51 protein-coding genes, 1 tRNA gene and 2 pseudogenes (2 of these 54 cut by a window edge) are annotated in these 57,234 nt (G+C 64.3%); 27 read left to right on the forward strand and 27 right to left on the reverse strand.

Features of this window, described 5'->3' with window-relative positions:
- On the forward strand, positions 1–575 hold the 3' portion of the coding sequence (locus tag ACMGFH_RS13080; protein ID WP_415383248.1) for an LUD domain-containing protein. 1,615 nt of this gene lie to the left of the window's left edge; 575 of the gene's 2,190 nt are visible here — the last part of the coding sequence; its start codon lies off the left edge, out of view; the stop codon is at positions 573–575.
- A gap of 648 nt (positions 576–1,223) precedes the next feature.
- Here the strand turns inward: ACMGFH_RS13080 and dgoD are convergent.
- The 4 genes from dgoD to ACMGFH_RS13100 form a co-directional block, all read right to left on the reverse strand.
- Positions 1,224–2,378 (reverse strand): galactonate dehydratase, encoded by a 1,155-nt coding sequence (dgoD, locus tag ACMGFH_RS13085; RefSeq protein WP_415378886.1) that lies wholly within the window; start codon positions 2,376–2,378, stop codon positions 1,224–1,226.
- A 103-nt stretch (positions 2,379–2,481) separates the two neighbouring features.
- A complete protein-coding gene (locus tag ACMGFH_RS13090) occupies positions 2,482–2,982 on the reverse strand; it encodes a TRAM domain-containing protein (RefSeq protein ID WP_415378887.1) in 501 nt (166 codons plus the stop codon).
- A gap of 102 nt (positions 2,983–3,084) precedes the next feature.
- Complete coding sequence (locus ACMGFH_RS13095) at positions 3,085–3,969, reverse strand: NAD-dependent epimerase/dehydratase family protein (protein WP_415378888.1); 885 nt, start codon at positions 3,967–3,969, stop codon at positions 3,085–3,087.
- Positions 3,970–4,065: 96 nt separating this feature from the next.
- On the reverse strand, positions 4,066–4,299 hold the full coding sequence (locus ACMGFH_RS13100; protein ID WP_415378889.1) for a DUF2249 domain-containing protein: 234 nt from the start codon (positions 4,297–4,299) through the stop codon (positions 4,066–4,068).
- A gap of 155 nt (positions 4,300–4,454) precedes the next feature.
- On the opposite strand from ACMGFH_RS13100, the gene ACMGFH_RS13105 reads away from it, so the two are divergent.
- Positions 4,455–4,835: a putative zinc-binding protein gene (locus ACMGFH_RS13105; protein ID WP_415378890.1), complete on the forward strand. Its 381-nt coding sequence runs from the start codon at positions 4,455–4,457 to the stop codon at positions 4,833–4,835.
- Positions 4,836–4,880: 45 nt separating this feature from the next.
- Here the strand turns inward: ACMGFH_RS13105 and ACMGFH_RS13110 are convergent, their stop codons facing one another.
- Positions 4,881–6,365 (reverse strand): NAD(P)H-hydrate dehydratase, encoded by a 1,485-nt coding sequence (locus ACMGFH_RS13110; RefSeq protein WP_415378891.1) that lies wholly within the window; start codon positions 6,363–6,365, stop codon positions 4,881–4,883.
- A 302-nt stretch (positions 6,366–6,667) separates the two neighbouring features.
- Here ACMGFH_RS13110 and ACMGFH_RS13115 point away from each other — a divergent pair, with 302 nt between their 5' ends.
- The gene (locus tag ACMGFH_RS13115; protein WP_415378892.1) at positions 6,668–6,844 is read left to right on the forward strand and encodes a hypothetical protein; all 177 of its coding nucleotides are present in this window, start codon (positions 6,668–6,670) and stop codon (positions 6,842–6,844) included.
- 284 nt (positions 6,845–7,128) lie between these two features.
- On the opposite strand, the gene ACMGFH_RS13120 is transcribed toward ACMGFH_RS13115, so the two are convergent.
- From ACMGFH_RS13120 to ACMGFH_RS13150, 7 genes are all read right to left on the reverse strand, one after another.
- Positions 7,129–8,337: an ATP-binding protein gene (locus ACMGFH_RS13120; protein ID WP_415378893.1), complete on the reverse strand. Its 1,209-nt coding sequence runs from the start codon at positions 8,335–8,337 to the stop codon at positions 7,129–7,131.
- 108 nt (positions 8,338–8,445) lie between these two features.
- Entirely contained in the window at positions 8,446–9,741 is a 1,296-nt protein-coding gene (gdhB, locus tag ACMGFH_RS13125; RefSeq protein WP_415378894.1) for a glutamate dehydrogenase GdhB, read from the reverse strand.
- Between the two features lie 21 nt (positions 9,742–9,762).
- On the reverse strand, positions 9,763–9,918 hold the full coding sequence (locus ACMGFH_RS13130) for a rubrerythrin-like domain-containing protein (protein ID WP_415378895.1): 156 nt from the start codon (positions 9,916–9,918) through the stop codon (positions 9,763–9,765).
- Between the two features lie 170 nt (positions 9,919–10,088).
- Positions 10,089–12,173 carry a RecQ family ATP-dependent DNA helicase gene (locus tag ACMGFH_RS13135; RefSeq protein WP_415378896.1) on the reverse strand — a complete coding sequence of 695 codons (2,085 nt, stop codon included), beginning with the start codon at positions 12,171–12,173 and terminating at the stop codon, positions 10,089–10,091.
- Between the two features lie 91 nt (positions 12,174–12,264).
- Positions 12,265–12,417, reverse strand: a complete 153-nt coding sequence (locus ACMGFH_RS13140; protein ID WP_415378897.1) for a hypothetical protein — start codon at positions 12,415–12,417, stop codon at positions 12,265–12,267.
- Between the two features lie 427 nt (positions 12,418–12,844).
- A complete protein-coding gene (locus tag ACMGFH_RS13145; protein WP_415378898.1) occupies positions 12,845–15,322 on the reverse strand; it encodes an alpha-L-arabinofuranosidase in 2,478 nt (825 codons plus the stop codon).
- A gap of 234 nt (positions 15,323–15,556) precedes the next feature.
- On the reverse strand, positions 15,557–16,423 hold the full coding sequence (locus ACMGFH_RS13150) for a GAF domain-containing protein (protein WP_415378899.1): 867 nt from the start codon (positions 16,421–16,423) through the stop codon (positions 15,557–15,559).
- Between the two features lie 344 nt (positions 16,424–16,767).
- Here ACMGFH_RS13150 and ACMGFH_RS13155 point away from each other — a divergent pair, with 344 nt between their 5' ends.
- From ACMGFH_RS13155 to ACMGFH_RS13180, 6 genes are all read left to right on the forward strand, one after another.
- A complete protein-coding gene (locus ACMGFH_RS13155; RefSeq protein ID WP_415378900.1) occupies positions 16,768–17,166 on the forward strand; it encodes a response regulator in 399 nt (132 codons plus the stop codon).
- Positions 17,167–17,329: 163 nt separating this feature from the next.
- Positions 17,330–17,785 (forward strand): response regulator, encoded by a 456-nt coding sequence (locus ACMGFH_RS13160; RefSeq protein WP_415378901.1) that lies wholly within the window; start codon positions 17,330–17,332, stop codon positions 17,783–17,785.
- 96 nt (positions 17,786–17,881) lie between these two features.
- Positions 17,882–20,329, forward strand: a complete 2,448-nt coding sequence (locus ACMGFH_RS13165; RefSeq protein WP_415378902.1) for a PAS domain S-box protein — start codon at positions 17,882–17,884, stop codon at positions 20,327–20,329.
- Between the two features lie 162 nt (positions 20,330–20,491).
- Positions 20,492–21,817, forward strand: a complete 1,326-nt coding sequence (locus tag ACMGFH_RS13170; RefSeq protein WP_415378903.1) for a divalent metal cation transporter — start codon at positions 20,492–20,494, stop codon at positions 21,815–21,817.
- Positions 21,814–22,374, forward strand: coding sequence for a hypothetical protein (locus tag ACMGFH_RS13175; protein ID WP_415378904.1), 561 nt, complete (start codon positions 21,814–21,816; stop codon positions 22,372–22,374). Before ACMGFH_RS13170 ends, ACMGFH_RS13175 begins: the two co-directional genes overlap by 4 nt.
- 337 nt (positions 22,375–22,711) lie before the next feature.
- On the forward strand, positions 22,712–23,002 hold the full coding sequence (locus ACMGFH_RS13180) for a PadR family transcriptional regulator (protein ID WP_415378905.1): 291 nt from the start codon (positions 22,712–22,714) through the stop codon (positions 23,000–23,002).
- Between the two features lie 87 nt (positions 23,003–23,089).
- Here the strand turns inward: ACMGFH_RS13180 and ACMGFH_RS13185 are convergent, their stop codons facing one another.
- The 3 genes from ACMGFH_RS13185 to ACMGFH_RS13195 form a co-directional block, all read right to left on the reverse strand.
- Positions 23,090–24,949 carry a response regulator gene (locus ACMGFH_RS13185; protein WP_415378906.1) on the reverse strand — a complete coding sequence of 620 codons (1,860 nt, stop codon included), beginning with the start codon at positions 24,947–24,949 and terminating at the stop codon, positions 23,090–23,092.
- Between the two features lie 152 nt (positions 24,950–25,101).
- Positions 25,102–25,602 (reverse strand): hypothetical protein, encoded by a 501-nt coding sequence (locus tag ACMGFH_RS13190; protein ID WP_415378907.1) that lies wholly within the window; start codon positions 25,600–25,602, stop codon positions 25,102–25,104.
- Positions 25,603–26,030: 428 nt separating this feature from the next.
- A complete protein-coding gene (locus tag ACMGFH_RS13195) occupies positions 26,031–27,275 on the reverse strand; it encodes an inorganic phosphate transporter (protein WP_415383250.1) in 1,245 nt (414 codons plus the stop codon).
- A gap of 454 nt (positions 27,276–27,729) precedes the next feature.
- On the opposite strand from ACMGFH_RS13195, the gene ACMGFH_RS13200 reads away from it, so the two are divergent.
- Together ACMGFH_RS13200 and ACMGFH_RS13205 are read left to right on the forward strand one after the other, a co-directional pair.
- Positions 27,730–28,143 carry a hypothetical protein gene (locus tag ACMGFH_RS13200; protein ID WP_415378908.1) on the forward strand — a complete coding sequence of 138 codons (414 nt, stop codon included), beginning with the start codon at positions 27,730–27,732 and terminating at the stop codon, positions 28,141–28,143.
- A 968-nt stretch (positions 28,144–29,111) separates the two neighbouring features.
- Positions 29,112–29,744 (forward strand): hypothetical protein, encoded by a 633-nt coding sequence (locus ACMGFH_RS13205; RefSeq protein WP_415378909.1) that lies wholly within the window; start codon positions 29,112–29,114, stop codon positions 29,742–29,744.
- Between the two features lie 111 nt (positions 29,745–29,855).
- Here ACMGFH_RS13205 and ACMGFH_RS13210 read toward each other — a convergent pair whose 3' ends face one another.
- The gene (locus ACMGFH_RS13210) at positions 29,856–31,616 is read right to left on the reverse strand and encodes a hypothetical protein (RefSeq protein ID WP_415378910.1); all 1,761 of its coding nucleotides are present in this window, start codon (positions 31,614–31,616) and stop codon (positions 29,856–29,858) included.
- A gap of 782 nt (positions 31,617–32,398) precedes the next feature.
- On the opposite strand from ACMGFH_RS13210, the gene ACMGFH_RS13215 reads away from it, so the two are divergent.
- Complete coding sequence (locus ACMGFH_RS13215; RefSeq protein WP_415378911.1) at positions 32,399–33,385, forward strand: alpha/beta hydrolase fold domain-containing protein; 987 nt, start codon at positions 32,399–32,401, stop codon at positions 33,383–33,385.
- Positions 33,386–33,557: 172 nt separating this feature from the next.
- On the opposite strand, the gene ACMGFH_RS13220 is transcribed toward ACMGFH_RS13215, so the two are convergent.
- Entirely contained in the window at positions 33,558–35,264 is a 1,707-nt protein-coding gene (locus ACMGFH_RS13220; protein WP_415378912.1) for an NAD(P)/FAD-dependent oxidoreductase, read from the reverse strand.
- Positions 35,265–35,396: 132 nt separating this feature from the next.
- A complete protein-coding gene (locus tag ACMGFH_RS13225) occupies positions 35,397–36,200 on the reverse strand; it encodes a helix-turn-helix transcriptional regulator (protein ID WP_415378913.1) in 804 nt (267 codons plus the stop codon).
- Between the two features lie 377 nt (positions 36,201–36,577).
- Between ACMGFH_RS13225 and ACMGFH_RS13230 the strand changes: the two genes are divergently transcribed.
- Entirely contained in the window at positions 36,578–37,165 is a 588-nt protein-coding gene (locus ACMGFH_RS13230) for a carboxymuconolactone decarboxylase family protein (protein WP_415378914.1), read from the forward strand.
- Between the two features lie 941 nt (positions 37,166–38,106).
- On the opposite strand, the gene ACMGFH_RS13235 is transcribed toward ACMGFH_RS13230, so the two are convergent.
- Positions 38,107–38,724 (reverse strand): universal stress protein, encoded by a 618-nt coding sequence (locus ACMGFH_RS13235; RefSeq protein ID WP_415378915.1) that lies wholly within the window; start codon positions 38,722–38,724, stop codon positions 38,107–38,109.
- Between the two features lie 173 nt (positions 38,725–38,897).
- Between ACMGFH_RS13235 and ACMGFH_RS13240 the strand changes: the two are divergent.
- Positions 38,898–39,113: pseudogene (locus ACMGFH_RS13240) on the forward strand (SAM-dependent methyltransferase); the annotation flags it as partial.
- 41 nt (positions 39,114–39,154) lie between these two features.
- On the opposite strand, the gene ACMGFH_RS13245 reads toward ACMGFH_RS13240, so the two are convergent.
- Positions 39,155–40,069 carry a hypothetical protein gene (locus tag ACMGFH_RS13245; RefSeq protein ID WP_415378916.1) on the reverse strand — a complete coding sequence of 305 codons (915 nt, stop codon included), beginning with the start codon at positions 40,067–40,069 and terminating at the stop codon, positions 39,155–39,157.
- Positions 40,070–40,171: 102 nt separating this feature from the next.
- On the opposite strand from ACMGFH_RS13245, the pseudogene ACMGFH_RS13250 reads away from it, so the two are divergent.
- Positions 40,172–40,537 (forward strand): annotated as a pseudogene (locus ACMGFH_RS13250) (CopG family ribbon-helix-helix protein); the annotation flags it as partial.
- 272 nt (positions 40,538–40,809) lie between these two features.
- Positions 40,810–43,038, forward strand: a complete 2,229-nt coding sequence (locus ACMGFH_RS13255; RefSeq protein ID WP_415378917.1) for a copper-translocating P-type ATPase — start codon at positions 40,810–40,812, stop codon at positions 43,036–43,038.
- Between the two features lie 10 nt (positions 43,039–43,048).
- On the opposite strand, the gene ACMGFH_RS13260 is transcribed toward ACMGFH_RS13255, so the two are convergent.
- Both ACMGFH_RS13260 and ACMGFH_RS13265 read right to left on the reverse strand, forming a co-directional pair.
- Complete coding sequence (locus ACMGFH_RS13260) at positions 43,049–43,243, reverse strand: DUF411 domain-containing protein (RefSeq protein WP_415378918.1); 195 nt, start codon at positions 43,241–43,243, stop codon at positions 43,049–43,051.
- A gap of 79 nt (positions 43,244–43,322) precedes the next feature.
- On the reverse strand, positions 43,323–43,520 hold the full coding sequence (locus tag ACMGFH_RS13265; protein WP_415378919.1) for a heavy-metal-associated domain-containing protein: 198 nt from the start codon (positions 43,518–43,520) through the stop codon (positions 43,323–43,325).
- A gap of 128 nt (positions 43,521–43,648) precedes the next feature.
- Between ACMGFH_RS13265 and ACMGFH_RS13270 the strand changes: the two genes are divergently transcribed.
- The 3 genes from ACMGFH_RS13270 to ACMGFH_RS13280 all read left to right on the forward strand — a co-directional run bounded on the left by ACMGFH_RS13270 (position 43,649) and on the right by ACMGFH_RS13280 (position 45,125).
- On the forward strand, positions 43,649–44,230 hold the full coding sequence (locus ACMGFH_RS13270) for an AsnC family transcriptional regulator (RefSeq protein WP_415378920.1): 582 nt from the start codon (positions 43,649–43,651) through the stop codon (positions 44,228–44,230).
- Positions 44,231–44,486: 256 nt separating this feature from the next.
- A complete protein-coding gene (locus ACMGFH_RS13275) occupies positions 44,487–44,843 on the forward strand; it encodes an SHOCT domain-containing protein (RefSeq protein ID WP_415378921.1) in 357 nt (118 codons plus the stop codon).
- A gap of 75 nt (positions 44,844–44,918) precedes the next feature.
- Positions 44,919–45,125: a hypothetical protein gene (locus ACMGFH_RS13280; protein ID WP_415378922.1), complete on the forward strand. Its 207-nt coding sequence runs from the start codon at positions 44,919–44,921 to the stop codon at positions 45,123–45,125.
- A gap of 10 nt (positions 45,126–45,135) precedes the next feature.
- Here the strand turns inward: ACMGFH_RS13280 and ACMGFH_RS13285 are convergent, their stop codons facing one another.
- The 3 genes from ACMGFH_RS13285 to ACMGFH_RS13295 are packed head-to-tail and all read right to left on the reverse strand — an operon-like array spanning position 45,136 to position 47,434.
- Positions 45,136–45,870, reverse strand: coding sequence for a hypothetical protein (locus tag ACMGFH_RS13285; protein ID WP_415378923.1), 735 nt, complete (start codon positions 45,868–45,870; stop codon positions 45,136–45,138).
- Entirely contained in the window at positions 45,870–46,616 is a 747-nt protein-coding gene (locus tag ACMGFH_RS13290; protein ID WP_415378924.1) for a hypothetical protein, read from the reverse strand. The genes ACMGFH_RS13285 and ACMGFH_RS13290 overlap by 1 nt, the downstream gene beginning before the upstream one ends.
- Positions 46,613–47,434: an ATP-binding cassette domain-containing protein gene (locus ACMGFH_RS13295; RefSeq protein WP_415378925.1), complete on the reverse strand. Its 822-nt coding sequence runs from the start codon at positions 47,432–47,434 to the stop codon at positions 46,613–46,615. Before ACMGFH_RS13295 ends, ACMGFH_RS13290 begins: the two co-directional genes overlap by 4 nt.
- A 621-nt stretch (positions 47,435–48,055) precedes the next feature.
- Between ACMGFH_RS13295 and ACMGFH_RS13300 the strand changes: the two genes are divergently transcribed.
- The 3 genes from ACMGFH_RS13300 (at position 48,056) to ACMGFH_RS13310 (ending at position 51,969) form a co-directional block, all read left to right on the forward strand.
- Positions 48,056–49,462 (forward strand): permease, encoded by a 1,407-nt coding sequence (locus ACMGFH_RS13300; RefSeq protein ID WP_415378926.1) that lies wholly within the window; start codon positions 48,056–48,058, stop codon positions 49,460–49,462.
- 128 nt (positions 49,463–49,590) lie between these two features.
- Entirely contained in the window at positions 49,591–51,057 is a 1,467-nt protein-coding gene (locus ACMGFH_RS13305) for an amidohydrolase family protein (protein ID WP_415378927.1), read from the forward strand.
- A 6-nt stretch (positions 51,058–51,063) separates the two neighbouring features.
- On the forward strand, positions 51,064–51,969 hold the full coding sequence (locus ACMGFH_RS13310) for an alpha/beta fold hydrolase (protein WP_415378928.1): 906 nt from the start codon (positions 51,064–51,066) through the stop codon (positions 51,967–51,969).
- 105 nt (positions 51,970–52,074) lie between these two features.
- Here the strand turns inward: ACMGFH_RS13310 and ACMGFH_RS13315 are convergent, their stop codons facing one another.
- Entirely contained in the window at positions 52,075–52,209 is a 135-nt protein-coding gene (locus ACMGFH_RS13315) for a winged helix-turn-helix transcriptional regulator (protein WP_415378929.1), read from the reverse strand.
- Between the two features lie 394 nt (positions 52,210–52,603).
- On the opposite strand from ACMGFH_RS13315, the gene ACMGFH_RS13320 reads away from it, so the two are divergent.
- The gene (locus tag ACMGFH_RS13320) at positions 52,604–52,879 is read left to right on the forward strand and encodes an HNH endonuclease (protein ID WP_415378930.1); all 276 of its coding nucleotides are present in this window, start codon (positions 52,604–52,606) and stop codon (positions 52,877–52,879) included.
- Positions 52,880–52,928: 49 nt separating this feature from the next.
- On the opposite strand, the gene ACMGFH_RS13325 is transcribed toward ACMGFH_RS13320, so the two are convergent.
- Positions 52,929–53,000: transfer RNA gene (locus ACMGFH_RS13325), tRNA-His, on the reverse strand.
- 240 nt (positions 53,001–53,240) lie between these two features.
- On the opposite strand from ACMGFH_RS13325, the gene ACMGFH_RS13330 reads away from it, so the two are divergent.
- The 4 genes from ACMGFH_RS13330 to ACMGFH_RS13345 form a co-directional block, all read left to right on the forward strand.
- Positions 53,241–53,414, forward strand: a complete 174-nt coding sequence (locus ACMGFH_RS13330) for a hypothetical protein (protein ID WP_415378931.1) — start codon at positions 53,241–53,243, stop codon at positions 53,412–53,414.
- Between the two features lie 269 nt (positions 53,415–53,683).
- Positions 53,684–54,613 (forward strand): ABC transporter ATP-binding protein, encoded by a 930-nt coding sequence (locus ACMGFH_RS13335; protein WP_415378932.1) that lies wholly within the window; start codon positions 53,684–53,686, stop codon positions 54,611–54,613.
- Positions 54,610–55,458 carry an ABC transporter permease subunit gene (locus ACMGFH_RS13340; protein ID WP_415378933.1) on the forward strand — a complete coding sequence of 283 codons (849 nt, stop codon included), beginning with the start codon at positions 54,610–54,612 and terminating at the stop codon, positions 55,456–55,458. The genes ACMGFH_RS13335 and ACMGFH_RS13340 overlap by 4 nt, the downstream gene beginning before the upstream one ends.
- A 298-nt stretch (positions 55,459–55,756) precedes the next feature.
- Positions 55,757–57,234 carry the 5' portion of a glycoside hydrolase 43 family protein gene (locus ACMGFH_RS13345; RefSeq protein ID WP_415378934.1) on the forward strand. Its footprint extends 73 nt past the window's final position, so only the first 1,478 of its 1,551 coding nucleotides appear in the window; its start codon is at positions 55,757–55,759; its stop codon lies beyond the right edge, outside the window.

Below are 57,234 nucleotides of genomic sequence, written 5' to 3' on the forward strand. Positions count from 1 at the left end.
CCACCGACCACGCCGAGGACGTGGTCGAGTCACTCTCGGAGTACGTCGCCGACGGCTACGACGTGGTCGTCGTCGAACCGAGCGACCTGGCGATGATCGACCGCGAGTACGAGAAGCTCCTCCCCGAGGACGGTGACGCGCTGGAGACCGTCTCGGCGAACAGCTACGAGGTCCTGGAGTACGTCTACGGGCTCCTGACTCAGGAGGGCGCCGACGGAGACCTCCTGACCGGGCCGGACGCCGACGGCCCGGGCGTCGTCTACCACAGCCACTGTCAGCAGCGGACGCTCGGCCTCGAATCGCACACCGTCGCCGTCCTCGAACGCCTGGGCTACGACGTGACGACCACCGACGTGGAGTGCTGCGGGATGGCCGGGAGCTTCGGCTACAAGTCCGACTACTACGAGATCAGCATGGACGTCGGCGAGCAGCTCGGCGACCAACTGCAAGCGCCTGGCAACGGCGACCGGATCCCCGTCGCCAGCGGGACTTCCTGCCTGGAACAGATCGACGCGCTCCTCGCACGCGAGCCGACCCACCCCATCGAACTCCTCGATCCGAGGCGCGGCCGATAAGTTCGATTCTCCGCCGGGGGGGATCCGAGTTCCCGAGCCCAACTAATCGGATTCCGTACACTGATCGGAAATTTATATTCGTTTCGCTTCTGTGATGGTCGCCAATCAGTCAGCCCGTGTCGAATCCAGCCCGATACCAACCCGAATAGTCGGTTAAGAGCGCGAATTAACGGTGATACGGGAGTGAACTCCACCGTCAGGAGAGGTCAGCGTCGGGCGTCCCGCCGATCGTCGGTAGGTGGAGTCGAAGAACGCCACAAACTCCCTAAAGCGACTATATCGGCGGTTTCGGATTCGGTCCCACGGACCGGTCGACGACGAGAACCAATCGCGACGGTCCCATCGGCGATTCCATAATATATCTATCCATTTCCGATATTCGTCAGAAGCGTTATCGTATTCTTCCGGACAGCGCTCGGGCGGCCCCGCCGCCGCGATTGGAGTGGGCTCGTCGGAGCCTAAGATTTGAGGCCGGACAGCTTTGCCGCTGTAGACCCTCTGATCAGACGGCTCGTGCCAGACGGGCCCCATCTTGCCACGGCACCGCCCCGTCCGACCCGCTCTGTCACCGGCTTCCGTTCGGGGCGGCCAGTCCGCTTTCACGCGACGAGAGCCGTTCTGTTTCCGAGTCGACGGCTGAGCGGCCGCTCACCACTCGGCGACGCCGCCGTCGTCGTGACGCCAGACCGGATTGTGCCAGTTCACGTCTTCTTCGGCCGCTTCGCGGACGTAGTCCTCGTCGATCTCGATGCCCAGGCCGGGTCCGTCTGGGACCGCGACGGCGCCGTCCTCGTAGTCGAAGACGCCGGGGTCTTCGAGGTAGGCCAGTTCGTCGGTCCCCTCGTTGTAGTGGATGCCGAGGCTCTGTTCCTGGATGAGCGCGTTCGGGGCGTTGGCGTCGACCTGGAAACACGACGCCAGGGCGATGGGGCCGAGCGGGCAGTGGGGCGCCAACGCCACGTCGTAGGCCTCGGCCATCGCGGCGATCTTCGAGACCTCGGTGATCCCGCCGGCGTGGGACAGATCGGGCTGGATCACGTCGACGACGCCCTGCTCGAAGACTTCCTTGAAGTCCCACCGCGAGTACATCCGCTCGCCGGTGGCGATGGGTGTCGTGGTGTGCTGGGCGATGTGGGGAAGCGCGTCGTTGTTCTCCGGGAGGACGGGTTCCTCGACGAACATCGGTTCGTAGGGCTCGACGGCCTCGGCGATCCGTTTGGCCATCGACTTGGCGACGCGGCCGTGGAAGTCCAGGCCGATGTCCACCTCGTCGCCGACGCGCTCGCGGACCGTCCGGACGCGGTCGACGGCCGCCTCGACGGCCGCGGGGTTGTCGACGCGCCGCAGTTCCGGCGTCGCGTTCATCTTCAGCGCCGTGAGCCCCTCGTCGACGCGGTCCTGGGCTGCGTCGCCGACGTCGGCCGGCCGGTCGCCGCCGATCCACTGGTAGACGCGGACGCGGTCGCGGGCCTTCCCGCCGAGCAGCTCGTAGACGGGGGCACCGAAGTGCTTGCCCTTGATGTCCCACAGCGCCTGGTCGATGCCGGCGATGGCCGACATCAGGACGGGGCCGCCGCGGTAGAAACCGCCGCGGTACATCGCCTGCCAGTGGTCCGCGATGTCCGCCGGGTCCTCGCCGAGGAGGTAGTTGTCCATCAGTTCCTCGACGGCCGTCTCGACGGTCTTCGATCGGCCCTCGACGACCGGTTCGCCCCAGCCGACGGTGCCGTCGCTCGTCTCGACTTTCAGGAAGAGCCAGCGCGGCGGTACCTCGAACAGCTCGTAGTCGGTGATCGTCGTCACGGGTAGTTCTGTTCCGGACGTGCGATTCGGGTCCGGTTAAGCGTTCTGTCAGCCGGTCAGCGGCGGCTGGCTGCTCACCTTCGAGGGGAGGGGCCGGCCGCGCTCACTCGTAGTAGCTCAGGCGCTCGACGACTTCGGCGAACGCCACGTTCTCCCGGACGTCGGTGATCTCGACGGCGACGCGCTCGCCCTGTTCGGTGTCGGGCACGATAACGACGAACCCGCGCTCGACGCGGGTGATGCCGTCGCCCTGCTCGCCGATGTCCTCGATCTCGACGCGGCGAGACTCTCCTTCCTCGACCGGCGGCCGCTGCCGACCGCGGTCCCGGCTCCCGTCGGTGGAGCGGTCGCCGTCGCTATCGCCATCGCCGGTCGCCTGGCTCCCGTTCTCAGTCACCGAGGCGTCCGACCGCTGCGCACCGGTCGTCGTTCGGTTTCCGTTCCCTCCGGTCTCGGGCGAAGGTACCAGCGCCACTCGATACGTCTCGTCGGCCTCGATCCCGCCGCGCCTGATCTCTCGCTTCGGCACCTCGACGACGTAGGATCCGTCTCGTTCCTCTACCCGCGCGGAGAAGAGACAGCGAAGTTGATCGGAGATCTCCATTCGTAGCTCTGTCTCGCACGCAGGCTCCGCGCCCACTTGGTTCTATCGAGCCAGTGCCGCCGCGTTCGCGTCGCCGCCCCGGAAACACGCGCCTGCGACCGGTCAGTAGTCGCGCCAGCTGCGCCCGGGCGTCCAGCCCAGCACCGACTCGGCCTTCGAGAGATCGAACAACGCCTCGGTACCCTCGAAGTCCGCTCGCCGTTCGGCCTCGGGGAAGAACTCGTCGGCCAGCCGCGCGGTCGGAACGTCGGCCGTGGTGTCGCCGGCGACCGCCCAGAACGACTCGTGCCCGTCGTAGTCGGCCTCGACGGCCTTGCGCGCGACGGCCGTCGCGTCGTCCATGTGCAGGTACGAGAACAGCACGTCGCGGCCGCTCCAGGGGTCGTCGTCGATCAGCGCGTCCAGCGAGCGGTCGGTCTCGACGAAGCTCTCGACGAGTTCCTCCTCGTTCGGCACCCACGGGTATCGCAGCGTCGAGATCGTCAGATCCGAGTCGGGTCGGCGACCGAACCCGTCGGCCGTCACTTCCATCGCGTGTTTGGCGACGCCGTAGACATCGTCGGGTGTCCGCGGATGGGTCTCGTCGACGGGGAGGTACTCCACCTGCGCCGGTCGCTGCTGGTGTTCGGCGCCCATCGCGTTGATGCTGGAGGCGAGACAGCACGACTCCAGCCCGAGCGCCTCGCTGGCTTCCAGGACGTGCATCGCCGACATGGTGTTGCTCTCGTAGGTCCGGTACTGCTGGTGACCGTGGGGGTTCGGAATTGTTCCCATGTGGACGACCGCGTCGGCGTCCGCTTTCGCCAGCGCCCCGTAGGTCTCGCCCGCGTCCAGGAGATCGGTCGTGACGTACGCGTCCGCGACGTCCTCTCGCCGCTTCCCGCGCGAGACGTTCACCGTCTCGTAGCCGTGGTCCGCGAGGTCCCGGAGGATCGCCCGCCCGATCTTCCCGTTACCGCCGGTCACCGCGATCGTCGAGAGCGTCATCGTCCGTATCCTCGAAAGGACCGGGCTAAAATTACGGGGTGCCCAGTGGCGATCCGCGACCGCTCGGCGCGGACGGATTCGGTCGCATCGCCGGCCTCACTTCTTCGGCAGCGTCGCGATGAACTCGTTCGGGCCGACGCGGTCGACGGCGTACCCCTCGGCGTCGAACGACTCGACTTCCGCTGCCATCTGGTGGTACAGCGGCGTCGGTTCGTGGTCGTTGACGATCGATAGCGCCTCGCCGCTCTCCAGCGCCTCGAAGGCCTCGAAGATCTTCGGGTGGCGCTCCGGCGGCGGGACTTCACGCAGATCGAGTTGCTCTCCGGCCATTGCGTCGAGACGGACGACCGCGACCGCAGAAGGGATTCGTGCGAATACGTTCGTCTGACCGCGATTGCCGTCGGGTCCCCGCCGCCGGAGTCCGGCCCAGAGGCGAACACCGTTCGGGACAACCTCTTCCCCAGACGGCGCGGTAGCGGACGGCGATGACAGTCGACTACGACGACGTACCGCTGGTGTACTCCTGTTCGGGCTGTTCGAGCGCGGCCCAGATGGCCAACGACCTCGCCGTCAGGCTCGACCGCGAGCGCCTGGCGGAGATGTCCTGCATCGCGGGCGTCGGCGGGGACGTGGCCCCGCTCGTCGACACCGCGACCTCCGGTCGCCCGACGGTCGTGATCGACGGCTGCCCGCTGGAGTGCGCGCGTACCTGTCTCGACGACCACGGCGTCGCCCCCGACTACCACGTCAACCTCGCCGCGGAAGGCGTGCCGAAGGAGTACCACACCGACTACGACGACGACCAGGCCGACGAGCTGTTCGACGGCCTCGTCGACGAGGTCGAGCGCCTCGACGCGACGGCCTGAAGACCCCTCGATACGGGCGAGAGAGGACCCGGGTCCGACCGGCGCTCACTCCAGTTCGCCGACGCTCCCTCGCGACCCGTCGCCACCACGGCCCGACCCGGCCTGTCGGATCGTGGGCGATATCTCGTCCAGCAGGTCCGACGCCACGAACCCCGCGCCGACTCGGTCGGCGAGTCGCTCGCCGGCGCGGCCTTTCACGTGGGCAGCGGCGCAGGCGGCGTCGAGGGGGTCGGCGATACCCAGGAAGGCCGCCGTCAGCCCGGCGAAGACGTCGCCCGTCCCGCCGACGGTCAGGGCCGGCGTTCCGGCCCGGGCGACCCGGGTCTCCGCACCGTCCGTGACGACCGTCTCGGCGCTCTTCACCGCGAGCGCGTGGCCTAGGTCGGCGGCGAACGACTCGATTTCGTCCGTCGACTCGCGGAGGTCGTCGACGGACGGGCCGCCGAGTGCGTCCAGTTCGTGCGTGTTCGGCGTCAGGACGAGCGTCGCGTCGGTCTCGACCCCGGGGACCGCCGGGATGGCGTCGGCGTCGACGACCGCGCGCCCGTCGTACGCCGAGAGGAAGGCCTCGACGGCCTCCCGGGTCTCGTCGGCGTCGCCGAGTCCCGGACCGAGGACGACGACGTCGTCGTAATCTGTCGCCGTCCCGACCAGGTCGTCGACCCGATCGGGGGTCAGGTGCGCTCCCGGGTACGGCTGGACGATCAGGTCTTCGGCGTATCCGCTGACGGGGTCCGCGACCGCCTCGGGGACGGCGAGGAAGGCCAGGTCGGCGCCGCCGTGCAGCGCTGCTTGCGCGCTCAGCGCCGGGGCACCGGTGTACGGGCCGCCGCCGATCACGAAGATCCGGCCGGAGTCGCCCTCCCGGCGGTCGCCCCGCGTACGTCCCCGGATCGACTGGACGTCGCCGGGACCGACGAATCGCTCGGCGGCAGACGGGATGCCCACGTCGGCGACCGTGACGCCGGCGGAGTCGAGGCCGGGCTTGCGCGCGTGGAAGGTCACGACGCGGTCGGCATCGACGGCGACGCCCGGCGTCTCGCCCGTGTTCCCGTCCAGTCCCGACGGGACGTCGACGGAGATCACCGTCGCGTCGCAGTCGTCGATAGCTTCGATCGCGGTCAGTTCGGGCTCGCTCGGCGCTTCGGAGGTGGCGGCTCCGAGGGTCCCGTCGACGACCACGTCCGCGTCGGCGAGGTCGAGCGACCGCGGGTCCGCGACCGACCGCGCGTCGAGTTCAGACGCGACGGCGGTCGTCCAGTTGGCGCGCGCGGTCGCCGTCGCGATAGATTCGGGGCGGCCCAAGAGCGAAATCGAGGGGTCGAACTCGTCGAGATGTCGCGCCGCGGCGAGGGCGACGCCGCCGTCGGCGCCGCGTCCGGCGACGACCGCGACGGTCGCGTCCGCGGCGGCGCGCTCGCGCACCTCGCGTGCGACGGCGCTCGCGCTCGCTTCGGCCAACTGCATCGGGGAGACGCCGAGCGCGTCCGCGTTCGACTCGACGGCGCGCATTCGGTCTGCCGTGAGCATGGCCCCGGTAGGGCTCCGCGCGTAATCGGTGGTCGGGCGGATACTGCAGGGTGTCGTGCGTCGTCGGCGGTCGGGCGGATACTGCAGGGTGTCGTGCGTCGTCGGCGGTCGGGCGGATACTGCAGGGTGTCGCGCGTCGTCGGCGGTCGGGCGGAGGCCGGGCGACCGCAACAGTGACAGCGCCGATCCGACTACGGTCCGGCGAAATCGCCCGCTGAACCCGTCCCAGCGCGCGTTCCGGAAAATAGCAGGTGTTATTGTGTCTCCCGGAGAGACACCTCTGTCGGGCCGGTGGAACTCGCATGGAAGAGATCTTCAAGTTAGAATACCACCCCGTCGACACCGCGCCGCGACGGCTCCGCATTCTCTTACTCCCTGGTGAAGACGACATCCACCGAGTCACCGAACAGTTGACCGACGGGGCGTGGGAAGAGATCGACCGGGACCGCATCGAGTACTTCGAGTACTCCGACGAGTGAAATTCTCCCTCCGAGACGCCGACGGAGCTAGTCAGGTTCGACGTGGCAGCCACTGAAGGACCGACCGGGTAGCCGCAGTGAAGCAGTCGACAGCGAAAACGCGGGCCCGATGAGGGTCCGCGATGGTTGTGGTGGGTTCGGGTGGGTGGGAGTTCGGGACTCCCGAACGAAGTGGATGGCTTCGTTGTCCGTGTGTGCGGACAGGTACGGATGCACCCCGTTGGGACATAAGCTTTGTCCACCAAGTGGTCTCTCTATCAGCGACGAGCTGGGCGCGACTCGACTCACCCCGTCGGGCCGCCGGTGGCCGCCGGATCCGCCGTCGCCGTCTCCGGTTCAGCGGAGGGGTCGTCCGCGCCCGCCGCGATCCGCGGTAGTTCGACCCGGAAGACGCTCCCGTCGTCGCCGGTTTCGACCAGTTCGACCGTCCCGTCGTACTGCTCGGCCAGCTCCCCGATGAGAAACAGCCCGAGGCCGTGGTCGGTCGCGAACGAGTCCGGCCGACTGAACAGGTCCGGGACGCGGTCGTCGCCGATCCCGCTACCGTTGTCGGCGACGTCGACCGCGACCGACCCCTCCGATAGAGTCACCGACACGCGGACCCTCGGCACCGGGCTGTCGTTGTGTTCGACCGCGTTCGCCAGCAGGTTCCCGAACACGTGCTTCAGTAGCGAGTTCGCTCGCACGTGCGCCTCGTCGGGGATCGATTCGACGACTTCGATCCGCTCGTCCCTGTCCTCGATCTTCTCGATCTCGTCCCGGAGCACCTCGCAGACGTCCACTAGTTCGAGCGGCGTCTCTTCGTGAGCCACCTTGATCAGCAAGCGGATGTCGGTGATTACCTCCGTGAGGTCCTCGCTCCGGCGGTAGATGGTCTCGCTGTGGGCGTGGGCGTCGCTGTCGCGATCGGTCTCTTCCATCAGGAACCTCGCGTGACCGCTGATGATCTGGATCGTGTTGAGTCCCTCGTGGCGGAGGAAGCTGTTGAGGTAGTTGAGGAGGTCCCGCTGCCTGGTCAGGTGTTCCGTTCGACTCCTCGCGAGTTCGGCTTCGACTGACTTCTGGACGGCTCTCGCCTCGGAGACGCCGATCACGAGGCCGAGACCGGCCCCGACCGCGACGCTCCAGCGGACCCACCCGACGAACATCGCGAGCGAGGCGACCCCGATAACCGCGATGAGCAGGAGGTTGAACCCGAGCGATAACACCGCCCCCCGAAGGAGCCACTGGAGTATCCGTGGGTACCTGTCCGCGTCGATCTCGCTCCGCGGGAGCCGGGAACCGGCGTACCAGATCCCGGCGACGAACGGGACGGTCGTGAGGACCCCGACCAGAAACTCGCCCTGAAAGACCAGGGTCTCGCCGTTCGAGCCGACTAACGGGCCGAACGTGCGGAGTGCGAGCTCACAGACGGTCGCTCCCGCGATCACGACCGCGATACCCACGAGATACCGCGGAACCTGGTCTCGTTCGACTCGTGCCGACGGCTTCACAGTGTGGTACACAGCGGATGAGAGTATATAACCAGTGGCCCGGTTATCGGCGGTCGGATCCACCGCCCGGTTCTCACGCGTCGCCGAAGCGCCGTCACCGACGGACGGTCACGGCCAGAGACCGCGGCTCTCGTGCGCTTCGGCGATCCGCGACAGCGCGACGATGTACGCCCCGTCGCGCCACGACACGTCGTGCGTCTCGACCTCCTGGCGGACGGCGTCCCACGCGGCGAGCATCTCGGTCTCGAGTTCCTCGTTGACTCGTTCGCGCGACCACGCCCGCCGATTGATGTCCTGGAGCCACTCGAAGTAACTGACCGTCACGCCGCCCGCGTTGGCCAGGATGTCCGGGATCACGTGCACGCCGCGCTCGTCGAGGATCGAGTCCGCGGTGAACGTGGTGGGGCCGTTGGCCCCCTCCACGACCAGGTCGGCCTGGATGTCGGCGACGTTGTCCTCCGTGATGACGTTCCCGACCGCCGCGGGGACGAGGAGGTCGACGTCGAGTTCGAAGACGGCCTCGTTGCCGATCGTCTCGTCGGCGTAGGTGGTCACGGCCTCGGGCTCTTCGTCGTGGGACGGGATCGCTCGCGTGTCGAGGCCGCCGGGATCGTAGGCGGCGCCGTTCACGTCGCTCACGGCGACCACTGTCGCGCCCCAGTCGTCGAGCAGGCGCGCCGCGTTCGCCCCCACGCTCCCGAAGCCCTGGACTGCGACAGTGGCGTCCTCCAGCGGGTAGTCGTAGTACTCGAGGACTTCCCGGCTGATAATGGCCACGCTGCGGCCGGGCGCTTCCTCGCGGCCTTTGCTCCCGCCGATGACTGGCGGTTTCCCGGTCACGACCCCAGGGGTGGTCTCGGCTTCCTGGACGCTGTAGGCGTCCATGATCCACGCCATCGTCTGGGCGCCGGTCCCCATGTCCGGCGCCGGGATGTCCGTCATCGGCCCGATGATGTTGCGGATCTCGTTGGCGAACCGACGCGTCAGCCGCTCGGTTTCGGCGTCGCTCAGGTCTTTCGGATCGACGACTATCCCGCCCTTCGCGCCGCCGAAGGGGATGTCCATCACCGCGCACTTCCAGGTCATCCACATCGACAGGCCGATGCACTCCTCCCGGGAGACCTCCGGGTGGTACCGGAGACCCCCTTTGTACGGGCCGCGCACGCTGTCGTGCTGGGCGCGGAAACCCTGGTACATCTCGACCGTGCCGTCGTCCCGTTCGAGCGGGATCGTCACCTCGTGGACCGCCGCGGGGTAGTTGAGTCGCTCGACGACGTTCGGGTCGACGTCGATGATCGACGCCGCCTGGTTGAGCTGGTGGCGCGCGGTTTCCAGAGCCGTCTCCGGTAGTTCGGTCGGCTGTGATTCCGTATCCTCCGCTGTCGCTGTCGTCTCTGAGACCATAATGTGAGTGAAGGCGGAGAGCTATTCGAGCGACTTCGCCCGGTTCTGGAAGTCGCCGCCGCAGTCACAGGCGCCCGGGTGAGAGTCCGATTCCACGATGTCGCCGCACTGCAGACACTCGTATTTCGACGATTCGGCCGGATCGTTCTCGTGTTCGACGTCTTGACCGTGTGGCATGGATTGGGCTTGAAGTGCCACGGTTAAATATTAATCGTAAGGAGAATATAAGTGAGTATAAGGTCCACTGGATCGTCTCGGCGGGGTTCGGGATCCGGCCACTACCCAGTACCAGCGACTCGTCGGAGAAACCGCAGCGAGGATTCGGTGTGCGGCGGCCGCGTCCGCGGTTACCAGCCGGTTCGCTCGGCCAGAGCGAACGGATAGACGACGCCGCTGTCGCCGTCCCGAAGCGTCATCCCGGCCTCCGTCAGCGTCCAGCGGGTGTCGACCGCCTCGTCGACCAGGAGGACGGGGTCCGGACGGACCGACGCCGTCACCTCGAAGACGCCTTCGACGTCCCACCGCTTCTGGTAGGAATTCGCGAGTTCGTCCCGCGGGGCGGTCGGTTCGACCTTCCGAAGCGCGTCCACGTAGGGGAGGCCGAGTCCGTCAGCGATCCGTTTCGCGAGATCCGTCACCCGGTCCGTCTCGGACAGCGACGGAACGGCCGTCACCCACGCCGGCGCGGGCGTCGGTTTCCACACCTCCTCGACGTGGTCGACTGACGCGTCGACCAGTTCGTCGCTGTAGATGCTGTCGTTCTCTCGCTGGTCGCGGACGAGTTCGCCGAGCCCGGGATCGCCGTCCGTGCAGAGGACGCGCCCGTCTTCGGGCTTGCGGGATTCGGCGATCTTCGAGCGACCGTCGCCCCGCTCGGGCATGTAGTAGCGCGCCGATATCTCGTCCCACGACTCGGCGCGGTAGTGCTCGACGGCCGCCTGCACGAGGTCGTCGTCGCGAGCTGCGGCTGGCAGGAACCGACCGGCGCAGTTCGCACAGCGGCCGCAGGGAGATTCGAGCGACCCGTCGAGCACGTCGTCGACGAACTTGGTCAGACAGGCGTCCGTCTCGACGAACTCCCGGATCTGCGCGAGCTCCTCCCATCGGTGGGCCGTGATCGACTCGATGCGCTCGTGGTCGTAGGTCCAGTCCCTGGCCGTCCGCTCGAACCCGTCGTCGACCCGGATCACGGCGTTGTCCACCCGCAGGATGTTCAGACACTTCGATGCGGCCTTCCACGAGACGTTTGCGCGCTTGAGGATTTCGTACTTGTACAGCGGTTCGCCGCTCGCAGCGAGGGTCTCCAGGACGGTCTCGAAGTCGGCGGGGTCGGGGAACGCGTCTTCGATGAAGAACTCCGCGATGTCGTCGTCCTCCTCGCCAGAGAGGACGACCGCGAACGCCTCGTCGAGGCCCCGCCCGGCGCGGCCGATCTCCTGGTAGTAGCGGATCAGGTTCGGCGGGCGCTGGAAGTGGACGACCCAGCCGAGGTCCGGTTTGTTGAAGCCCATCCCGAGCGCGTTCGTCGCGACCAGCCCGTCGACGTCGTTTGCCAGCAGTCGATCTTCCAGTTCGCGCCGGCGGTCGCCGTCCATCCCGCCGTGGTACGGCTCGACCGAGAGGCCGCGCTGGGCCAGCCAATCGGCGACGATCTCGACCTCGTCGGTAGTGAGACAGTAGACGATCCCCGCCGAGGGGAGGTCCCGGAGGTTCTCCGCGAGCCAGGCGAGACGCTCGGCGCGCGAGTCCAGCTCGACGGTCTGGATGCGTAGCGACTCCCGGACGAGGTCGCCGCGGACGGCTTGCAGGTCGGGGACCTGTTCGGTCACGTCGTCGACGACGCGGTCGTTCGCCGTCGCGGTCGTCGCTGCGACGGGAATGTGGTCCGGGAGCTCCCGCAGGATGCGCTTGATCCGGCGGTAGTCCGGCCGGAAGTCGTGGCCCCAGTCGGAGATGCAGTGGGCCTCGTCGACGACGAGCAACCCGAACTCATCGTCCATCTCCACCAGCACCTCCTCCTGGAACTCCCGGTTGGCGAGTCGCTCGGGCGAGATCAACAGGACGTCGCAGTCGCCGTCGACGACGCTCCGTTTGGCCGCCTCCCACTCGTCGGTGTTGTTGGAGTGTATCGTCCGGGCCTCCAGACCCAACTGCCGCTCGGCGTCCTGGATCTGGTTGTGCATCAGGGCCAGCAGCGGACTGATTATCAGCGTCGGGCCCGCGCCTCGGTCGCGCAGCAGCCTGGTCGCGATGAAATAGACGGTGCTCTTCCCCCAGCCGGTCCGCTGGACGAGCAACAGCCGCTCTCGCTCGTTCACCAGCCGGTCGATGGACTCCCACTGTTGGGGACGGAACTCCGCGTCCGGGCCGATGCTCCGTTCGAGGAGTCGGCGCGCCTCCGCTCTCGTCGCTGCACCGGCGTCCGAGTTCACACCAGTTCTCTGCCGACGGCGGACAATAACTGTTTGTGCCGCTGACGAGCCTCTCACCGCGCCGACGCGATTGCGCGGCCCCGCTCGGCCGTCAGAACTCGTATCGACTGACGTCCTCGCTCCCGCACTCGTGGCACGGCTCCGACTCCTCGTCGAGCGACGCCCCGCACCGCCGGCACTCGAACAGCACCGCGCTCGACGGGGTCAGCAGTCGCTTCACCGCTTCGACGAGCGAACTGCTCATCGGGGGTGAACAACGCCACCGCAGCCCGGGCACTCGGCCCAGACTTCGCGGTCGGCCGACGTGGTCTCGTAGCTGATCAAGACGTGGCGAGCCAGGACGTCCTCGCCACAGACCGGGCAGCGGCCGAGCCGCGACGATTCTTGGGCAGTCATTCGTGGTCTCCCGCGGGAGCGAGCCGCTGAGCGCGCCGTCCGCGCTCCGGTCGCTCTCTCACTGTCTACTCCCGACGGCCCGTCCCCACATAGAAGCCAGCCTACCGGAGTGAAAGTGGAATCGGCTCCCGGGAATCGTCCTCTCGTCTGTCGGCCGGACAACCACCGTCACCGCGGGCGCCCTGCATGGGGACTGGGCCGAGACCGCCGCGTCGACGGTGGCCGAACGCGGAGAACGCGGGTCCGCGCCCGGGCAGTGACCTCCGGAACCCGATCTACTCGCTCCTTCGGCCCTTCTCTCGGTCCTTGTCCGTGCCCTTCCCACCGCCCTTTCCTCTGCCGGGCGAACGGTCGTACTCGATGGGGATGTCCTCCTCGCCGTCGAGACCGTGCCAGACGCCGTTGTCGCCGATGATGTCGGCCCGACCGCGGTCGTTGTCGACGTACAGGCGAGCGATCGCGGCCGGTTCGAGGTCGAGAGTCACCGTCCCGCCGTCGGCGACGTCCTCGACGGTGTGCTCGACCGCGTGGTTCGTCGGTTCGTCCCACGAGGTCGGGAACTCGTGGGGGAGGGGGCGCTCGTCTGTGGCCGGCCGGAGTTTCACGATCTCGACCGAGCGGTCCTCGTACCACTCGCCGAGTTCGATCGTCACCTCGCTCCGCGCGCGGAGGTTCCGGTTGGTCAGGAACACCGTCAGCTCCTTCCCGCGCTCGTTCTCCATCGCGGCGGCGTCGACGTACGGCACGTCCGACATCGGGTTGATCCGCGGGCCGGTGTCGGGGAGGTCGCGGCTCGCTCCGGATACGCCGACGTCGACGGCGTGCCACTCGACGTTGCCCTCGAAGGCGGCCGAGTACAGCCCGGTCACGGAGCCGTCGGGGCGGAGCGGGTTCGGGTCCGGCGGGTAGTCGTTCGTCTTCACGGGGACCCACGTCTTGAGGGGGACCCACGTCTGTGACGCCCAGTCGACGTCGTCCTCCCGGATGCAGGCGTTGAGGACGCCGGCCACGTAGGCGGCGCCGGGCATCGTCTCCGGGCCGGGATACGGGGCGCCCTCGGCGACGGTCGGGAAGATTCCGATCTCGCTGAGGTTGACGTAAAAGTCGTCGTAGCCGTGCTCCGCGGCCAGATCGCCGAGGTCGCCGAGTTGCTCGCCGAGCTGCGTCGCGGCCATCACCATAACCTCGCTGTAGTCCCAGTCGTCGGCGTCGTTCTCGCTCTTCCACGTCTCGACCGCGTCCGCGCTGTCCAGGCCCCACTGGTAGCGGTGGACGTTCAGGCCGTCGAGCACCTCGGGGGAGAGCTCCTCGAACAGCGTCTCGTTCCAGGGGTTGTCGTTGTGCTCGGCCTCCGCGGGGTCCCACCCGCTGGCGAGGACGGTGATGTCGTCGTCGACCTGCCGCATCGCCTCGGAGTACGCCCCGAACCCGATCCGCGCGTCGGAGCCGGTGGCGTACTCCCCGGGATCCGACGTGTGACCCCACTGCCAGCTCCCCCACACCTCGTTGCCGACGCCCCAGTACTCGACGTCCCACGGCTCCTCGTGGCCGTGTTCCTCGCGCAGGTCGCCCATCTGGGTGTCGTCGCTGTCACCGTTGCAGTACTCCACCCAGTCGGCGGCGTCCGCGGGCAGGATCTGCCGCTCGGCGGCCCACTCCGGTGGGTTGTCCCACCAGCCGATCGTGATCTCCGGTTCCAGGTCGGCGACCTCGCACAGTTCGAGGTACTCGGCGGTCCCGAAGAAGTTGGGCTGCATCCCCTGCCAGGCGTGGTTGAACCGAGGCGTCCGCTCCTCCAGCGGCCCGATCCCGTCGCGCCAGTTGTACTGGCTCGTGACGTTCCCACCCGGCCACTTCAGCCACGTGCCGTTCTGGTCCGCCAGCAACTCGACCGTGAGCGGGTTGAACTTCCCCTCGACCGCGTCGTCGGCCGCGAACTCGACGAAATCGATGTCGAAGTGGCCCGTGTCTTCGGTCGTGAACTCGACGGCGTACTGCCCGTAGGGCGTCTGGATGTTCGCGACGGCGCCGCCGACGTACTCGTCGCCGCTCGCTTCGTCGAGTTCGAGCGTCGGTTCGTGGCGTTCCCACTCATCGTCGACCTCTACGTCGGTCGCGGCGAGCACGTCGCCGTCCAGCGTCGTGATCGATACCGTCACGGCGTCGACGTCACCGCGGACCGAGAACCCCAGATCGTACCCCCGCGTCCGGTAGTCGGGGAGGACGATCCGCTGTCTGAGCCCTCCCGTAGAGGCGGCGTCGTCGACCGTGATCCGCGGGTAGCCGACGGTGCCGTGGGGCGTCTCCCCGCCGGCGACGCGGTCGCCGTCGGCCCGGTGTTCGAAGCTCACGCCCGAGTCGGTCACCGGTTCCCAGGGGAACGGCAGCGTCTCGTGGCGATCGACGTCGTAGAACGCGTCGATCTCCTCGCTGAACCAGTAGTCGGGCACCCGCCAGAACGTCGGGTTCATGACGTGCAGCGAGTACACGCCCGGATAGATCGTCGCGTCCCCGTAGTGTTCGTTCAACCGGCCGAACAGCGTGTCGTGGACCTCCCCCGACCGGCTGTCGGTGTCCACCGTCACCGTGTTCTCGACCGACTCATGCGATTCGGCGGCCGCGACGCCGGACCCCCACCCCGCGATCGTCCCGGCCGCCAGCATCGACTGCGCGGCGAGGAACTGTCGACGCGGAAGCGTCGCCCGCTCGTCACCGCCGTCCGTGCCACTATCACCCGTGTGGTCTGTCGGCATACTCGCGGCATACAAACACGTTCAATAAATAATTACGTCAAATATTCATGACGGATGTTCGTGAAACGATTCGGAAGCGTATGGTAGCTAGTGATATCGAACGGCGTGCCGACCGGCGGAGAGGACGAATGGGGTGGACAGAGAGAGGACGAGCGGAGAGGACACGGAGAGAAGATTGCCAGACGGAGCGGGCGAAAAGGGAGAGCCAGCGGAGACGGACGGAGAAGTCCGATACTACTGGGAACACTCGGCGGTGTACTCCTCCAGCAGTCGGAGGAACGGCTCGATATGGTGGAACGCCGGACCGCGGGAGAGGCGGTTCGCCTCGCGGTCCCACTCGACGTACCCGGCCTGGTCCAGTTTCGGAAAGTGGACGTGCTGGAGCGCCACCGTTGACGCGTCGCAGTCGAGCGTCCGCCGGACATCGAGGCCGCCGGTTCCGGCGGTGTCGTCGAGCAACGCGAGCAGAACGAGGCGTCTCGGTCGTTCGGCGAGCGCGTCCACGACCGAGTCGAGCTGGCGCGAGTCCAGACGGACCGGCCCGCCGAGATTTCGGCTGACGGTACGGTGGGTCGGTGGCCCGGTCCACTGGTTCAGTTCGTAGGTCACCCAGCGGCCGAACAGCTCGACGAGCGTCACCTCCTCGTCGGCGATCGGTTCCTCGCGTGGCTCGGTGTCCGCGAAACAGAGCGTCCCGTACAGTTCGCCCTCGACGGTCACCGTGGTTCCGACGTAGCTGCGGAACCCGAACCGATCGTAGGCCGGGTCCTCCCGCCACCCTTCGGCGAGCGCGTCGCTGACTACCATCGTCCCGGAGGAGTCAGCTATCGTGTTCCGACAGTAGGTACAGGCGAGCGGCACCGAGACGCTCCGCCCGAAGCTGTCCGCGGACCCGTGGACGACCTCGAACGTCAGCCGGTCGGTCTCCCGGTCGATCCGGGACAGGAACGCGTAGTCCAGCCCGAACTCGTCGGTTTCGGTCGCGAACAGCCGTTCGAGTGTGGTCCCCATATCGAGGTCGGGCGCCAACAGGAGCCCACACAGTCGCTCGAAGTAAGACAGTGCCTCCCTCCGGTCCGCGATGCAGATGGTGTGTGGCATCACTCTATCACCCCCATGATCTGTCTCGGCCTGCACGGCCCGCTCCGAGAGTCCGTCTGGAAGCGTCTGACCTACGGGTCGTAAAGATAATTGTTTTTCGTTATAGTTCCTCGGGATACTACGGCCGAACTGCATCTTCTGGAAGACTGCACGGAGCGCACGGCTTCGACGCTCCTCCACGACACGCTCGCCCCGCCCGGTGTTCGGGGCGGGGCCTGCGAGCGCGATAGCGTCACCCGGGGCAGACGAACTACTGTTTACGTACCGGCCGGATACCGCTTATTACACCGTCTGCGGCCGTGAGGCGCAATTCTTATCGTTCGCAGCCCCGTTCGATTGGAGGAATGGGCAGTCCAAGCCGCTTCGCCGACATCCTGTTAGTGGAGGACAACCCGGGGGACGTTCGACTGACGGAAGAGATGCTCGCGGAGGGGGACTTCGATCCGACTGTCCACGTCGTCACCGACGGTCCGGAGGCGCTCGAGTTTCTCGAACGGCGGGGCGAGTTCACCGATTCACCGCGGCCGGACCTGATACTCCTCGATCTGCACCTCTCGCGGATGGACGGAGAAGAGGTCCTCGCGGAGATGGGCGGGGAACTGCAGGAGGTCCCCGTCGTCGCCATCTCCGGTTCGCAGGAAGGTGCGGCGCTCAAACTGGACGACCTCCACACCGAAGTCGACGCGTGCCTGGAGAAACCGATCCGCCCGGAGGACTTCGATCGGATCGCGCGTTCCCTGTGAGCGCGGCCCTGCGAGACCGTCCGAGGGCCTCGGTGCAGTCCGAGCGGCTTCCAGCACAGCCTTCGAGATGGTCCGAGGGCCCCGGCGCGGCCGGTCCGCTAACTCATTTAGGCGGTCAGGTTATTCCCCGGGGGCCCCTCTCCCCTGCGAGGAACACTGTATCGTGAGCAACCGATTCACCGGTGGGGGGACTCCGACCGCCGACGTCCTGCTCGTCGAATCAGCACCGGAGGACGCCGCGCCCTTCATCGAGGCCTTCGAATCGACTGCGTACACGGAGAGCGTCCACGTCGTGACCGACGGCGCCGCTGCCCTCGACTTCCTCCACCGTCGAGGGGACTACACCGACGCACCGCGCCCGCAACTCGTCCTCCTGGACTTACACGTCCACGGACCGAGCGGGACCGAGGTACTCGGCGAACTGACAGACCACGACGAACTCCGGCGCGTCCCGGTCGTCGCGGTGAAAGCGTCGGACGCGGCGGACGACGTCTTGCAGTCGTACGATCTCAACGCGAACGCGTACGTCGTGAAACCCGAGACGTCCGCGGAGTTCGAAGCGCTCGCCGAGTCGATCGAACGGTTCTGGCTCGCGGAAGCCAAACTGCCGCCGAGATAGCGCTCGCGCGCCGCTCGAACGGGGCCGCGGCGGATCCGTGCGGGCCGGTTCCGTCACCACCAAGCGCTTATACGCCCGCGACTAGATTCGGAGACAATGGTATCCTCCGGGTCGGCAGAGGACGTTTCGACGGACGATATCCGGGGATTCTTCCGGCACAGCGATCGCCGATCGACACCCTTCTTCACCGAGGAGATCGCCGAGGCGCTCGAATGCGCCCCAGAAGCCGCACGTCCCTGTCTGGAGGAACTGGTCGAACGGGGGGAGTTGCGGACGAAACGGCGGGAGGAGTCGACGAGCGTCTGGTGGACCGACGAGGGGTCCCCCGCCGCCGACGAGCAGCCGGGCCGAGCGCAGTTCCCCGCCTTCGTCAGCGCCGTCAAAGACTACGCGATCTTCATGCTCGACGCCGACGGACGGGTCGTCAGCTGGAACGAGGGCGCCGAGCGGATCAAGGGGTACTCGGGGGACGAGATCGTCGGCGAGCACTTCTCGACGTTCTACACCGACGACGACGTCGCGGCCGGCGTCCCGGATCGGAACCTCGAAGCCGCTGCCACCGAAGGCCGCACCGAGGACGAGGGGTGGCGGGTCCGCGCCGACGGGAGCCGGTTCTGGGCGGACGTCACGATCACCGCTATCCGAGACGACGAGGAAACGATCGAGGGGTTCACGAAGGTCACCCGCGACATGACCGAACGGCGAGAGTACGAGCAACAGCTGGAAGAGCAGGCCGACCGGCTCGAACGCCAGCGGGACGACCTCGAACGGGAGCTCGACGACATCTTCGAGCGGATCGACGACGCCTTCTACGCCCTCGACGACGAGTTCAGGTTCGAGTACGTGAACGACCGCGCCGAGGGGTACCTCGGCAGGTCGGCCGGCGAACTGCTCGGACGGAGACCGTCGGAGGTGTTCGACGCCGACGAGTCCGACTCGATCTTCCGGAGGTTCCGGACGGCGATGGAGACCCAGGAGCCGACGAGCTTCGAGCGATACTCGCCCGCGCTCGGGATCTGGGAGATGGTCAGGCTGTACCCCTCCGAATCCGGTCTCTCCGTGTACTTCCGGGACATCACCGACCGCAAGGAGCGCGAAGCGGAGCTCGAACGGACGCGCGAGCTCCTGGAGAAGGCCGAGCGCATCGCGGACGTCGGCGGCTGGGAGATCGAGCCGGACACAAACGGGGTATTCTGGACCGAGCACCTCTTCGAGATCCTGGGAGTGCCCTACGACGAGGAGCCGCCGCTGGAGGAGGGGTTCGACCTCCACCACGAGGAGGACCGACCGGTCGTCGAGCGCGCGGTCGAGACGGCGCTCGAATCCGGCGAGCCCTTCGACGTGGAGACCCGGTTCAGAACGCCGGACGGCGACGTGCGTTGGGCGCACCTGAAAGGCGACCCCGAGGTCGAAGACGGCGAGGTCACGTTGCTCCGCGGCGCCTTTCAGGACATCACCGAGCGCAAAGAGCGAGAGCGGGAGCTCCGGCGCGTCCGCGACCGGATGGAGTTCGCCCTCAACGCGACCGATTCGGTCGTCTGGGACTGGAACGTCGACGACGACCAGGCGTCGTTCTACCCCTCGGAGCGGCCGCTCTACGGGACGACGGTCGACGACTGGGACGACTTCGCCGAGGTGATCCACCCGGAGGACAGAGAGCGGGCCAAGCGGACCATCGAGACGGCCCTCGAAACCGGCGAACCCAAGCACGAAGAGATCCGGATCGTTCGAAACGGGGAGGTGCGGTGGATCGAAGCGCCGGGCCATCCCGTCCAAGACGACGACGGCCCCACGCGCGTGATCGGTGTCGCTCGCGACATCACCGAGCGGAAGACGTTCGAGCGCAAGCTCAAGGAGTCCAACGAGCGCCTCGAACAGTTCGCCTACGCCGCTTCGCACGACCTGCAAGAGCCGCTGCGGATGGTCTCCAGCTACCTCCAGCTGATCGAACGCCGCTACGAGGACGAACTCGACGACGAGGGCCGCGAGTTCATCGAGTTCGCCGTCGACGGCGCCGACCGCATGCGCAACATGATCGAGGGGCTGCTCGAATACTCGCGGGTCGAGACGCAGGGCGATCCGTTCGAACCAGTCGACCTGAACGCCGTGCTCGCGGACGCCCGCGCGGACCTCCGGCTGCAGATCGAGGAGAGCGACGCCGAGATCGCGGCCGAGTCGCTCCCGCGCGTCGAGGGGGACGCGGATCAGCTCCGACAGGTGCTCCAGAACCTGCTGGACAACGCGATCGAGTACAGCGGCGACGGGCCGCCTCGAATCGACATTTCGGCCGAGCGAACGGGCGATCGCTGGCAGATCACGGTCGCGGACGACGGCATCGGCATCGACGCCGAGGACCCCGACCGGATCTTCCAGGTGTTCCACCGGCTGCACAACCAGGACGAACACGCCGGGACGGGGATCGGCCTGTCGCTCTGCCGGCGGATCGTCGAACGGCACGGCGGCGAGATCTGGGTCGAGTCCGAACCCGGTGACGGCGCGACCTTTTCGTTCACGCTACCGGCAAGTCCGGAATCAGAGAAGTGACGGTTTAGTCGTCTTCGCCCGCTTCTGCGGACATCTCAGCATCGAGTGCAGCGGCAGTTCCCGGGTGCGACCGCCGGCGTTCGACGGGAGATCGCGAACGGGACAACTCAGTGGTACCACCGTGTAGAAACCTTCATACAGCGCGTGTGCCGAACCCGTGGTATGGGAACCCCGACGCGCGACAGCGCGGAGACATCGGTCGGCCGAGTGAAGTCGCATTTCTCGAACATGGGGCCGTCGTGGGTCGCCGGCGCGATCGCCGCCGGGCCGGCGACGATGGGGTCGCTGATCACCGGCGGCGGGGCCTTCGATTACGCGCTCTTCTGGGTCGTGATCCTCTCCGCAGTCGCCGGGGCGTTCGCGCAGTACCTCGCGATGCGCCTCGGCGTGCTCACCGAACGCGGCATCGTCGGCGTTGTCGCGGACCGGCTGGGCGACACCTGGGCGTGGCTGCTCGTCCTCGACGTGGTAGTCGCGGCCGGCGTCGCCCAGCTGTTGATCATGAAGACCGTCGCGAGCGTCTCGGCGACCGTCACCGGCGTCGACAGTCGCATCTGGGGTGTCGCGTGGGCGGTCGTCCTCGCGCTCGGTCTCGCGACACAGGGGTACCGGTTCCTCGAAGTCGTCGCCAAAGTCCTCGTCAGCGTCGTCGTCGTCGCGTTCGTGGCGTCGCTGTTCGTCGTTCCGATCGATACGGGCGCCGCGGTCGGCGGGCTCGTCCCGTCGCTCCCGTCCGGGAGCGCCCTGGTCGCGGCGGGCATCCTCGGGGGTGCGGTCCACATCACCCTGATAACGATGCACTCGTACACCATGCGAGCGCGCGGCTGGACCGCCGAGGACTACGACCTCGCGACGTTCGACGTTGTCGCGTCGATGCTCGTCGCCTTCGGGATCTACAGCGTCGCGATCTACCTCGTCACGGCGAGCGTCCTCACCTCCGGCGACCTCTCCACCGTGGAGGCCGCACAGGCGCTGGGACCGTTCGCCGGCCGGTTCGCCGAGTGGCTCTTCCTCTTCGGTCTCCTCGGCGCGGCGGTCTCGACGCTCGGCGGGAACACGATCGTCCCGCCGTTCCTCCTGGCGGACAAACTCGGGTGGGGGACGACCGTCGAGGACGACCGGTACCGCGGACTCCTCGTCGCGGCGGCGCTCCTCTCGGCCCCGGGCGCGTTCATCGGCGGGCCGGTCCTGAGTCAGCTGGCGCTCGTCCTCGCGATCGGGACCGTCGGAACGCCATTCGCCATCGCCGTCGTCCTGTACCTGCTCAACTCGCCCGCGGTCCCCGAATCGAACTCCGCGGTCGCCAACCTCGCCGGACTCGCCCTGTTGCTCGTCTCCGGCGCGCTCGCGGCGAACTTCGTCCGCGAACAGGTGGCCGCGGGCATCGGTCCGCTGTCGGGGGCGATCCTCCTGTTCGCCGTCGTCCTGGGCCTGGCGACGGTCGGCGTGTTCGGGAAGTACGTCCGGCGGGAGGCCGCGTTCGCGTGACCGACCTCGGATTTCCGCTCGACGGATCGACGCTCGTCGTCGGCCCGTCCGGGGCTGGGAAAACGCGGCTCACCGCTCGCGCCCTGGAGACGTGGATCGACCGGGAAGGGGCCGCAGGCGTCGTGCTCCTCGAGTTCGGTCCGGAGTACGAACGCGACGGGACCGTCCTCGGCCGCCGGCTCGAACGGTACACGGACGTCCCGGCCGACGTCTGGGTCGGGACGGTCGACGCGTACGCGCCACGGTCCGAGAGCGAAAGCGAAGCGGAACTACGCGAACTCGCCCGGAAGAACGCGGCGGCTGTCGCGGACCGGCTCGCGGCCGCGCCCGCGAACCCGATCGCAGTCTTCGTCAACGACGTCACGATCGGATACCAGCACGCCCCCGACGAACTGGAGCAGCTGCTCGACTACTGTGCTACCGCCGAAGCGGCCGTTCTCAACGCCTTCGAGAGCGACGAACTCGGGACCGACGACCCGGTGTCCGCCCGGGAGCGCGACGTCGTCCGGCGACTGCGGGCGTGGGCCGACCGAACCGTCGCGCTCGACGACCAGTGACGGTCGTGTGCGGCTGGCCCGTGTGGGTCCTCTCCGTCCAGAACGACCGAAACCGACTCGGTGATGGGGTCGACTTCGACGATATCGCCGGTCTCGCCGAGAGCGGCGAGGTCCTGCCGGTGGCGTTCGAAGTGGTCGGCTGTCTCGTCGACGGCTTCGTCGTCGTCTCGTGGGCCCACGGTCGCTGTCGGCGGCTGGATTCCGGAACTGCACCTCTGGGTACCGTCATCTCCGGCCCGACATCCCGCGATGAAACGACAGAGTCGTGCTCTCGTCCCGACTATCCCGGAACCTCGATAGAATTATCCGTCTGGCAGTCGTATCAGGGACTAGTCCAATGTACGACCTGACTGGATTTCAGCGCGACCTGCTGTACGCGATTGCTGGCCAGGACGAACCCCACGGCCTCGCGATCAAAGAAGAGCTCGAGGCCTACTACGAGAAGGAGATCCACCACGGGCGGCTGTACCCGAACCTCGACACGCTCGTCGACAAGGGCCTCGTCGAGAAGGGCGAACGGGACCGTCGAACCAACTTCTACAGTCTCACCCGACGCGGGCGTCGGGAGATCGAAGCGCGCCGGGACTGGGAAGAGCAGTACGTCGACGCGGACGGCAAGCCGGCGTAAGCGGCGATTTCGTTTTAGCCGTCACGGGTGTATTCCCACGACCAGACGGTCGTGGTGCGTCACGAATCCGGATATCCCGCCGCTCAGTCACGTCTCGCTTCTCTCGACGTTGTGGACCTCGAAGCGTGCGCCGCCTGTCTCGCTGTCAGTGACGCGAAGGTCCCAGCCGTGACCGTCGGCGATCTCCCGGACGATCGAGAGGCCGAACCCCGTCCCGTCCTGGCTCGTCGAATACCCGTAGTCGAAGACGGCGTCCCTGTCCGCGTCTTCGATCCCTGTGCCGTCGTCGGCGATGTAGAATCCGTCTTCGAGGTCGCCGACGGTGATAGTCACTGCATCGCCCCCGTGTTCGACCGCGTTACTGAAGAGATTCTCCAGTAGCTCCTGGAGGCGACTCTCGTCAGCGCGGATCACCTGCTGGGAGTCGGTGACGAGCGTCGCTGCACCCGTCTCGACGTGTCTCCAGCAGCCTCGACAGAGCGTCGCGAGATCGAGGGGTTCCCGATCGAGCGTCGCCGTCCCGGCTCGGGCGAACGCGTGGAGGTCGTCGAGCAGTGTCTCCGTCCGCGCCAGCGCCTGGTCGACGTCAGCGAGATGCGGGCAGTCGCACGCTCTCTGAGCCAACTCTAGACGGCCGATCGCGACGTTGAGCGGGTTTCGCAGGTCGTGGCTCACGATATCGGTGAACGTCGCGAGCCGTTCGTTCTGTCGAGTGAGTTTCCGCTCTCGTTCGACGCGTTCGAGCGCCGCCGTCGCGTGCGCTGCGACCGTTTTCGCGAGCGAGACGTCGGTCTCGTCGAATGCGGCGGGTTCGGGCGACCCGATGAGGTGAACGCCACGGTCGTCCAGCGGGATGGCTAACTGGCTCCGGATCGGTGTGTCCGGGTTGTACCGAGTATCGTTGGTCGCGATATCGTCGTACACGAGCGGCTCGCCCGCCGCGAACGCCTTCCAGGCGATCCCTTCGCCCGATTCGAAAACCGGTGGCTCGCCGACGAGTTCCTCGGTCCGGTCGGTCCACGTGAGCGGGACCAGTCTGTCGTCCGTCTCGTCGTAGCGATGGAACCCGTTGGCGGGCATCCCGAGGATGTCACGGACGGCCCCGACAGCTATCTCGGCGACCGATTCGGCGGTCTCGGCCTGGATGAACGCGCGGGCGGTACTGTGCAACTCCTCGATCGCCAGTTTCTGTCGTCGCTGCTCGGTCGTATCGAGCACCGTACAGACGAGTTCGCCGTGGTCGGTCGTCGCGAGGCGGTGGTCTTCGACGAAGGTACTCCCGTCTGCACGGAGACCGGTTGTTTCGCCCCGCCAGAACCCGTTGGATCGCACGGTCGGGAGTATCGTCTCCCGGATCGATTCGGTATCCTGGTCGGGGTAGATGAGAGTCCAGTGCGCACCGAGCATCTCCCCCCGGTCGTACCCGTACAGATCGGCATAAGCGTCGTTGACGTAGATGAACTCGCCGTCGGCGTCGAGGATGCTGATGCCCTCTTGAGCGGTTTCGATCGCGCGGAGCTGCCGTTGTTCGGCCTGTTCCGCACGGGTTCGCTCGACGGCGTTGACGACGCGGTTGGCGAGGAGGGAGTACTGCTCGACGCCCATCTCCTTCTGTAGGTAGTCGGTGACACCGGCCGAGATCGCTTCGCTCGCGATCTCCTCGCTGCCTTTGCCCGTGAACAGGACGAACGGTAGATCCGGCCGGTCCGTCCGAACCGCTTCGAGGAATTCGAGCCCGTTCCGACCTGGCATCTCGTAATCGGAGATGACGCAGTCGATATCCGCCTCGTCGAGACGGTCGATGGCGTCAGCGACGGTCGAGACTGCCTCGACTGAGAGTCGCTCGTCTTCGCGTTCGAGAAAGGTCGCCACGAGATCCGCGAGATCCGGGTCGTCGTCGACGTGGAGTACCTGGATCGACTCCGATATCGATGTCGACGGTTGCATTCGGAACACTCGGTCGAACGGTCGAATAAGAATTGGGGTGGCGCTATCAACGCTGAATTCGTCACCGAAGTCCGGTGTCCACGGACTGTCGGTCCGCCGGCTACCGCGGTTTCCCCGGTGTCTCGGGTCCGGTCCGCGAGTGACCTGCGCGCTCAGAAACCCCAGCGCAGGCCGGACATCGTGGCGACGATTGCGATCATGAGGAGGAGTTCGACCATACTCAGCATCCCGTACTTTTTGTTCAGGGAGGCGAGTCGCTCGTGGTCGGTGTCGTCGGCCGCGATCTCGTCGAACATCCCGGCGGTGAACATGTGCAGCGGACCGAACCCGAGGACGAGCAGTGCGATCGCGAGGCCGAGCGCCGCCCACAACGAGGGCGTCGGCGACGCCCACAGACCCATCATGCTGGCGAGGCCGATCCCCGAGCCGACGACGCCGACCGAGACCGGCTCCATGAGCAGGTTCATCTTCGGGACGAACCCCTCGGCGAATTCGACGTTCGCCTCCTCGGAGAGGCTCCCCATGACGGGGCCGAGGACGACCGCCCCGAGCACCGCAGTCCCGAACCAGAAGGCACCGAGGAACAGGTGGACGGTGAACATGATCCGGATATCGCCTGTGAGATAGCCCACGACGGGGAGCAGCAGTGGCACGAGAATCGCCCCGACCGCGAATGGTTTGGTCGCGGCAGTCGCCATGAAGCGATACCGTTCGCGTCGATTCGCCGGTCGTTGCACGTCCGCTAGTGACATCGCATCTCTCTGTCCATATCAAAGTAATTCAAATTATCGTACATAAATGGAACGGGTCGATAGAACGCCGTGGCCGGATTCACCACCACGATTTACTTCCGATCTGATTTCGAGAAGGAATAGTATCTACATATATTACAGAATACATAGATATCGAATAAGTCTGCGGCCGATGGGGCCAAGTTGACCAGCGGGGTACGGCAGCGATTCCGAGCAGCGCTCTGGTAGTGGCACGCGGTTCGACTCTCACTCGTCGCGTCGCACGTGCCTCGCCCGTTCAGTCCGCCATCCCAGTAGTCAGGTCCACCGTCGAATCGCGAGTGGGCGTCTCATAGCAGGAACATGAACACGGGGTACGAGGCGGTAACCGACAGTGACGGCGTCAACACCCACATCGTGACGATACGCCTGGCCGCTCTCGGGTCGAAGAGGCTCCGCTCGTCGAGATCCGCCGGGCCCTCCGCACCGACATCCGGCACGTCTGGGATATCCTCTGAATCCGCTTCCGGTTCCTCGTCGCGAGCAATATCCCCGATGGTCGGGCTAGCGGGGGCCTCTTCGGCGCGTGAGGTGACCAGTGCTCCCGTCGTGACTTCTAAGTCCGGCCCGTCGGGCGCTGGGGTGGCTAACTCCGCCAGTGTCGCTGCCCGGCTCGCCCGCCCCCACCCGAGCCCGATGATCGTCGACGTCGTACTGACCGCGAGACTCGCGGGGATCCCGAGATACGAGAGGACCGTGATGACTGTGCCGCCGACTATGGAGACAATCAGCGAGGCGAGAATCGGGAGCTCCGTGATATCGTCCCCGACCGTCTCCAGGGTGCGACGGGCGATCGTAAAACTGCCCAGACCGAAGGCTGCCACCGCGAGCAGAACCCCCTGATTGACGGTGAGCGATCCCCCCTCACCGACGAGGGGAGCCACGGCGTTTGCCGCGTTCGACGCCCCCGCCGAGAACGCCATATAGCAGGCGATGAGTACCACCGAGAGCGACCCGACGATATCCTGCGGTGACGCGTTCGGATTCAGATACGGACGTGGGATCGTCCCCGACCGATCGATCTGGACGAAGTGGAGATCGAACTTCGTGAACGCGATGTACCGGTCGAGATACGGGTAGAGATAGCGCCCGACGACGACCCCGATAGTGAAGCTCAACAGCGGTGCGACGATCCACGCCGAGACGATAACGAACATCAGCGCCTGATTGAGAGTGCCGGACGCGAGGCCCAGTCCGACGATGGAACCGACAGCCGTCATCGAGGTCGAGGCCGGAACGCCGTAGAGATTCGAGAGAAACAGCGACGCGCCTGTGAAAAACAGGACCGCGACGCTCGCAGCGGGCGTGAACTGAGTCGCCGGGACGATACTGCTACTCATCGTCGCGATGACGTTCCGGCCGACGGTCCACGCGCCGACGAAGCCGAACCCGACGAACAACGCCCCCGCGGTCGTCTTCCGAACGAGGCGCGACCCGACTGCCGGACCGAAGGCCACGCCCGTCGACGATCCCCCGATGTTGAACCCGACGAATACGGCGACGACGATACCGACGACGGTTAGCAGCAACACCATCGTATCTGAGAGACAGTTTCTCGTCTCCGACATATAATTCCTGAGGACAGAGTGGAACCGATTCCGGCCGGATAGCACTGCTGACACTCGCGGGACCATCGTCCGTCTAGCTTGCTGGCTCGCGTCTCCTCTCGATCCGAACGAAATGCCGAGATTCCGGCTCTCAAACGCTGCGTTTTCACTCATGATTATTCTCCATCCTCAGATCCCAATTCTGGCCCCACGATTCACATCCGACGCAGAATCGGCCGGCAGATATTCTGACTGCAGACAGATACTGACAGACACCGTATCATCTTATTCAGGCCAGGCTCTATTGTCTGAGACTGACTTTACACCCTCGACAGTACCAGATGTGGACGATGACGCGCGAAAATGAACGGTGGACAATCACATCACATTCAATTCATATGTCTGACGATGTTTTATGCTATTGCAACTCCCCTGTTCCCACATGAGCAGTAAACCGACGAACTCGAATGCAGGTACCGAACAGGATCAGGCCGCTGAATCCGATGGCGAGTCGTCGAGCGAGGACGCAGCAGCGTCGAACGGGCTGAAAATCGCGCTTCCGGAGGGCAGCGAGAGCGTGTCCGACGCCATCGTCACGCACAGAGAGATGCTCCGCGAACCGGACCAACACGGACTGGCGACGGACGAGGATATCACCCATCTCTCCGAGGCGATGGAGAAGTATTCCGAGGCTGTCGACGACATCAACCAACAGTACGACGAGACTGACTCTGATATCGCCGAGTTACAGGAGGTTGTCCAGCACCAGCAAGCACAGATCGACGAATTGCAGTCGATGGTCACCTCGCTCGCGGAGATCCTCGGCACCGAAACTGAGTGGCGTTCGTTCGAATAGCTGTCCCTGTCGAAGATCGACGGCAGTCGCACGGCGGTGAACTATCGGTTTGCGACGATTCTACAGCGGGGAGAGGTGAATCCGCGTGGATCGTCCCCGCTTTTCGAGAGCCTATTGCCGCACTCGCATATTGAAAGAGAGGCAGACGGGTCTCTCACCTTGTTCTATTCGAATATGAGCTTTTCTCGCAACAAAATAACAGCCAGGGAACAGATGCATGAAATGAAGAGCGAGCAGGCAGACTGCTCACCGGACGTAGCGAACTGCGATTATTGGGACGAAATCGATATGTAATCAGCGCCCGATGGATAGTAATTAAACGTAAGCCACAAGTGTTTTTGGATTATAATTTCATATGCCCGCACAAGCGGGTGAACGAAGCGATCCAGTTTCGTTCCAATCTGACGGGTCGGCGTGGACCGTGGCTCATGAATCACCACCCCACTCGACCCCACTCATTGCCAGTCACTAACGGAGAGCGGAGTCAGAAGAAACGCACCTCTGTGACTTTCGACACTGGATCACCTCTCGTTCAGAACAGGCCAGAAACGCACGATAGCGGCCGAGTGACAAGCGTCAAAACCCGGGTGCGAGAATCGAACCCGACTGCGAGACGGTCGTCCTTCCCATCCTACCCGTGGTCGCCATCGACACATCGCTCGTCGCTAGCAATGGGAGATTCACCGCGACACCGATAGAGAGATGATCAGTCATCGTATGCCTTCTTGACTTGAACGAGATCCCGCGGGTTCAGATTTCGCCCGCTAGATTGTAACTCAGGAAGAGTACTATTATCTAGAACCCTAATCCAATTCCCGCAGTTCATCTCCGAAGCAGCATCGTCTGGTAGAAACAGTGCCTGGGTTCGATTATGACACATCTAGTACCGTTCTATACAGGGATGGATTCCGTTGTTTAAGACCGATTCCACCCGTCGATCGTTTCAGATTTTGATGACGAGGCCGCCCATGCACACCCGGTCGACGGCCGAGCGCTCCGTGTTCGCGATCGCACAGCGCCGCGAACGTCTCCGTGCCCGGGCCATCACCGGCGTCGCCGTCCGTCTCGACCGAGCCCTCGACGCGGTGGGCAGTCCCGTCGAGTGGACTGAGTGCCGAAGCCAGCCCTTCGGCGATATCGGCTGGCGGCCGCCCGGTTTCGTCGGGGAAGACGACGGCGCGAGCGGTCACCTGGAACGTCCGATGGAGCTCGCGGTCGTCGAGTCCGTCGAGGCGCTCCTGGTCGCCAGCAGGCGGTTCGTACGCACGGTCTGCTTCGACCGGTCGGGGAAACAGTGCTTCCCGGAGTTTCCCACCGAGCGTAGCCGTGCCGTCTTCGAGTGCGAGTCGGTACTCTTCGACGTCGGGTGTGATATCCCTGAAGGGCCGACAGAGCGCCTGATAGACGACCGGGACGTCGGCGTCGCGCATTGTCTCGACGAATGGGTTGGCGAAGAACAGGAACTCCTCGTCAGTCGACGCACGTCGACAAGTGAAATCAAAGACGGATTCGTTGGGGATCAGATGCTCTCGTCGGCACTGTACTGGATATGTTGGGAATCGGCATGGGTCATACAACGGTTTCAGATACGGGACTCCTGAATCGCACAATACAGAGGACTGATGTAACACGCCGAGCGGCGACCTATTCGGTATCCGTCAGAAGCGTCGTGCAGAGCATGGCGGCTGTCGGTGCAGCGAGTGCTGACGGTCTCAGTTGACCGCTTTCGACAGCTCTGCCCCGGCCTTGAACTTCACTTTGTTATCCGCCTCGGCCGCTTCGACGAGATGGAGAACTGGCGCATCAAGTGCCGTCACGACCGACCACGCGGGGGCATCGCCGTCCCTGCCGGGACACCCACCCGTCTCGTGGACGGCGAGCGCTTCCCGGGACTGGACCCCCCAGCAGTATAGCTCGCCGTCGTCCCTGCACACTCCGTGAGCACCCGGCGGAAGGGCGTCGTCGTTCGAATTGTACTCTCGGCTGAGCGTGATGTTCGAATATTTCGTCCGACCGGGCCGTTTCCGCCCCTCGACGCGCGACTGGAGATCGATCCCGCCGTCCTTGATGTCCGAGCGCGTCACGCCAGCGACGGTGGTCGGGCCGGCGGCGATCATGAGCGTGGCGCTGTTCTCGTAGAGAGCGCCGTCGTCGAGGTGCCAGCCGCCGACGAAGAGCAACTGGTCGTCGTGGCGGATCCGACGCAGGTGAAACAGCGCGGGCAGCGGACACGGGCAGTCCGGCGGTGTCGCGACCACGGGAACGACGAACGTCTCGGACACGGCGGCCTCCCCGGAGGTGGTCTCCTCTCCCCAGGAGTCGAGAATATCACAACAGAGCGTCGGAGTCGTGCAGCATTGGCTCGAGACGCGCACCATCGGCTCCGCGATCTCGGCCGCTGGCGTCGCGCCGGTGACCACGACACCGCCCGAGGTTCCAAAGGCGGCGACGCCGCGGCGGATGTCCTTCTTGTCGATGCCACGAGACTGGCCGAGGTCGAAGCCGTCACCGAGTTCGAGCGTCGAAGTGAGGAGGTCGCGGCAGGCCAGATCCTGGTGGATCGCGGCGGCCCTCTCGCTTTCGGCACATCCCTCCGCGTTCCGCTCGCCGGCGAAGTAATTCAGGACTCGCTGTGGCGTGAGTTCCTCGGCCAGCGCCGGGCCGTTACCCCGGACGCGGGCGTCCGGGAGACTGACGACGAAGTGCTCGCTGATCGTCGGTCCCCCGTCGAGGTAGTCATAGAGGGGTGCTGCGAGGTCCGGGAGTCCGTCGCCGTCGCTGTCGAGGTCGTCGAAGATGCGGTCGATGTCGCCCTGGACGATGCGGCGAGCCTGCTGGATCGACCGCCGGGCGCTGTCCCACTCGCCCGCATCGACGGCGTCGCTCGCGTCCTCGGCGAGTTTCTTCCGGCCATCGGCGTGTTCCCGAACGGTCACACAGACCTCCGAGTCACAGCGCGCCAGCTCTTCTTTGACCTTGGTCGTCGCGTTGATGAAAGCGGCGAGCGCGGCCGTCGCGTCGTCGCTCGACCGGCCGTCCACGGCTTCGCTGGCGGCGTCGGCGTACACCCGGAGCGCCCGCTCGATGTCCAGTACCCGCGTGAGGGTCAGGAGACCATCGTCGTCGGAATCCTCGTCGTGGGGATCGGGCACCCAGATCGAACTCGGTTTGTTCGACCGCGAGGAGTTGTAGTCCTGTGCCTTCGTGGTCGTGGTCGTGCTCCAGCCGTCGAGTTCGATGCGTCGCGAGTCCGCCTGGAGCGTCGGCGGGACGAATCGCACGTCGACCGGACTGCTTTGGTACGCCGTCCCGTCGTCGAGTTCGCCACCGGCGTAGTATCCGGCCGGTGAGGCGGTCCTGTTCGCTACAGCCTCCGCACTGGCCCGGTCGAGCAGTCCATCGATCCCGATACAGCCGGCGAGGCTCCCGAGTGCGACGGTACCACCTGCTGCCAGAACCGATCGGCGCGTCACCAGCGGAGGACTGTCGGCACTATCCGCCGATACGTCGTTCTCACGAAGTTCATTATTCATTATTAGAATTATATGCCATACATGGACATAAGTTAGTAGTACATTACTCTGCCAGGTTTGACGGCTCGGTGAGCCGACCGAGTCCCGAGCCAGTGGGCGAAACGGTCTGTCGGCAGCATTACAAAGTGGAAGTTGCCTCACAGCGGACGGGCCTTGTTCAGCACCGCTCTGCTATCGCAGTAGATAGCCGATAGAACCGGCGCCCGCAGGTCCGCACACCGACGTACCGGCTGTTTCACCGACTATGTCTAATCAATAGGATTTCAGCAGAGCCAGATAGCCGGTACTTGCAGAGATGATGGCCCAGAGACCCAATTCTATAATCGAGGAAAGCAGCCATGGACGCATTTGTGATAGCTGGCGCACTGTCACGGTGGGGCACTTGAAGAACGTGCCGAGACGAGGCACACCACCGTCGCGGATGTAGTCGTCAGCGGTGTCTAGTCAGATTGCTGTGTTATTCACCCTACCCCGTCTATAGACAGTTACATCCGCGACGGTGGTGTGTCTCCGTGAGCCAGAACGTTCGATTCGACGTTCTGGACCAGTTGTCTCCGCTGCGTCTGCCAGTTCTCCTGAAGCGATCAAACGAACGCTGCTGGTTCGGACAGGGGCGTCGTCGCTCTCGCGGTGGCCAATCGAGTCTGGGTCGATCCACTCTGGTCGAGGCGAGTGCCGGAAACCGTAGTTCTATACTGCCTGCTCTGCCCCCTTCGGATATCATGACGGACGATGTTACCGTCCACGAGGGGATCACGTATGCCGATCGCGAGACTGGCGAGTTGAAACTCGACCTCTACCTCCCACACTCTAGTGACCCACCGCTCGTCGTCTACGTTCACGGCGGTGGGTGGATCGCGGAGACACGCTCGAATATCCCCGATCCCGAGCAGTATGCTGCTGCGTGGGACTGTGCGATCGCAAGCGTCAGCTACCGCCTCCAGGAGGCCCCCGATGGGGCGGCCGTCGAAGAGTTGTACGACCCGGACAACCCCACCCCACGGGGTCACTTCCCCGACCACTTCGTCGACGTGAAAGCCGCGGTTCGATGGCTTCGCGCTCACGCCGAGGAGTACGGCTACGACGCCGACCAAATTGCCGCGTGGGGCTCCTCGGCGGGTGGCCATCTCGCCTTGCTTGCAGGTGTCGTCGACGACGTCACCGACCTCGGGGACGCCTTCGCCGACGAGGTCGAGAAGACCGTCGCGCCAGAGGAATCCAGTGCCGTCCAGGCTGTCGTCAGCTGGTACGGTGCCGCCGACTTCACGCTCGTCGACGACGATGTGGAGGGGCTCATCCCTTTGCTGATGGGCGGTCCGCAATCCGAAATCCCCGAGCGATGGGCACAGGCCAGTCCCGTCACGCACGTCACGCCCGAGAGTCCACCAGCGCTATTGATGCACGGTCGCCAGGACGAAGTGGTCGATGTGGATCACAGCCACCGCTTTTTCGATGCTTTAGAGGAGGCCGGCGTGAACGCGGTCTTCTACGAGTTACACGACCTGAATCACGTCTGGGTCGAGGACGTCGAAGATATCGAGTCCGAGCGCGTGGCGATGGACCTGCTCGCGGCGGATCCGACTCACGCCCAGTCGGTCTCCCAGGCGACACACGTCGAAGCGGGTGGGTCGCCCGAGCCGCTTCTCGTGGATCTCCCGCCCGCGGGGCCTGAGGCTATCCAGCAGTTCCTCGACCGAACCATCCGGTGAGTCGTTTCTGCGATTGGGTCAGCAGGCGACGGGAGGAATACGGCGTCGCCGATTCTCGGATCATCGGTGGGGGCCCGTTCAGTTGGTACAGAGACGAGATTCAACCCCGCCGTATCCCCAAAACGATTCACGGGTATTCCGACGGTCGCTCTATGCGTTCGTCTGGCCTCTCTCAGGCCATCTCCGGGACTGTGAAATCGAAAAGCTCCTCCCGGATCCGGTCGGGAGAGTCGGTTTTACCCCACTCGATGAGTTTCCCGACCAGTTCGGGGTTCGAGAAGTCGACGTGTCGCGCTCGGTCGGTCCCCCAGTCGTAGACGTGCTTGGGAAGCCAGTCGGCCTGTCGCATCTCGGCTAACATCAGGTCGCCAGCGTGGTCGGCACTCACCTCGCCCGCCTCGTAGGCATCCAGCAGGTCGGCCATCGTCCGGTGCATCGCTTCTTTCTGCGTCACAAACGGTGCTCCATCACCCGGTGCCGACTCGTCGAGCAGGGAGTCGAACTCGGCAGTCCGCCCGGACTCCAGGAACTTGAAGCAGTGCCGTTGAATGTAGAGGTCGTGGAACAGCACCTGGCCCAGCCACATCTGTGTCCAGGCGTTCCAGAGTCGGAAGTCGCCCATCGACTTGTACGCGTTGCTGATGAGCAGGTCGTTGTTCAGGAGTTGTCGGCGGTGCAGCTCGTCTATCGGCGCGAACCGCTCAGTTGAGAAGGCGTCGTCTTCGAACGCGTCCAGCAGGAGGTTCGTCGAGACGAAGACCGACTCGAAGGTGTTGACCAGTCCGATCGCGTACAGCGGGTCGACGAACCCGTAGGTGTTGCTCGTGAGGTAATGACGGTGCCCCGAGGACTGACTGGCGCTTCGCTGAATCGGCCCGGTTCGTGTCCACGGCATCACCGGGTCTGCCGAGTCGAGGTGCTGTGCGATATCCGGGAACTGCGAGATGATGCGCTCGACTTCCTCGACCGGCTTGACGGATTCGTCGACCGGGTACGCCTCGCGGTCCAGCATCAGGCCGACACTGGCTTTGGTGGCCTCAGATCGCTCGAAGTTGTCGAAGGGAATGACCCACATCCACCCGCCGTCGAACACGTGGTGGAGCGTCCCGTCGTGGAGACGGTTGGACTGTCCGGGCCGGGCGTCCGCTTCGAGCACCTCGTCGAACGGGTCGAGTCCTTCGACGTGGGTGAATATCGCCCGAGAGTCGGTTTCCAACTCGGGTGCGTCCTCGCGATAGCCCAACTGGTCTGCGAGGATGGAGTTGCCCCCGGTCCCGTCGACGTAGAACGACGCCACGGCGGTGCCGTAGTCGGTCGTGACCGTCACCTCGTCCTCGCCGATGTCCACGTCGGTGATCTCGGTCTCGTCGACGTACTCGACGCCGTACTCCTGGGCAACTTCGACGAGGTAGTGGTCGACATCTTCGCGTAGCAGGTGACTTTCGCTGTAGAACGGCAGGTCCGGAGGAATCAACTGATGAGAGCGGTCGTCGGACACTGGCTGGTTCGGTTCGTGATAGGCGAAGCCAATGGAGTGTTTGATACCGCACGAGGCGGTGACGTTGTCCACGATCTCGTTCGCGTCACTGAGGTACTGAATCTCCGGAATATCGTGGTACTCTCCGACGATCCACATCCACATCGAACTCTGCGGTAACATGGCTTCGCCGATGGCGAACCGCGGGTGTGTTCCGGCTTCGATCATCGCGACATCGAACCCGTGTTTCCCCAGGATCATCGCCGTCGTGGACGCCGACATCCCGGACCCGCCGACGATGACGTCGTACGAATCCGCGAGCGCCGACCCTCCGTCGGCCCTGAGGTGTGTTTTGTGGTGTCGATCACGATCTGTCGCGCCGGTCGATCCTGCAGGCTCCATACATCGGCTCACGGACAGATGACGATTATAGTCATTCCCTGAGACGATGTTTCAGGCCGTGAGATACGTGTCTGGAGCATGTGAGGTGGTGAGCGCAGCAGTTACACAGATTCGAGGAGAACGCCCACGAGTTCAGTCGTGGGTCACTGACTGGAGACTGGTGTCCATCTCGGTGAGGTCGAGTGCTTCCGCATCCCGTTTGAATCGCCGGTAGAGGTCCGTCGCCCACTCCCGAGCCTCGGGATTCTCTGTCGTGAGGGAGGCGACCGGCAACGACGTATCGCTGTCGAAGCCACCGATAATAACCACGTCGTCGATAATTCCCATGGTGAACGGGAGTGCGGCATGAGTGTACAGTGACGGTGCCTCGGCGCTGGCGATGGTCTCGAACGCTTCTTCAGAGGCATTCTGGTCTGCTTGGAGCGCCAGTGGCGTGCAGATGGCCTCGAAATCGATACCGTTTCGAGCGTGCTTGATTCCCTGTTCGGTGATTTTTGGGGGACAACCAGCGACGACTAAACTTCGAGAATAGTCGAACTCCTCGAAGTGTTCGAGCCACGGTTCGATCGGTTCGTTCGGGTTCTGTGGCGTCGCGACGTGGAGGTCAGCATCGGCAAACAAGTGGATGTTGCGCGTGAGCTCCAGTGCCGAAACCTGTGCGAGCAGCGGCTCCAGCCGGTCGATAGCCGCCAACGAGCGCTCGAACTGCTCGACAGCCTCGACGACAGCACAGCCGGCTCCAGTCGTCTGATACCCCCTTGGCTGTTGGTCGAGCAATCCCTCCTCCGAGAGCGTAGACGTTCGTCGGTACGCCGTCGCGCGTGAGATATCGAGTTCGTCCTGCAACTGCGACCGATCGATCGGCCCATCGCGGGCTGCCTTCAGCAGCGGGACCCGGTCTAGCAACTGGTGTGGGTCGCCCTCGTAGCGTTCCATGCACGTGGCATGTATGTTCGAATCATAAGTGTTCCGTCAGATGTCTCAGGTGATGAACCGTCGTCTCAGGGAATGACTATACCATTACACTCCTCGTTCTGTTTACTCGATGGGACGGACATATCTGGCGAGGGCTGTCGTCGGTGGTCGACGCCCAGACTGGTGGGGGTGGTGACCGAACGGGCATCAAGCACAGTTCTTGGCAACTCGGACTGTCGGCACCTCTGGTCGAATGTGCTCGCCACGGGTCGCGCCGGGCTCACTGCTCGGCGACCGGAGAAATTCCCCATATCGAACAGCGATGCGTACTTTGTGAGAAATGCTTCTAGAAGCCCTCTGAACCAAGAATTTAAGGCATACTCGCTGGTCGAGAGTCCATGGCACGAGTGCCAATAATCGAACCCGAAACGGTCGACGATCCGGCTGTCGAAGAGATTTTCGCGTGGGTCACCGAGATGGAGGGGTCGGTCCCGAATCACTTCTATCTGGAATTGAACTTTCCGGAGTACATGAAGCCGAAGCTCCAGTCGACGGCGGCGCTGTGGGAACACGGGGAACTGTCGATGCCGGAGATTCAGCACGTCGGAATCGCTGTTTCCACCGCCAACGGGTGCGCGTACTGCACCGGTGCCTTCTGTACGATCCTCGATTACGGGCTCGACGCCGATACCGACTACGTCAGGGAGTTCGCAGAGCAGGGTACGGACGTCCTCGACGACGACCGCCTGGAAACCATCGTCGAGTACGCGCTGACGATCAACGACGATCCGCACGCCGTCACCGACGCGGATACCGAGGCCCTTCGCGAAGTCGGACTCGGCAACAAAGGGATCGTCCAGTTGACCCACCTTGTCAGCGATTTCGCCTCCTACAACCGGCTCAACACCGCTCTGGATACAGATTACGACTACCAGGAGATGTGGCGCGAACTCGATATGGCTGCCATGTCGCCCGCTGACGACTAGACGGTCCGACAACGTTCTGATGGGTCGATGGCCGGAGTGATTCCTATCATGTGACCATTACGTGTGGTCTCCAGCTAGTTTCCTTCGCGATCTCACATTGATACCGGAGTGGCTCGATACACCCACGTCGTCCGTAGGCCGAAAGATGCCAGCGGCGTTCCGACCCCTCGACAAGCGTCTGGGATCGGGTTGCTGTGCTCGGCGGATCAAGCGCAGTCTTATGTAACATTTCGCTACGTGGGCTCGACTATTGTTACTCAAACCAATATTGACCAACTGGTACCGAAGCGGAACTGTCCTAAGACTAGTTGGGGGTTGATGGCATCATCGTTTACAGCGGAAGTGGTGGGGTGGGTGTCTCCCCTAACAGCGGAAGCAGTGGTGTGCCGAGTTTATATACAATCCATTGGCCGTGGTGAATCGCCAGACGTAGCTTGATTTCACGGTGTCACGACTCGCTTGATGTTATGAACGACACATTTCAGGACGATTTCGCGGAACTCCCGTTTCGAGCTACTTTGGGAAGATGTTTACCAGACTATTCGACGATATAGTGTACCGTCGCTCGTCGCGCCACCGCTCCCGATCTGGGGCGAATCTGGCACGATGAGCGGTAGCGAAACTCATGTACGACGATACGACGCAGACCAATCCGTCGCAGTCGAACCGGTCGGGTAATCGAAGACCGTCGCTCCGGACGCTCGGGCTGACACTGTGAGCACTCGCCGTCGTCGCTGTACTCACCATAGTGCTTGCAGGTGATCAGCAAGATACCGGTCTCGTGGGGGAGTCACACATCCCGGCACCCCTCGTCGATGCGTACTGCCAGTCGTGGAAGCTGATGAACGGTACGGGGCGTTCCACATTCGAGAATTACTAGTAGATGCTATCGTGTTGGAAATCGACAGAATGGTCTGGGAGAACCACTTGAAATCACAGATTCATTGTCTGATGATGCTCGTCCGTTGTGTGACAGGGTCAACGTAGATCATGTACGAGTCGCCATCTTCCTCCGCGTCAACGACCCATACGCTGATCTGTCGTTCAGCGGCCGAGATAGCTGCATGGACCCCTTTCTGCTCGAGAGCCTTGCGGGCGATGTCAATCGCCTCGTCCTCGTCTTCAACAGTAACGTCTGTCTCCAGAAGCCGAACAGTCATGACGGGACAGGGGGCCTTGCGGACGACGCGCTCGGCGACGCTGCCAATGAGACGCCGTTCGACGCCGGAGCGGCCGTGGGTTCCCGAGACGATCAGGTCGGTGTCGATCTCGCCGGCGAAGTCAACGATCCGCTGTGCGGGGTCGCCATCCTCGATGGCCGTCACGACATCGACACCGTGGTTGCGGGCCATCCCCGCGACGCGGTCGACTGCCTCGCGACCACGGGCTTCGAACTCCTCCTCCTCGCCGAAGCCGGCGACGAGTCCGCGTACCTTCTCGTCGATAACGTGGAGGACGTGAATCGTCGCGCCGTACGTCTCCGCAAGGTCTATCGCCTGTAGAGCGACGTGAGCCGATCCGACGCTCCCGTCCGTCGGGACGAGGATTCGTTCGTACATACCCGTGCCAACGGTTCCGGCCCACATGAAAGGCCCTACCCTACACGGTGTGTCTAATCTACCGCAAGGAAGTACAACCTCTCATCCTCACGCCGATCAGTACTAGCGGGTAATGCGTACCATTCCAGCTCGGTATCGAGTGTCGGTATCCTAGCAGTGGGGAAGAGGAAACCATGACGCTGTACGGCGTAGGTCTCGGTCCCGTCGCAGTGGACCTGATCACGCTCCGCGGGAAGCGCGTGCTCGAAGCAGCGGACGTAGTGTACGCGCCCGGGCGACTCCCCGAGTCGGTCGCGGCCGAGTACGTTTCGGATGCGACGCTGAGCGACCTCTCGGTCCCGATGATGCGCGACCCGGAAGAGTTGCGCCAGACGTGGCGTGACGCGGCTGAACTCGGTGGGCTACCAAGCCTGCGGAGACAGCAATTGAGTTAGAATACGCCGATGATGAATCCGGTCCCCATGATAATGAGGACAGCAGCCGAGAACGCCGGGAGGTACGGAGTGTATTTCTCCACTTTTGCTTCGTGACGATGATAGCCAGCTATCAGCAGCATCGTCAACCCGACGATTCCGAAAATGACCGTGAGAGCGTACGCGCTCATCAGTTCAAGGCAATAGTTTGACCCGGCACAGAGCGCGATTATCTCGAACTCTTCTTCGTGGGCGAACCCAAGCAGGAAGGCGAACCACGCGATACCGAGCAGGCCGCGGTCAGCCCCCTCATCAAGGTCGTCGTGCGAGTGAGAGCGAGCTCCGACGAACGGTAGATACCCCTTCAGTCGACCAAGCAGTCTCTCACCGTCTCCGCCGTCTGAATGGCCGTCGTCGTGGTCGTGCGAACGAAAGTCGTGACTGTATCCATGCCCGGACTGATCGCCGTGGTCATGTGAGTGGTCGGTATCGTGGCTGTGCGAATGCCCACGATCGTGGGCATGTAAATTGTCGTGTTCGTGGGCACTGTGCGCGTGGTCATGGTCGTCATCGTGGGTGCCGTGTGAGTGGCTATGACGGTACTCCCGGATTCCGAGCGCGATGAGCAAGACCCCAGCGACCACGCTGACTGGCCCGCCGAGGAATACGTTCCAGATGAGGTGAATCGGCTCGTTGACCTGCGTGAGGTTGAAGTAATTCTTCGCGTAGAAGAACGCCGCTACCATTGCAATACTACTGATGAGGTGGCCGAGCCCGAGAATGAAACTCGCCGCGAAGCCGTAGACCCACTTGTTCGTCTGGTCGAGCGCGTACGAGGCGGCGACGGGCCAGCCGTGTCCCGGTTCGATACCATGGATGGCACCGAGCGCGACAGCCCCGACCAGGAGACCGAGTGCCTCACCGTGTAACATCTGTGTGAGTGTCTGCCGAGAGCGAGGATAACGGTTGTTAATACCGAGTTGGGGGTTCCGTCATACGGAGGCATCTTGTGACTGCACTACGAGAATGGGCGTCTGCGAACGAGTTCCAGCATCCCTGACGAGGTTGTCGAAGCGTTCGACCGGGTATAGCAGGACCAAGAGATCGAGAACCGGTCGCGGGCAGTCAGAGAAGCGATGCTGGAATACGTCGAGGCACACTCACGCCTCGAATCGACAGCGGGTGAAATCGTTGCGCTCGTCACCTTCGACTACCGTCATCACGACGTTATCGGAGAACTCCACGCAGTTCAACACGAGTACCAGGACGTAATCGATACGACGAGTCATACCCACCAAGGCGAGTGGTGTCTGGAATCGCTGTTTTGTCGGGGATCAGCCAAGCGGGTCCGAGAATTGACCTACCGCCTCAGAGATTTCGACGGCGTACCCCGCGTGAGATCGTCCAAGTGGGATAGTCATCGGCCAGGCTCGATCGAGCGTTCGGGATTTCCTGAACACGCTCGACGTCCTTCGAGACCGCGGGATCCCGACCGTGTCCGACTATCAGTTCGACGCGTCGCTCGGTTCGATAGCCGATCGCCGGCGGACCCTACGGGGACTCATCGACGCCGGCGAACGGCGCTGGCCCGTCTTAAACAGCCAGTGAGGGCTTCCAATACAGACCGCAAATCCATCACCCCTGGTGCCGTACTCCTGCTTACTGAGAGACAATGGACGACCACTCCCACCACGATCATCACGATACGGAGAACGGAGAGGGAGGCGGAGATTCAGCCGAGTCGCGGACAGAACAGTCGATGCTCGAAGAAGAGGCCGAAGACGCGGACGAGGTCGAAGCGGAAATCGAGGAGCAACACGACCACCACGCGGGACACGAAGCAGGTGGTCGCGATCACGGCGAGGGTCACGGCGACCACGGTGGGATGCACGCCGGCCACGAACAGATGTTCCGGCGTCGATTCTTCGTCTCGACGCTGCTGTCGATCCCCGTCCTCCTCTACAGCGAGTTCCTCCAGACCCAACTTGGCTTCTCCGTGCCCGCGTTTCCGGGAAGCGAGTGGATCAACCCCGTCTTCGCCGTCGTCGTCTTCGCCTACGGAGGGGTCCCGTTCCTGCGGATGGCGGCCCCGGAACTGAGAGACCGCGCACCGGGAATGATGACGCTCATTTCGATGGCGATCACCGTCGCGTTCGTCTACAGCCTGGCGAGCGTCGTCTTTCCGACGACGTCGGCGTTCTTCTGGGAGCTCGTGACGCTCATCGACATCATGTTGCTCGGTCACTGGATCGAGATGCGGTCCGTCCGCCGTGCGTCGAGCGCGCTCGACGAGCTGGCGAAGCTAATGCCCGACACGGCGGAGCGGATCACCGAATCAGGGGATACCGAAGAAGTGCCAGTGAGCGAGCTCTCCGAGGGGGACCTCGTCCTCGTGCGGCCGGGTGCCAGCGTCCCCGCTGACGGCGTCGTCGAGGAGGGCGACTCCGACGTGAACGAGGCGATGATCACCGGCGAGTCGAAACCGGTCTCGAAGGAACCCGACGACGAGGTGATCGGCGGCACGGTCAACGGCGACGGGAGCCTCCGGGTGCGCATCGACGCGACGGGCGAGGAGACGACCCTGGCAGGGATCATGCGTCTCGTCGAAGAGGCACAGGAGAGCGAATCGAAGACGCAAGCCCTCGCCGACCGAGCCGCCGGGTGGCTGTTCTACGTCGCCCTCGGTGCCGCCGTCGTTACGGGAATTGCCTGGACGGTGGCGACGACGTTCGACGCGGCCGTCATCGAACGGGTCGTCACCGTCCTCGTCATCGCGTGCCCTCACGCGCTCGGCCTCGCGATTCCGCTCGTCGTCGCGATCAATACCTCGCTCGCCGCTCGCAATGGCATGCTCATCCGCGACCGGATCGCGATGGAAGACGCGCGAAACCTCGACACGATCATCTTCGACAAGACAGGGACGCTTACCGAGGGCGAACACGGCGTCGTCGGGACGGCCACCGTCGACGGCGTCGACGAAGACGAAGCGCTCGAACTCGCCGCCGCGGTCGAAAGTGACTCCGAGCACATGATCGCCCGGGCGATCCGGGAGGCGGCCGACGAACGAGGGATCGACGCCCCCGACGCTACCGACTTCGAGGCGATGAAGGGCCGAGGGGTCCGGGCATTTGTCGGTGGGCAGGAGGTCTACGTCGGCGGTCCGAACCTCCTCGACCATCTCGACAGCGACGTTCCCGACGAGTTGCGCACCTTCGCCGACGAGGCGGGCGAAAACGCACACACAGTGGTTTACCTCGTCCGAGAGGGGAAACTGATCGCGGCGTTCGCGATGGCCGACGTCATCCGCGAAGAGAGCTACCGAGTCGTCGACGCGCTCCACGACCTGGGTATCGAGGTTGCCATGCTGACGGGTGACTCTCGGGACGTGGCCGAGGCCGTTGCCGACGAACTGGGCATCGACACAGTGTTCGCCGAGGTATTGCCCGACGACAAGGACGTGAAGGTCCAGGAGCTACAGGACCAGGGCAAACTCGTCGGCATGGTCGGCGACGGCGTCAACGACGCGCCCGCACTGACGCGGGCCGACGTGGGAATCGCTATTGGGAGCGGGACCGACGTCGCAGTTCAGTCTGCCGACGTCATCCTGGTCCAGAACAACCCGATGGACGTCGTTCGCCTGGTGAAGCTGAGCAAAGCGAGCTACCGGAAGATGCAGGAGAACATCGTCTGGGCCGCCGGCTACAACGTCTTCGCCATTCCGCTGGCTGCGGGCGTCCTCGCGCCTATCGGCATCCTCCTGTCGCCCGCCATCGGCGCTCTCCTGATGTCGTTGAGCACGGTCATCGTCGCGATCAACGCACAGCTCCTCCGCCGCGTCGACCTCTCGGTGCCGAGTTTGCCGGGCGTCTCGGCGGGCGAGCAGGCCCGTCCGGCGGACTAATGTCACTGACTCAGTACTCCGCGTAGACACCACTCGCCTGACCGTCATCGAACTCGTGGATAGCAAACGACCCTCGCTTCGATCCGCCCATTCCAGGCGACCCCGCGGGCATCCCCGGCAATGCGACGCCGTCTATCGCGGGTTCCTCGTCGAGGAACGTTGCAATGACGGCTGTGGGGACGTGCCCTTCGACGACGTACCTCACCACCGGGACGCACAACGATACGCATCGAAATTCACGCTGGCGTCCCACGACGTCTCGTACGGCGGAGCCTCCGTGGTAGTTAGGCCGAAGCGTCGTACCCGGCTTCGTCCACTGCACTGACGAGAGCGTCTGTGTCTGCATCGCCCTCGACAGTCACTGATTCGGCCCCTCGATCGGCCTTCGCGTTCGTGACGCCGTCGACATCTTCGAGCGCTTCTTCGACGCTCTGCTCGCAGTGCTCACAGGTCATCCCCTCTACGGAGATCGTTTCGCTCATACGGTGAGATGTACGGGAGTCTACTCTTTGTCGTTTTCTGCTTCGATTCCAAAGTCAAAATCGTTCTTCCCTTCGCAGGCCTAAGCACGATTCATTGAATTATTGGCCGTAGAGAGCGACGTAGATGTATGCGAGAGCTGGACGAGACAGACATGACGATTCTCACGCTCCTGGGTGAGAACGCCAGACGCCCGTTTAGCGACATCGGCGACGTCGTCGACCTTTCCGGTCCAGCGGTTTCCGACCGCGTCACTCGCCTGCAGGAAGCTGGCATCATCAACCGGTTCACCGTCGACGTAGATCGATCGCAACTGCACGCCGGGATTCCGGTGTTCGTCCAGGTGACGGGGGTAGACGATGTCGATGGCCTCAAAAACCGCATCGGAGATGCCGACGCCGTCGAACACCTCTTCGTCACCGCCGACGGCGGCATCTGGTTCTACGCCCGCGCACAGGTCCAGAACGTCCGCCGGTGGCTCGATGGGCTCCTCGACGATGACGTCGAGTACACGGTGACGCTGATGGACGACGTCGAATGGCGCCCATCGCTGGACGGGACCGAGTTTGCGCTCACCTGTGCGGAGTGTAACAACACCGTGGACAGCGAGGGCTGCTCGGCTCGCCTCGACGGACAGGTGTATCACTTCTGCTGTCCGTCGTGTCAGAGCCGGTTCGAGGAGCGATACGAGCGCCTCGAAGAGGGCGCCTGATCGCTTTCGATTCGAAAGACCGCGCTCGGAGATGGACAGTCGAACACCCGTCGAGTTTCGACAGCGATTCCCAGAGCTGCAAATCTTCGAGGAGTGAGCGTGCTGTCGGTATGCCGGTTACCCCAGATCGAGAACCGGGCGGGCGAACGCGTCCTCGACGGAGCCGCCACGGAACTCGTCGATCCATCGCCGGCGTGGTCGATCCTGGCTGAGTTACTTGGCGTTCGGCTCCGTAGTACCGACGAGGAGACCCAGTATGGCTACACAGCGCTCGTCGGACGGATTGCTCTGGATCGTCGTCGTCCTCGGCGTCATCGTCCTGTTTCCGCTGTTGATGATGGTGTTCGCGATGCCGATGATGGGGATGATGGGCTGGTGGGGTAACGGCATGGCTAGCGGCCTCTCACCGCTGTGGGGGCTCGGAATGATGCTTGCCTGGCTGGTCGTCCTGGTCGGTATCGGCTACCTGCTGTACCGCGGTCTGGTCGGTGGGACTGGGTCGGGTGCGCTCTCCGACCCGGCGCTCGAGGAGCTGCGGCTCGCGTACGCTCGAGGCGATCTCTCGGAGGAAGAGTTCGAAGAGCGGCGGGCGAAACTCCGGTCGGACGAGTGAGCAAGTCTGCAACCAGTCCTCACTGGGGATAGCTGGCGACGAAACGGGTTTCCGAATCGTCTCCGTAGTGTAAGTATGTCTACGACCGTAACGACGCCCGACGCTGACGAGGCCTGTGCGTACTGCGGGTCCCAAATCTTCGACCACGACCCGATCTGCGTGCGGGACTGCACCGACGATTGTGGTTCGCCAAACTACTTCTGTAACTACGCGTGCCTGTCTGCTCACGTCGACGAAAACGACCTGACAGCTGGGAACGCGTGTGAGTGGTCGCCCGAGTGATGAACGACGGTCACTCGACGGCCGTCGCCCGATAGAACACTAGTACGCCGATAGCGAGGAGAGCGACGGCATATGCGAGGGCACCGCCAAAATCCCCCGCGTCGACGCTCGACGTGAACGCCGCGTCGAAGAGCGCGTTCGTTGCGTAGTGGCTCGGTAGTAGCGTTATCCACTCAGGCGCATCAGTCGCGAGCGGGTTCTGGAACATGAGGACGTCCACCATCGGTGCGAACAGCATCACGTACACCCCGCCCAATCGACCGAGTGCGATACCGACGACGACGCCAAGGATGCCGTAGGTGAGGCCGACGAGCAGCGTCGCTGCGACGAACGGGACGATCGATACGGGAGTGAACGCGAGCACGGCGACGAGCACGGACGCCGCCGTGACGACGACGGTTCCGAGTCCGAGCGTACCGACCCGCGAGACGACGAGGTCCGTCGCGCTGTAGCCGGCGAGTCGGAGCCTGTCGTCGGCCGCTTGCGACGTCTGGACGAGGAATAACCCGACGATGCCCGAGAGGATGGCGACGGTCACGGGCGTCATGAACGCCGCCGCGAAGTCCGCCATGGGAACGGTGACGGTCGCCTCACCGATCGTCGCGGGAACGTCCACGTCCGGGACGAGCAGGACGAACGCGCCGATGATGTACGCCGGGAGGAACGCGAGTAGTGCCAGCAGGACCGGTGTCCGGCGGAACTCCCGGACGCCCATCGTCACGGCGGTCGTGACACGGCGGTTCATCAGACGTCACCTCCCGACTCGACCTGGTACGTGTATGCAACGACACTCAGGAGCGCGAACAGCGAGAGGTGGCCGAGGGCCGGAATCAGATGTTTGGTCGCGAGCGATCCCTCGACGACGGCCTGGGTCACGATAGCGTGTGGATGTGCCAGTGGAGCGAACTGCGTAACGCTGTCCTCGATGGCGAACAGGCCGCTCGCGAAGACGTTGTCCACGTCGGCCAGGATGACGAGCAGGAGCGATCCCTCTAGTTCTCTAGGGAGTACGCTCCCGACGACGATGCCGAGCAGGCCATAGATGGCACCGGCCAGTGTGAGCGCGGCGAACACGGCGATCGGTGCTCCGATCGGGTCGTCGACGAGGACTCCGAGCGAGAGCGTCGAGACGACGCCGACGACGGCGCTCGCCACGGCGACGGTCGCGAACCGTGCAGTGACGAGTTCGACACCGCGGAACCCACAGATTGCAAGCCGCCGGTCGGCGTGCCGGGCGCTGATCATCTGGAAGAGGCCGAGGACGCCCGCGAGCGCGCCGGTGGCGAACACGGCGCCGGTGATCCGGCCGACCGTCGCGACCGACCCGCTCACTGCGAAGATCCCAACGTCGGGGAACTGCCCCATGCCGACGCCGTAGATCTGAATCGACAGCGCTGGCAGGACGACCAGGAGGACGACGGTAAACGGTTCCCGGACGAACGAGCGCGTGCTCGCCCGGATTCCCGCGACGGTTCGGGTGACGCTGCTCATTCGCGCTCCCCTTCCCCGGCGGTCGCTCGCTGGCCGCTTCCGGAACCGGCCCCGTCGACGAACGAGGCGGTCCGTTCACAGCCCACGTCCTCGTCGGTCGGTTCCAGATCCAGTCCCTCGTCGTCGCCGATCTCCTGTCTGTGGAGGTGGCCGTCGTGGAGCTCGTAGACGACGTCGAAGCGGTCGCGTTCGTTGATAATGTGGGAGATAATAGCGACGCCGACGCCTCGGGCCCGCAGTTCCTCGGTGAGATCCCAGAACGCGAGGAACGTCTCCCAGTCGAAGCCAGTGTAGGGTTCGTCCAGCAAGAGCAGGTCGGGCTCGTGCATCAGTGCGACCGAGAGATTGACCTTCTGTCGGTTGCCGCCGCTGAGGTGGCGGATCTGCCGGTCGTGGAAGCGTTCGAAGTCCAGCACGTCGGTCAGCCACTCCCTGGCCTCGGCGATCTCGTCGTCAGCCATGCCGTAGGCCGTCCCGAACAGCTCGAAGGTCTCGTCGACGGTCAGCCGGTCGTAGAGGCGCGGTTCCTGCGGACACCAGCCGACGGAGCCCGCTCGGTCGATCTCGCCGGCGTCGTGGTCGAGGACCCCGGCGAGGATGCCCATGAGCGTCGACTTGCCGCTCCCGTTCTCGCCCATGATCCCGACGACCTGTCCGCGCTCGACCCGGAGCGTCGCGCCACCGAGCACCTCGACGGACCGGGTGAACGGAAGAACAGAGTCGTATGTCTTCTCGACACCGTTCGCGCTAACGACGGCGTCATCTCGTCGCTTCTCGGCACCTGAGACGCCGCTTCCTCGATTGGGTTCTTCGTTCATCACACTCGTATAGACGCACACATGTTCCAATGCGATTTCCCTTAGAAAACAGTAGAAGTAGTGCCCCTCTAACATTAGATTCGAAGGCAATACTCGTTCTGATGTTTCGCCACTCGGATCTAGTCGTCGTAGTGGATTCCCGGCGACCGAACCCTCGTCAATACACCAATCCAGCGGTCCGAATGGCCGCTAGTTCGTCGATTCGCTCACTGGGGAGGGGAGTCGATCTGCTCGGGCAGTCACTCGAGAGAACGTCGTAGATCGAGGGGAACGGTGAAATCGTCGCTGTTAGACGGTACATCCCCGTTTCAATACTTGGTCCGGCTTCATCCCGAGAAGTACCACGGCACCAGACAGGCCGCAATCCCACTTTGGATTCAAATGACTTCCCGGCCCCATAACCGTGGTCTCGAAACAGTAATCGCATTGAAACATGGTTGCGTATCTTCAAACAGGGTTCGCTACCGAGCGGACGGGGAAACCGATGACCACTCCATACATCACTCATCGATTCAGTCGTACCGACTTCGGGAGAAGCCGACTCACAGTAGATCGCGTGGAGACAGACGTAGAATCGAACGATCAAGTCGCTCTTTGGGCGGAACAGGAGGTCCAGTGGTGATGCTACAGGCGACGCTCGGGTCGCAACTGTTCGAGGCACTCAGAATCGGGTTCGGATTCCTCTGGACGGCCGCCTGGGCGATCATTATGGGGTTAGTCATCACCAGCCTCGTTCAGGTCTACGTCTCCAAAGAGCGGATGGCGGCGGTTCTCGGCAACGGTGATATCGAGGGACTCACCAAAGCAACGCTGTTCGGTGCCGCCAGCAGCGGTTGTAGTTTCGGCGCCGTCGCCATCGGTAAGGGCCTGTTCAAGAAGGGCGCTCACGTCGTCAACTTCCTCGCCTTCATGTTCGCGTCGACGAACCTCATCGTCGAACTCGGGCTGATGATACTGATCCTGTTAGGCTGGGAGTTCCTCGTCGCCGAACTCCTCGGTGGTGTGATCCTCATCGCGGTCATGGCGGTCATCGTCCACCTGACTCTTCCCGAGAATCTCTTCGATCGCGTTCGCGAGGAACTCAACGAGCGCGACCACGACCACGGCGTCTCCGAGGACCCGACCTGCGGAATGGAGGGCAAAGACGAGTACTCCATCGTCACTGATGGCGGCGAGACGCTGAAATTCTGCTCGGAGGGGTGCATGGAAACGTACCGGCAGGAAACGGCGAGCACCGGCGGCTGGCGCGACGAGCTCCTGTCGTGGGGCGGGTGGTACAAGGTGGGCAATCAGTACCGCAAGGAGTGGTCGATGCTCTACAAGGACGTGATCGCGGGCTTCCTCATCTCCGGGTTCGTCATCGTGTTCGTCCCACAGCGGGTCTGGAACGCACTGTTCCTCCAGGGCGATAGTCTCCTCGTTAGCGCAGAAAACGCGGTCATGGGTGTCACGATTGCCGTCCTGAGTTTCGTCGGGAGCATGGGCAACGTCCCGTTCGCCGTCGCGCTGTGGGGCGGCGGCGTCAGCTTCGCCGGCGTCATCGCGTTCGTCTACGCCGACCTGATCACCGTCCCCGTGCTGAACGTCTACCGCAAGTACTACGGCTGGAAAGTGATGGCGTACATCCTCGGCGTCTTCTTCGTCACGATGGCGTTCACCGGCTTCCTCATGGAGCAGCTGTTCGACGCGCTCGGCATCGTCCCGAACCTCGCCGGCGGCCAGACGGCGACCGAACAGACCTATTTCGAGCTGAACTACACGTTCTACCTCAATCTAATTGCCTTCGCGCTTTCGGGATTCCTCCTGTACGTCTACCGGCGTGGACTCGGGGCCCCCGGTCAGTACCGTGACCCGGTCTGCGGGATGCGGACCGACGAGGCCGGGCCGAGCGTGACCCACGACGGCGAGACGTACCACTTCTGCTCGAAGAGCTGCAAACGAGCGTTCGAGGACGATCCGAGTGGATTCGCGCAGGAACACACACCGATAGCAGGTGCAGGTACTTCTCAGAGCCATGATCATCACTGAATACGACCGTTCGATTCCCGGCGAAGGCGGTTGTCTGTCCGTCACTCCGCAGCGATTCGCCGACCCGAAACAGTCGGTCGCGGTAGAACAGTCTTCCCGGGTCACACTCGAGCCGGAGGTGACGAACGATGGCCGTTGATGCAGCGATCCACGACGCGCTCGTTCTCACGGTCGACGACCGCAACCGGCTGTACGAGCGCGGAACGGTCCTCGTCGACGACGGTCAGATCACCGAGGTTCGGAAATCACGAGATAGCGATGCGGACATCACTGCCCAACACGTCATCGACGGCGACGGAAAACTGGTGATGCCGGGGCTGGTCAACGCCCACACGCATCTCGAACTGACGCCGTTGATCGGCGCGTTCAGCGATCTCGGCCTGCTGGAGATGATGGGCAGCATGACGGCCCTTTACGGACGCCTCGGCGAGGGAGAGTTCGACTACCTCGCGGCGGCGGGCTACGAACTCGCCGCTCTGAACTTCCTCGTCGGCGGCGTGACGACAGTCAACTCCATGGACGTGCGGCCTGGAGCGGGTGCAGAGACGTTCGGCGAGGCCGGCCTCCGCGGGTTCTTCGGGCAGGCGATCACGGACCTCTTCTGGGACGTCCCCGTCGACGAGCAGTTCGCCCGTGCTCGTGCGTTCATCGACGAGCATCACGACACGTACGACGGACGCATCCGGGCGACGGTCTGCCCCCACGACGACTGGTCGTGCACCCGCGAGTTGTGGGAACGAACCGCGGATCTGGCTGCCGAGTACCCCGGCCTGCTCGTCCACACGCACCTGCTCGAATTGGAGGAGAGCAACACGATGGCTCGGTCGAACGGTGCCGAGGATTCGCTGGCGCTCCTCGACGACATCGGTCTCCTCGACGACCGCCTGGTCGCGGCTCACTTCCGCGTTGCCGACGACGGAGACGTCACACGCATCGCCGAGGCAGAGGCGTCCGTCGCGCACTGCCCGTCGGTGTTCGCCTACTGGAATCCGGACGCTGAGATGCAGTGGACGCCGGTTCCCGAACTTCGGGCTGCGGGCGTCGATGTCGGATTGGGTATCGACGACCACTACTGGCACGACTCCTACAGCATGTTCGGTGAAGCACGGCAGGCCCGCCTCGCGGCCAACGTCAAGCGGACGGCCGGACAGTACTCGTCGATGGAACTCGTCCGAATGCTCACGATCGAGGGTGCCCGTGCCCTCGGCGTCGGTCACGAGATCGGTAGCATCGAACCGGGTAAGCATGCGGATCTGATCGTCCTCGACGTCGACAAGCCGAAGTTCACCCCGCTGACGAATGTTCCCGCTCACGTGGTGAACAACGCCGCACCGGCCGACGTGGAAACGGTTTTCGTCGACGGCGACGTCGTGATGCGTGACGGGGTGCCGACCACGGTGAACGTCTCCGCGGTCCAAGAGCGAGCAGAGCAGGCAGTTGAGCGCTTTTCTGACGAGACTGGCTGGGAGATCCATATCGGTGGTGCCGAGCTACCAGATGCGGTCGAAACCCTCCGGAACATCCCAAAACGCGGGCCTTCGCGGCTGGTGTCTCGGCTCGCCGTTCAATCGGCTCGAGACAAATTTCCCTTCTGAGCACGTATGACGACCGCACAGTACCCACCCGAGTACGTCCCGTTCGAAGATGTTTGCCGGTCGCTTCCGACACCACGCCAGGTGCAGGTGTCCGATTCGGTCGAGTTAGAGACGCTGCATCTGACCGGTCCAGATCCGGCTATTGTGTTCGTCCACGGCGGCCTCGGCTCGCTCTGGAACCCGTATCCCCAACTGGCCGCCTTCGAAGGCGAACGCGAATTGGTGGCCTATTCCCTCGCGGGGAACGGGAACTCGACGGTCAGACCGACACAGTCGCTCGCCGGCCACGTCTCTGACCTTCGGCAGTTGCTCGACGAACTCCAGATCGAGCGGCCGATCGTCCATGGCCACAGTTACGGTACCGCCGTCGCCATTGAATACGCCAAGCGCCACCCAACTGCGGGCGTCATCCTCCATGCCGGCGGCGACCACGATCTCACGCCGGCGTGGGAAAAGCCACTGTTACGTCTGTTCCTTGCGCTCCGCCTCTATCGAATACCCGTTACCGACGCGCTCATCCGGCAACTGGCCTACACTGTGGGGTTCCACGAAGAAACGTCACGAGCGGTGGTCGAGGACTTCCTGCAATCGAATCCACTCCCCCACCGGCGATCGGCGTGGACGACCGTCACCGATGCCTTCTGGGGATACGATGGTCGCAGTGACATCGACCAGCTCGGTATGCCAACACTCGTTATCCACGGGCCAGCGGACGGGATAGTCCCAGTTGAGGTGGCGCGTGATACTGCGAACCGGATCCCGGGGAGCGTATTCTGCCGGCTTGAAGGGGCCGGTCACGTGGCCATGATCGAACGGCCAGCCGCGTATAACACCCTGATTCGGGCCCTTATCACTGCGATACGAGAAAACCGGGACCTTGAGACGGCTGTTTTCAGTAGTCTTGACGGTTGACGAATGTTCAGACCATCCCATCGAGATTCTACGGCGCACTCCTTGGAACAGAAATTGTAAATTTCATTGTCTTAGACGGTATAGAAGGCAAACGTATCTCCTCCACTAACACACGGACCCGCTGTCGCTCTTAGCGGGCCGAAGATACGATTTTCCCCACTCCTCGAGAGCCACGACCGCTGGCTGCAAGGACTGGCCGCGCTCTGTGAGCGAGTAGCTCCACGCAGCGTTCGCTCGCAAGTACTGGCCTGCATCCTGTCGGCGAGACGCCAGTGGCCGAACCGGGAAGGTTTCGACCAGTTGTAACCGCTGTGGAACGGAATTCGAATACTACCCCTCAGAGAAGGAGGGGCTATACTGTTCGGACTGTGTCGAGGCTGGCGACTGGCGCTCGTCACCGTCGTTGACGGGTGAGGAAAATCCGCGATGGGGTGGCGGGAAGCGAGTGCTTGCCTGTGACGTTTGCGGCGAGACGGTAGAGCGCTACCCGAGTAACGTGAACGACCTTGTCGTTTGTAGTGAACCGTGTCGTCGCGAATGGCTCTCAGAGTCGTTTTCCGGTGATGGCCATCCGAATTGGAAAGGCGGTGGGAACGAATCGTACGGAACCGGCTGGAACGACGTTCGGCGCCGAGTGCTACAACGAGACGACTCTCAATGCGTTCGCTGTGGTGCGACGACCGACGACATCGGCCGCAATCCCGATGTCCACCACATCGTCCCTGTGCGCTGGTTTATCGAATCAAACGACCACACGAAAACTGATGCCCATTTCCTCGACAACGTTATTTCGCTCTGTATTGCTTGCCATCGGAAAGCCGATCACGGCAAGATCGCGAAGCAGCGACTTCGCTCGCTTATCGACGATGGATCGACTGATCCCGTAGATGGAGTGAATACTGGCCCCTAGTCCAGATAGCAAAACCGAAGAATAAGGCCCTGAGAGCCTTTATTTCTGAGTCCGGGTGCGAGAATCGAACCCGCGTCTCAGCCTCCACAAGGCTGAAGGATAACCACTACCCCAACCCGGACACGCTTGCGCTGAGGCGTATCGGGATAACCGGGTAGAATTGAAATACGTTACGACTCCGGCCCCCGGGTGTGAACGGGCGACACGGACGTGGCCCGGCCCACATGTCACCGCCTGCCTGGACCATCCCGACCGTGCAGAGCGAATCTCTCCGACGCTGCTGTCGGGAGAGACGACTGTCACGCGCTGGCGCCACACGTTTCCGCATTGGTCTCCTGGGTATAGATGACCGGAGACTCGCATGGATAACACCACGGCCGAGTTCTGGGGTGGCGTCGTGATGCTCGCGGTCGGAGCCGTACTCCTGTTCGCGCCGGTCGCGCTCGCGGTTGAGTACACACTCGCCGTGCTTCTCGTCGGGACGCTGGGGCTGGTCGGCGGATCGCCCCTAATCGCCCTGTCTCGACGTGTCTGAGCGGCCTGCGGGCGCCGACGCGGCGGACTCAGCACACGAAGCGACCGACGGCGACGGCCCGGTGGACGCCGCCACGAGCGAATCGACGTGCCCGCTCGAACGCCGGGTCCAGCGATCGCCGGCCTTCGCGTCGCTCGCTCAAAGATCTTTGAGTAAGCGATCCGTTATATGTAAATAATTCAATAATACTTATCGTGGGTGACGAGAGAGAGAGCTACTGTGATTCGGACGACAGTGCGGGCGCGCGGCGTATCGAGGGGTGACGGAGCGTGGTAGCGATCGAACTCGACGGGTTGACCAAGCGCTACGGCGACGTCCTCGCAGTCGACGGGCTCGACCTCACCGTCGAGGAGGGCGAAATATTCGGCTTCCTCGGGCCGAACGGCGCGGGTAAGTCGACTACGATCGACATCCTGCTGGACTTCGTCCGGCCGACGTCGGGGACGGCGACGGTGCTGGGCCTCGATGCCCAGGAGGAGAGCCTGGCCGTCCGACGGCGGATCGGCGTCCTGCCGGACGCCTACCACGTCTACGACCGGCTGACGGGTCGACAGCACCTCGACTTCGTCGTCGATTCGAAGGACATCGGTGACGAGGTAGACATCGACGGGGTTCTGGAGCGGGTGTCGATCCGCGAGGCGGCCGACCGGAAGGCCGGCGATTACTCGAAGGGGATGCGCCAGCGGCTCGTCCTCGCCATGGCGCTGCTGGGCGACCCCGACCTGTTGATCCTCGACGAGCCGTCGACCGGGCTCGACCCCAACGGCGCCCGGCAGATGCGGGAGATCATCGAGGCGGAGAACGACCGCGGGACGACCGTCTTCTTCTCCAGTCACGTCATGGAGCAGGTCGAGGCCATCTGCGACCGCGTGGCGATCATCAACCGCGGGCAGCTCGTCGCCGTCGACTCCATCGACGGCCTGCGGGGCCAGACCCAGACGATGACCACGCTCACTATCGACGTCGGAGACGCCGACGCGGACGACGCCGCGGCGCTCCAGAACCGTATCTACGTTACGAACGCGACGCTCGACGGCGACCGGATGCAGGTGTCGATGACCCGCGACGGCTCGAAGTTCGAGGTGCTGCAGGCACTCGACGAGCGCGGCGTCGAGATCCGCGACTTCTCGATCGACGAGTCCTCGCTGGAGGATCTGTTCGCCGAGTACACGACCGAGAGACAGGAGGTAAAACAGTGAGCACGCTCGCCATCGCGAAGAAGGACTTCCGCGACGCGGTCCAGTCGCGGGCGCTCTGGGCGCTCCTTGGCGTGTTCGTCGCCCTCTCCCTGCTCCTGACGTACTCGTACGTCGAGTTCCCCGGACTCGTCAGCCCCGGAGCCGAGCCCTCGATCGGCGGCCTCGTCTTCTTCACGGCGGGGATCGTGAGCCTGTTCGTCTCGCTGACCGCCATCGTGATCTGCTACAAGGCGATCGCGGGCGAGCGGGAGATCGGGAGCATCAAGCTCATGCTCGCGCTCCCGCATCGCCGTCGGGACGTACTCTTCGGCAAGCTACTCGGGCGGATGGGCGTCCTCTCGCTCGCGCTCGCCATCGGCCTCCTGATCGGCTTCGGGTTCGCGTTCGCGATGCTCGGGACGGTCGACGCACTGACGGTCGCGCTGTTCCTGGTCGCGACGCTTCTGTTCACGGCTGTGTACGTCGCGCTCGTCGTCGGCATCTCGGCGACGACGGGGTCCACCTCGCGCGCGACGACGCTCGCGATCGGCTTCTTCGTGGTCTTCGAGTTCCTCTGGGACGTCGTCCCGCTGGGGGTCGTCTACGTCGTCAACGGCTTCGCGCTCCCCCAGCAGCTGCCCGACTGGACCTTCCTCGTGATGCAGGTGCCACCGTCGACGGCCTACGTCTCGGTGCTGACGGCGCTGCTCCCCGACGTCGCGGCGTCGCTGCCCACCCAGACGTTCGCCGGCGCGAGCATCGACGCCTTCTACGCGGTGCCCGAGATCGGCTTCGCCGTCCTCGCGTTCTGGCTGGTCGCCCCGATCGCGATCGGCTACTACCGTTTCGACACCGCGGACCTCTGACCGTCGCTCGACCGGGCGCGGAAGCACGCACCCCCTCGTTGCGGTCGCTACCGGCGTTGGCGTCGGCGTCCGTCTCACTCAGCAATCACAGCCGATCACTCGAAGCGTACGCGCTCGACTGCTCTGGGCCTCGGAGATTCACAGGGATCGACGGCCCCTGCGACGCCGGCCCACGTCACGATGGTCGCCCGTTCGGTGAGGGTCGGAGCGGCGATTCGAACGGTGGGCCGAACTGCGGGCACGCACCTCGCTACCGGGAACCGAACGCTTATCTCTGGATTGGTTGATATCGGCAGACATGGGACGCTCATCCGCCGTCTGGGACCCGAATCTCGACGACGACCGCTACCGGAACCCGGTCGTCTACGCGGACTACTCCGACCCCGACGTGGTTCGCGTCGGTGAGGACTTCTTCATGACCGCGTCGAGTTTCAACGCCGTGCCGGCGCTGCCGATCCTCCACTCCCGGGACCTCGTGAACTGGCGGCTCATCAACCACGCAGTCGAGGAGCTACCGCCCGCCTTCGACCGCCCGCAACACGGCAACGGCGTCTGGGCGCCCTCGTTCAACTACCACGACGGGACGTTCTACATCTTCTACGGCGACCCCGACCGCGGCGTCTACGTGACCAAAACCGACGACCCCCGCGGCGAGTGGTCGGACCTGCATCTCGTCCACGAGGCCGAGGGCTGGATCGACACGGCGCCGTTCTGGGACGACGACGGGGACGCGTATCTCGTCCACGCGTTCGCCAAGAGTCGTGCCGGCATCAACAGCGTCCTCCACGTCGCGCCGATGGCCGAAGACGCGACACACCTCACCGGCGAGAGCCGGGAGGTGTTCGACGGCCACGACGACCACCCGACAATCGAAGGCCCGAAATTCTACAAGCGCGACGGAGACTACTACATCTTCGCGCCCGCCGGCGGCGTCAGCGACGGCTGGCAGACGGTCCTGCGCTCCGAGGACATCTACGGCCCCTACGAAGATCGGGTCGTCCTCGCCCAGGGCGACACCGACATCAACGGACCACACCAGGGCGCCTGGGTCGACACCCCGAGCGGCGAGGACTGGTTCGTCCACTTCCAGGAAAAGGACCCATACGGCCGAATCGTCCACCTCCAGCCCATGTCCTGGGAGGATGGGTGGCCCGTCATCGGCCGCGACGAGGACGGCGACGGCACGGGCGAACCGGTCGAGACACACGAAAAGCCCGACGTCGCCGCTGACGACCTCCCCGTGATGGTCCCCCAGACGTCCGACGAATTCGAGTCGGCGCGCCTGGGACTCCAGTGGCAGTGGCACGGCAACCCCCAGTACGGCTGGCACTCGCTCACCCACCGCCCCGACGCGCTCCGTCTGTTCCCGCAGGCCATGGACGAGGCCGAGAACCTGTGGACCGTCCCGAACCTGCTCCTCCAGAAGTTCCCCGCTCCGTCGTTCACGGCGACGACGGCGATCAAGTGCGAACTCGACGAAGGGGCCGGGCACGGGGGTCTCCTCGTCATGGGCGAAGAGTACGCCTACCTCAGCGTTCGCCGGACAGCTGAGGGCGCGGAACTAGTACAGGGACGTAACACCGCACCGGTAGACGGCGAACCCGACGAAGCGGTGGAACGAGTGCCCCTCCAAAGCCCGTCCGCGCAGCTCCGCGCGACCGTCGAAGACGGCGGACGCGTCCAGTTCGCGTACGCGACGGGCGACGGCGACTTCGAGCAGGTCGGTGAGCCGTTCCAGGCACAGCAGGGGCGCTGGATCGGCGCGAAGATCGGACT

The sequence above is a fragment of the Halosimplex rarum genome, from assembly GCF_047715405.1.
GTDB lineage: Archaea > Halobacteriota > Halobacteria > Halobacteriales > Haloarculaceae > Halosimplex > Halosimplex rarum.

Excerpts from the sequence above, each read along its gene's own strand:
- ACMGFH_RS13100 (WP_415378889.1), bottom strand. The coding sequence starts at position 4,299 with ATGGCCGGAGAGCAACTCGATCTGCGTGAAGTCCCGCCGCCGGAGCGC.
- ACMGFH_RS13155 (WP_415378900.1), top strand. The coding sequence starts at position 16,768 with ATGGGCAGTCCAAGCCGCTTCGCCGACATCCTGTTAGTGGAGGACAAC.
- ACMGFH_RS13255 (WP_415378917.1), top strand. The coding sequence starts at position 40,810 with ATGGACGACCACTCCCACCACGATCATCACGATACGGAGAACGGAGAG.
- ACMGFH_RS13140 (WP_415378897.1), bottom strand. The coding sequence starts at position 12,417 with ATGAGCAGTTCGCTCGTCGAAGCGGTGAAGCGACTGCTGACCCCGTCG.
- ACMGFH_RS13310 (WP_415378928.1), top strand. The coding sequence starts at position 51,064 with ATGACGACCGCACAGTACCCACCCGAGTACGTCCCGTTCGAAGATGTT.
- ACMGFH_RS13095 (WP_415378888.1), bottom strand. The coding sequence starts at position 3,969 with ATGACGCTCTCGACGATCGCGGTGACCGGCGGTAACGGGAAGATCGGG.
- gdhB (WP_415378894.1), bottom strand. The coding sequence starts at position 9,741 with ATGGTCTCAGAGACGACAGCGACAGCGGAGGATACGGAATCACAGCCG.
- ACMGFH_RS13165 (WP_415378902.1), top strand. The coding sequence starts at position 17,882 with ATGGTATCCTCCGGGTCGGCAGAGGACGTTTCGACGGACGATATCCGG.
- ACMGFH_RS13285 (WP_415378923.1), bottom strand. The coding sequence starts at position 45,870 with ATGAACCGCCGTGTCACGACCGCCGTGACGATGGGCGTCCGGGAGTTC.
- ACMGFH_RS13265 (WP_415378919.1), bottom strand. The coding sequence starts at position 43,520 with ATGAGCGAAACGATCTCCGTAGAGGGGATGACCTGTGAGCACTGCGAG.
- ACMGFH_RS13130 (WP_415378895.1), bottom strand. The coding sequence starts at position 9,918 with ATGCCACACGGTCAAGACGTCGAACACGAGAACGATCCGGCCGAATCG.
- ACMGFH_RS13115 (WP_415378892.1), top strand. The coding sequence starts at position 6,668 with ATGGAAGAGATCTTCAAGTTAGAATACCACCCCGTCGACACCGCGCCG.
- ACMGFH_RS13220 (WP_415378912.1), bottom strand. The coding sequence starts at position 35,264 with ATGGAGCCTGCAGGATCGACCGGCGCGACAGATCGTGATCGACACCAC.
- ACMGFH_RS13215 (WP_415378911.1), top strand. The coding sequence starts at position 32,399 with ATGACGGACGATGTTACCGTCCACGAGGGGATCACGTATGCCGATCGC.
- ACMGFH_RS13105 (WP_415378890.1), top strand. The coding sequence starts at position 4,455 with ATGACAGTCGACTACGACGACGTACCGCTGGTGTACTCCTGTTCGGGC.
- ACMGFH_RS13195 (WP_415383250.1), bottom strand. The coding sequence starts at position 27,275 with ATGGTGTTGCTGCTAACCGTCGTCGGTATCGTCGTCGCCGTATTCGTC.
- ACMGFH_RS13295 (WP_415378925.1), bottom strand. The coding sequence starts at position 47,434 with ATGAACGAAGAACCCAATCGAGGAAGCGGCGTCTCAGGTGCCGAGAAG.
- ACMGFH_RS13280 (WP_415378922.1), top strand. The coding sequence starts at position 44,919 with ATGTCTACGACCGTAACGACGCCCGACGCTGACGAGGCCTGTGCGTAC.
- ACMGFH_RS13300 (WP_415378926.1), top strand. The coding sequence starts at position 48,056 with ATGCTACAGGCGACGCTCGGGTCGCAACTGTTCGAGGCACTCAGAATC.
- ACMGFH_RS13185 (WP_415378906.1), bottom strand. The coding sequence starts at position 24,949 with ATGCAACCGTCGACATCGATATCGGAGTCGATCCAGGTACTCCACGTC.
- ACMGFH_RS13290 (WP_415378924.1), bottom strand. The coding sequence starts at position 46,616 with ATGAGCAGCGTCACCCGAACCGTCGCGGGAATCCGGGCGAGCACGCGC.
- ACMGFH_RS13230 (WP_415378914.1), top strand. The coding sequence starts at position 36,578 with ATGGCACGAGTGCCAATAATCGAACCCGAAACGGTCGACGATCCGGCT.
- ACMGFH_RS13150 (WP_415378899.1), bottom strand. The coding sequence starts at position 16,423 with ATGCCACACACCATCTGCATCGCGGACCGGAGGGAGGCACTGTCTTAC.
- ACMGFH_RS13110 (WP_415378891.1), bottom strand. The coding sequence starts at position 6,365 with ATGCTCACGGCAGACCGAATGCGCGCCGTCGAGTCGAACGCGGACGCG.
- ACMGFH_RS13170 (WP_415378903.1), top strand. The coding sequence starts at position 20,492 with ATGGGAACCCCGACGCGCGACAGCGCGGAGACATCGGTCGGCCGAGTG.
- ACMGFH_RS13275 (WP_415378921.1), top strand. The coding sequence starts at position 44,487 with ATGGCTACACAGCGCTCGTCGGACGGATTGCTCTGGATCGTCGTCGTC.
- ACMGFH_RS13205 (WP_415378909.1), top strand. The coding sequence starts at position 29,112 with ATGCACACCCGGTCGACGGCCGAGCGCTCCGTGTTCGCGATCGCACAG.
- ACMGFH_RS13200 (WP_415378908.1), top strand. The coding sequence starts at position 27,730 with ATGAGCAGTAAACCGACGAACTCGAATGCAGGTACCGAACAGGATCAG.
- ACMGFH_RS13305 (WP_415378927.1), top strand. The coding sequence starts at position 49,591 with ATGGCCGTTGATGCAGCGATCCACGACGCGCTCGTTCTCACGGTCGAC.
- ACMGFH_RS13090 (WP_415378887.1), bottom strand. The coding sequence starts at position 2,982 with ATGGAGATCTCCGATCAACTTCGCTGTCTCTTCTCCGCGCGGGTAGAG.
- ACMGFH_RS13180 (WP_415378905.1), top strand. The coding sequence starts at position 22,712 with ATGTACGACCTGACTGGATTTCAGCGCGACCTGCTGTACGCGATTGCT.
- ACMGFH_RS13270 (WP_415378920.1), top strand. The coding sequence starts at position 43,649 with ATGCGAGAGCTGGACGAGACAGACATGACGATTCTCACGCTCCTGGGT.
- ACMGFH_RS13225 (WP_415378913.1), bottom strand. The coding sequence starts at position 36,200 with ATGGAACGCTACGAGGGCGACCCACACCAGTTGCTAGACCGGGTCCCG.
- ACMGFH_RS13235 (WP_415378915.1), bottom strand. The coding sequence starts at position 38,724 with ATGTACGAACGAATCCTCGTCCCGACGGACGGGAGCGTCGGATCGGCT.
- ACMGFH_RS13245 (WP_415378916.1), bottom strand. The coding sequence starts at position 40,069 with ATGTTACACGGTGAGGCACTCGGTCTCCTGGTCGGGGCTGTCGCGCTC.
- ACMGFH_RS13145 (WP_415378898.1), bottom strand. The coding sequence starts at position 15,322 with ATGCCGACAGACCACACGGGTGATAGTGGCACGGACGGCGGTGACGAG.
- ACMGFH_RS13330 (WP_415378931.1), top strand. The coding sequence starts at position 53,241 with ATGGATAACACCACGGCCGAGTTCTGGGGTGGCGTCGTGATGCTCGCG.